The sequence below is a fragment of the Planctomyces sp. SH-PL14 genome, from assembly GCF_001610835.1.
Classification (GTDB): Bacteria; Planctomycetota; Planctomycetia; order Planctomycetales; family Planctomycetaceae; genus Planctomyces_A.
Window position 1 is genome coordinate 5,563,280 of sequence record NZ_CP011270.1, and the last position, 57,671, is coordinate 5,620,950.

The 57,671-nt window shown below is 67.5% G+C and carries 35 protein-coding genes (2 of these 35 running past the window's edge); 17 read left to right on the plus strand and 18 right to left on the minus strand.

The window, feature by feature from the left end:
* A protein-coding gene (locus tag VT03_RS21250) for a beta strand repeat-containing protein (RefSeq protein WP_075094849.1) crosses the window boundary here: on the minus strand, positions 1-4,147 show its beginning. It extends 8,906 nt beyond the left edge of the window; the window shows 4,147 of its 13,053 coding nt (coding positions 1-4,147); it begins with the start codon at positions 4,145-4,147; its stop codon lies beyond the left edge, outside the window.
* A gap of 388 nt (positions 4,148-4,535) precedes the next feature.
* On the opposite strand from VT03_RS21250, the gene VT03_RS21255 reads away from it, so the two are divergent.
* Positions 4,536-5,930, plus strand: coding sequence for a hypothetical protein (locus VT03_RS21255; RefSeq protein ID WP_075094850.1), 1,395 nt, complete (start codon positions 4,536-4,538; stop codon positions 5,928-5,930).
* A gap of 721 nt (positions 5,931-6,651) precedes the next feature.
* On the opposite strand, the gene VT03_RS21260 is transcribed toward VT03_RS21255, so the two are convergent.
* The 4 genes from VT03_RS21260 to VT03_RS21275 all read right to left on the minus strand — a co-directional run bounded on the left by VT03_RS21260 (position 6,652) and on the right by VT03_RS21275 (position 14,788).
* Complete coding sequence (locus tag VT03_RS21260; protein WP_075094851.1) at positions 6,652-8,817, minus strand: HlyD family efflux transporter periplasmic adaptor subunit; 2,166 nt, start codon at positions 8,815-8,817, stop codon at positions 6,652-6,654.
* Between the two features lie 239 nt (positions 8,818-9,056).
* Complete coding sequence (locus VT03_RS21265) at positions 9,057-10,217, minus strand: HlyD family secretion protein (protein ID WP_075094852.1); 1,161 nt, start codon at positions 10,215-10,217, stop codon at positions 9,057-9,059.
* 5 nt (positions 10,218-10,222) lie between these two features.
* Entirely contained in the window at positions 10,223-12,130 is a 1,908-nt protein-coding gene (locus tag VT03_RS21270; protein ID WP_075094853.1) for a hypothetical protein, read from the minus strand.
* Between the two features lie 639 nt (positions 12,131-12,769).
* Positions 12,770-14,788: a TolC family protein gene (locus VT03_RS21275; protein WP_156514672.1), complete on the minus strand. Its 2,019-nt coding sequence runs from the start codon at positions 14,786-14,788 to the stop codon at positions 12,770-12,772.
* A gap of 486 nt (positions 14,789-15,274) precedes the next feature.
* On the opposite strand from VT03_RS21275, the gene VT03_RS21285 reads away from it, so the two are divergent.
* Positions 15,275-16,249: a hypothetical protein gene (locus VT03_RS21285; protein ID WP_075094856.1), complete on the plus strand. Its 975-nt coding sequence runs from the start codon at positions 15,275-15,277 to the stop codon at positions 16,247-16,249.
* A gap of 231 nt (positions 16,250-16,480) precedes the next feature.
* Entirely contained in the window at positions 16,481-18,253 is a 1,773-nt protein-coding gene (locus VT03_RS21290) for a hypothetical protein (protein ID WP_075094857.1), read from the plus strand.
* Between the two features lie 601 nt (positions 18,254-18,854).
* Here VT03_RS21290 and VT03_RS21295 read toward each other — a convergent pair.
* Both VT03_RS21295 and VT03_RS21300 read right to left on the minus strand, forming a co-directional pair.
* Positions 18,855-20,357: a PrsW family glutamic-type intramembrane protease gene (locus tag VT03_RS21295; RefSeq protein WP_075094858.1), complete on the minus strand. Its 1,503-nt coding sequence runs from the start codon at positions 20,355-20,357 to the stop codon at positions 18,855-18,857.
* A gap of 224 nt (positions 20,358-20,581) precedes the next feature.
* Entirely contained in the window at positions 20,582-21,562 is a 981-nt protein-coding gene (locus VT03_RS21300; protein ID WP_075094859.1) for an LD-carboxypeptidase, read from the minus strand.
* A gap of 557 nt (positions 21,563-22,119) precedes the next feature.
* Here VT03_RS21300 and VT03_RS21305 point away from each other — a divergent pair.
* On the plus strand, positions 22,120-23,661 hold the full coding sequence (locus tag VT03_RS21305) for a hypothetical protein (protein WP_075094860.1): 1,542 nt from the start codon (positions 22,120-22,122) through the stop codon (positions 23,659-23,661).
* 276 nt (positions 23,662-23,937) lie between these two features.
* Here the strand turns inward: VT03_RS21305 and VT03_RS21310 are convergent, their stop codons facing one another.
* Positions 23,938-25,350: a DJ-1/PfpI family protein gene (locus VT03_RS21310; RefSeq protein ID WP_075097222.1), complete on the minus strand. Its 1,413-nt coding sequence runs from the start codon at positions 25,348-25,350 to the stop codon at positions 23,938-23,940.
* A 433-nt stretch (positions 25,351-25,783) separates the two neighbouring features.
* Here VT03_RS21310 and VT03_RS21315 point away from each other — a divergent pair, with 433 nt between their 5' ends.
* Positions 25,784-27,397, plus strand: a complete 1,614-nt coding sequence (locus tag VT03_RS21315) for an amidohydrolase family protein (protein ID WP_075094861.1) — start codon at positions 25,784-25,786, stop codon at positions 27,395-27,397.
* 19 nt (positions 27,398-27,416) lie between these two features.
* Here VT03_RS21315 and VT03_RS21320 read toward each other — a convergent pair whose 3' ends face one another.
* Together VT03_RS21320 and VT03_RS21325 are read right to left on the minus strand one after the other, a co-directional pair.
* Positions 27,417-28,199: a DUF1080 domain-containing protein gene (locus VT03_RS21320; protein ID WP_082846408.1), complete on the minus strand. Its 783-nt coding sequence runs from the start codon at positions 28,197-28,199 to the stop codon at positions 27,417-27,419.
* Positions 28,200-28,270: 71 nt separating this feature from the next.
* The gene (locus tag VT03_RS21325) at positions 28,271-29,215 is read right to left on the minus strand and encodes an SMP-30/gluconolactonase/LRE family protein (RefSeq protein ID WP_075094862.1); all 945 of its coding nucleotides are present in this window, start codon (positions 29,213-29,215) and stop codon (positions 28,271-28,273) included.
* 236 nt (positions 29,216-29,451) lie between these two features.
* Here VT03_RS21325 and VT03_RS21330 point away from each other — a divergent pair, with 236 nt between their 5' ends.
* Positions 29,452-30,768: an NTP/NDP exchange transporter gene (locus tag VT03_RS21330; protein WP_075094863.1), complete on the plus strand. Its 1,317-nt coding sequence runs from the start codon at positions 29,452-29,454 to the stop codon at positions 30,766-30,768.
* Here the strand turns inward: VT03_RS21330 and VT03_RS21335 are convergent.
* Both VT03_RS21335 and VT03_RS21340 read right to left on the minus strand, forming a co-directional pair.
* Positions 30,738-31,580 carry an SDR family NAD(P)-dependent oxidoreductase gene (locus tag VT03_RS21335; RefSeq protein ID WP_075094864.1) on the minus strand — a complete coding sequence of 281 codons (843 nt, stop codon included), beginning with the start codon at positions 31,578-31,580 and terminating at the stop codon, positions 30,738-30,740. The genes VT03_RS21330 and VT03_RS21335 overlap by 31 nt on opposite strands.
* Positions 31,577-32,056 (minus strand): hypothetical protein, encoded by a 480-nt coding sequence (locus VT03_RS21340; protein ID WP_075094865.1) that lies wholly within the window; start codon positions 32,054-32,056, stop codon positions 31,577-31,579. The genes VT03_RS21335 and VT03_RS21340 overlap by 4 nt, the downstream gene beginning before the upstream one ends.
* 171 nt (positions 32,057-32,227) lie before the next feature.
* On the opposite strand from VT03_RS21340, the gene VT03_RS21345 reads away from it, so the two are divergent.
* Positions 32,228-32,779: a hypothetical protein gene (locus VT03_RS21345; protein WP_075094866.1), complete on the plus strand. Its 552-nt coding sequence runs from the start codon at positions 32,228-32,230 to the stop codon at positions 32,777-32,779.
* Between the two features lie 237 nt (positions 32,780-33,016).
* Here the strand turns inward: VT03_RS21345 and VT03_RS21350 are convergent, their stop codons facing one another.
* From VT03_RS21350 to VT03_RS21365, 4 genes are all read right to left on the minus strand, one after another.
* Entirely contained in the window at positions 33,017-34,444 is a 1,428-nt protein-coding gene (locus tag VT03_RS21350; RefSeq protein WP_075094867.1) for a DUF1501 domain-containing protein, read from the minus strand.
* 39 nt (positions 34,445-34,483) lie between these two features.
* Positions 34,484-37,489, minus strand: a complete 3,006-nt coding sequence (locus VT03_RS21355; protein WP_197489034.1) for a DUF1553 domain-containing protein — start codon at positions 37,487-37,489, stop codon at positions 34,484-34,486.
* Positions 37,490-37,566: 77 nt separating this feature from the next.
* A complete protein-coding gene (locus VT03_RS21360) occupies positions 37,567-39,072 on the minus strand; it encodes a DUF1501 domain-containing protein (RefSeq protein WP_082846410.1) in 1,506 nt (501 codons plus the stop codon).
* Between the two features lie 8 nt (positions 39,073-39,080).
* A complete protein-coding gene (locus tag VT03_RS21365; protein WP_197489035.1) occupies positions 39,081-42,386 on the minus strand; it encodes a DUF1553 domain-containing protein in 3,306 nt (1,101 codons plus the stop codon).
* A 390-nt stretch (positions 42,387-42,776) separates the two neighbouring features.
* Here VT03_RS21365 and VT03_RS21370 point away from each other — a divergent pair, with 390 nt between their 5' ends.
* The 5 genes from VT03_RS21370 to VT03_RS21390 all read left to right on the plus strand — a co-directional run bounded on the left by VT03_RS21370 (position 42,777) and on the right by VT03_RS21390 (position 51,563).
* Positions 42,777-43,295, plus strand: coding sequence for a sigma-70 family RNA polymerase sigma factor (locus VT03_RS21370; RefSeq protein ID WP_075094870.1), 519 nt, complete (start codon positions 42,777-42,779; stop codon positions 43,293-43,295).
* Positions 43,292-44,251: a hypothetical protein gene (locus VT03_RS21375; RefSeq protein ID WP_075094871.1), complete on the plus strand. Its 960-nt coding sequence runs from the start codon at positions 43,292-43,294 to the stop codon at positions 44,249-44,251. Before VT03_RS21370 ends, VT03_RS21375 begins: the two co-directional genes overlap by 4 nt.
* A 157-nt stretch (positions 44,252-44,408) precedes the next feature.
* The gene (locus VT03_RS21380; protein WP_075094872.1) at positions 44,409-45,827 is read left to right on the plus strand and encodes an efflux RND transporter periplasmic adaptor subunit; all 1,419 of its coding nucleotides are present in this window, start codon (positions 44,409-44,411) and stop codon (positions 45,825-45,827) included.
* Positions 45,828-45,968: 141 nt separating this feature from the next.
* The gene (locus tag VT03_RS21385) at positions 45,969-49,481 is read left to right on the plus strand and encodes an efflux RND transporter permease subunit (RefSeq protein ID WP_075094873.1); all 3,513 of its coding nucleotides are present in this window, start codon (positions 45,969-45,971) and stop codon (positions 49,479-49,481) included.
* 525 nt (positions 49,482-50,006) lie between these two features.
* The gene (locus tag VT03_RS21390; RefSeq protein ID WP_231870490.1) at positions 50,007-51,563 is read left to right on the plus strand and encodes a TolC family protein; all 1,557 of its coding nucleotides are present in this window, start codon (positions 50,007-50,009) and stop codon (positions 51,561-51,563) included.
* Between the two features lie 49 nt (positions 51,564-51,612).
* Here VT03_RS21390 and VT03_RS21395 read toward each other — a convergent pair whose 3' ends face one another.
* On the minus strand, positions 51,613-51,921 hold the full coding sequence (locus VT03_RS21395) for a hypothetical protein (RefSeq protein ID WP_075094875.1): 309 nt from the start codon (positions 51,919-51,921) through the stop codon (positions 51,613-51,615).
* Between the two features lie 163 nt (positions 51,922-52,084).
* Here VT03_RS21395 and VT03_RS33705 point away from each other — a divergent pair, with 163 nt between their 5' ends.
* Positions 52,085-52,351 carry a hypothetical protein gene (locus VT03_RS33705; RefSeq protein ID WP_231870491.1) on the plus strand — a complete coding sequence of 89 codons (267 nt, stop codon included), beginning with the start codon at positions 52,085-52,087 and terminating at the stop codon, positions 52,349-52,351.
* A 101-nt stretch (positions 52,352-52,452) separates the two neighbouring features.
* Here VT03_RS33705 and VT03_RS21400 read toward each other — a convergent pair whose 3' ends face one another.
* Complete coding sequence (locus VT03_RS21400) at positions 52,453-53,268, minus strand: formylmethanofuran dehydrogenase subunit C (RefSeq protein WP_075094876.1); 816 nt, start codon at positions 53,266-53,268, stop codon at positions 52,453-52,455.
* 104 nt (positions 53,269-53,372) lie between these two features.
* Here VT03_RS21400 and VT03_RS21405 point away from each other — a divergent pair, with 104 nt between their 5' ends.
* The 4 genes from VT03_RS21405 to VT03_RS21420 all read left to right on the plus strand — a co-directional run.
* Positions 53,373-53,999, plus strand: a complete 627-nt coding sequence (locus tag VT03_RS21405; protein ID WP_075094877.1) for a molybdenum cofactor guanylyltransferase — start codon at positions 53,373-53,375, stop codon at positions 53,997-53,999.
* Between the two features lie 745 nt (positions 54,000-54,744).
* Positions 54,745-55,743, plus strand: a complete 999-nt coding sequence (locus VT03_RS21410; protein WP_075094878.1) for an AAA family ATPase — start codon at positions 54,745-54,747, stop codon at positions 55,741-55,743.
* A gap of 422 nt (positions 55,744-56,165) precedes the next feature.
* Positions 56,166-57,080: a DUF58 domain-containing protein gene (locus VT03_RS21415; protein ID WP_075094879.1), complete on the plus strand. Its 915-nt coding sequence runs from the start codon at positions 56,166-56,168 to the stop codon at positions 57,078-57,080.
* On the plus strand, positions 57,080-57,671 hold the beginning of the coding sequence (locus VT03_RS21420) for a vWA domain-containing protein (RefSeq protein ID WP_075094880.1). The gene runs 1,559 nt beyond the window's last position; only the first 592 of its 2,151 coding nucleotides appear in the window; it begins with the start codon at positions 57,080-57,082; its stop codon lies off the right edge, out of view. Before VT03_RS21415 ends, VT03_RS21420 begins: the two co-directional genes overlap by 1 nt.

The window sequence follows — 57,671 nt, forward strand, 5'->3', positions numbered from 1 at the left end:
TGACCGTCGTGAACTCGTTCGTCGCGTTGTCGAGGGTGATCGCGGCGCCGCCGTTGTTGAGCGTCTTCGCGAACAGCGTCGTGCCGGTGAGCTGGCCGGAGTCGGTGATCGGTCCGCCGCCGACCAGCGTGACGGTGCTCGTCGTCAGGGCGGTCGCGACGTCGAAGCCGTCCGCGTCGGCGTAAGTGATCGCTCCGGCGGCGTTCAACGTGTCGGCCGCGTTCCGGGCCCGCAGGCTGACGGTGTTGAAGTCGTTGGCGGCGTTGCTGAGCCGGACCAGTCCGCCGGCGTCGTTGAGCGACCGGGCGTCGAGCGTCGCCCCGGAGACCGCGCCGGTGAGGTCGATCGAGCTGGCGACGAGCGTCATCGCGTCATTGGCCGCGACCGTTCCGGCGCCGGTGATCGTCCCCCCCACCGTGACCGAGAGGTCCGACCCGGCGGCGCTGAGGTTCGTCGTCCCGGAGAAGACGACCGTATCGGTCCCGCCCAGTCCGTTGATCGTGAGGGACCGGGTGTAATCGGGGATGTCCACCGTCAGGTCGACGGTCGCGGTCAGCCCCATGTTGACGATGAGGGTCCCGACCGAGTTGTCGAACGTGGTCGTCTCGAAGGCGCTGGTGCCGCTGCGGATCTGCGAGATCCCGTTCGCGGCGGTCCCGTCGTCCTCCAGGAAGACCGTGTCGGCGGCGTCCGGGAGGTTGAAGATCAGGGTCGTGATCGTGCTCCCCGCCATGTCGACCGGCTCGAGGCCGGTGTAGTTGATCGTGGCGGAGGCGGAGGCGGTGTTGTAGACGATGTTCCCCGCGTTCGCCGGGGTGGTCGTCAGGAACGTGTGCGTCACCGTCGTGAAGGTGCCGCCGTTGATGTCGAGCTTGTCGTTGTCCCCCGCGGTCTCGCCGCCGTTCCAGTTGATGTCGACGTCGAAGAAGCCGCCGGTCGCGGCGTAGTTGACCAGCAGCGTCTCGCTCTGGCCGTTGGTGCCGATGACCGTGACCGTCTGATTCAGGACCGAGGCGTAGGAAACGGAGTCGACGATGACCCCGTCGTCCAGGAACTGGATGGTGTTTCCGATCCGCCGCAGCTCCAGGTTCCCCGCTCCGGCACCGTCGGAGGTGAAGATGACCGCTCCGGACTGCGTCAGGCGGAAGTCGTTCGAACCCCCGCCACCGGCTTGATAGTTGGCGATGAACGGGATGCCGTTGATCGTGCGGGTCCCCTCATCCGGGACGCCGGAGAAGGTCCCGCTGATGGCATCGTTGCCGTCGTTGACGATCAGGTTGATCCGCTGGGCGGGACTGGGGGTGATCGTCCCGTTCGTCGTCAGCGTGACCCCCGCCTGGATCGTCACCGTCCCGGTGACGTCGAGCTGGTCGTACCCGCTCCCCGCCGTGTTGGTGTTGACGTCCGCGACGTAGAACGACCCGGTCTGGAACGTCAGGTTGCCGACTTCCAGGACCGCCGTGGTCCCCGGTGCCAGGCCCGGCGCCAGGGTGCCGCCGCTGGCGATCGTGACCGACCCGCTGATGCTTCCGTTTCCGCCCAGGGTCCCGCCGTTGTTGACCAGGACGCTGCTGGTCCCGGTCCCCGAGCCCGCGCCGTTGGTGACGAGGAGCACCCCGTCGGAAACGGTCGTCGTCCCGGTGTAGGTGTTGGCGCGGGCCAGGGTCAGGGTCCCCGGACCCTGCTTGGTCAGCCCGCCGCCGCTGATCGTCGTACCGACCGCCTGCGTGATCGCGTCGTCGCTTCCGACCGTGAGCCCGGCCGAGGCGGCGATGTTCCCCAGGACCATCCCGCCGGCGTCGTCCCGCAGGCTGACCGCGGTGCCGGTGGCCGCCACGGTCCCGACGAAGTCGTTGCCCGGATCCGACAGGTCGATGATCCCGCCGGCCCCGGCCAGCGTCACCGCGCCGGCCCCGGCCTGAGTGATCCCGCCGGTCTGCGTGATCCCGACCGCCGTGATGGTGAGGGTTCCGGTCCCGACCGCCGAGGCTCCCAGGATGATCGCGTTGGCGTCCCTGATGGAGACGTTGTTGGCGCCACTGTTGTTCAGCGAGACCGACCCCGTGAAGTCGTTCGAGGTGTTCGTCAGGGTGATGACCCCGGCGCCGGCGTTGAAGGTCGCCGCTCCGGCCGCCGCTCCCTGGATGATGGCCCCCGATTGCGTGATCCCGACGGCGTTGACCGTCAGCGTCCCGGTCCCGACGGTCGACGCCCCGAGGAGGAGTGCGTTGACGTCCGTGATGGCGACGTTGTTGGCGCCGCTGTTGTTCAGCGAGACCGCGCCGGTGAAGTTGTTCCCGGCGTCGATCAGGCTGATCGCCCCCGCGCCGGCGTTGAACGTGACCGCTCCGGCCGCGGGGGCCTGGGCGATGGCGCCGGTCTGGGAGATCCCGACGGCGTCGACCGTGAACGTCCCGGTGCCGAGCGTCGAGGCTCCGAGCACGAGCGCGTTGACGTCCGTGATGGCGACGTTGCCCGCCCCGGTCGCAAAGAGCGAGACCGCCCCGCCGAAGTCGTTCGCGGGGTCGGTGAGCGTGATGGAGGTCCCGCCGGTGGTGGCGGTGAAGCTGCTGGTCCCCGTGACGGCGAGGGCGGCGGTCTGCGTGATCGCCCCGGTGGAGCTGACCGTCAGCGATCCGGCCGAGCCCGCGATCGCCGTGGCACTGTCTTCCTGGATCGAGACCGTCCCGCCGGAGTTGACGGTCACGCTGCCGAAGTTCGTCGTGCTGGCGCCCCCGATGGCGATCGACGTGCCGCCGAAGGAGGCATTGTTCGTGACGGCGAGGCTCGCGGAGCCGTCGGTGATGGCGCCGGTCGAGGTGAGCGAGAGGCTGTTGGCGACGTTGGCGCCGAGCAGGCTGGTGTCCGAGTCCTCCTGGATCGAGACCGCGCCGGCGGAGCTGAAGGTCACGCTGCCGAAATTCGTGGTGGTCCCCGCGCCGCCGATGGTGATCGACGAGCTGGCGAAGGCGGCGTTAGTCGTGACGGCGAGGCTCGTCGAACTGTCCGAGATTCCTCCGGAGGAGGAGATCGCCAGGTTCTGCGCCGTGTTGTCGCCGGCGAGGACGGTGGCCGAATCCTCCGCGAGCACGACCCCCCCCCCGGAGTTGAACGTGAAGCTGCCGAGGTTGGTGGTGGTCCCGCCGCCGCCGATGGCGATCGACGAGCCGGCGAACGAGGCGTTGTTCGTGACGGTGAGGCTCGTCGAGCCGTCCGTGATCCCGGCGGTGGACGTCAGCGAGAGGCTGCTGGCCGTGTTGGCGCCGGCGAGCGCGGTGGCGGAGTCCTCCTGGATCGAGACCGCCCCGGCGGAGTTGAACGTCAGGCTGCCGAAGTTGGTGGTGATCCCGGCGCCGCCGACGGTGACCGACGTGCCGTTGAAGGAGGCGTTGTTCGTGACCGCCAGGCTCGTCGAGGCGTCCGTGATCGCGCCGGCGGAGGTGAGGCTGAGGGAAGACGCCGTGTTGACGCCGGCGAGGCTGGTGGCCGAGTCCTCCTGGATCGTCACCGCCCCCGTCGCGTTGAACGTCAGGCTGGCGAAGTCCGTGGTCCCCGCGCCGCCGACGCCGATCCCTCCGGCGGTGGCGGTGAAGGTGGCGGCTCCGGTCGCCGTGAGCGTCTCGCCGCCGGTGGCCAGCGTGATGGTCGATCCGGAGAACGAGGCGGCCCCGGCGACGGTGACGTTCGCCCCCGCGCCCGTCACGTTTCCGCCGGTGACGATCGAGATGCTGCTTCCGAAGTCGATCGTCGTCGCGCCGGTGAACGAGACGTCGTTGGTCGCGTTGGCGCCGTTGTTCAGGCTCAGTCCGTTCGCGAGGCCGGCAAATGTGGCCTTATCGACGGTCAGCGTGTTCGTCCCGTTGCCCACCACGCCGCCGCCGTCGGTCCCCACCCACGTTTCCGCGCCGCTGAGCGTGAAATAGAAGTTGGTCGCGTCGGCCGAGATCGCGATGTCCTGGTTGGCTGCCCCCAGGTCGGTCAGCGTGAGGGAGTCCCCCGCGACGACGGCAAAGGTCGCATCGAGCACGATCCGCGGCTCAAGTCCCTGCGGACGGAGCCGGGTTGCGACCCGTTGACGGATCGGCTGGGGACGGCTGCGGCGGTTCCACGAGCGGAAATAGCGCTGTACTCTTGCCCAGAAGCCCATCTGCTCCACTCCGCCTGTCTGTCATCTTCGCTGTGATGCGAAAATGAGCATTTCCTGAACTTGACTTCGCCCGCAGCGTCCCCGGCAAGACGAGCCAAGTTTACCCAGCTTGCACCTCAATATCCACCAGTTACCACCGTCAAGGTCGTTGAATCCGTATTCGGCATTCCCGTTATCGGCACTGTCCGAAAGTAACAGCAGGATCGGTCAAGGGGTCACGGTGAAGTTTGACGACGGAGCCGGTTGTTCCGGGCATTCAGGAACTTCCGGAGTCGGGCTCCCCGCGGGCTCGATAACTCCGATTGAGGCATGATCTCGGACGAAAGCCTCCACCTGGGCAAAGGGCGCGCATCGCGTGATGTCTATGCGTACACCAAGGACGAGAGCTGTGAAAGACTCCCGCAAGGCGCTGGCGCTCGCGCTCCTGGGTTCCGGACTCTTCGGAGGTTCGGCCCGAGGGGACGACGCCGAGGGCTATGTTCGTTTTGTCGCCGGACAGGGGCTGACCCCCGTCTCCGCGACCGCCGCCGCTTCGGAATACGAAGGTGTGGTCCGTCTCCGCCAGATCCCCGGCACGGTGCTCCCGGCCCCGGTCGCGCCTCTGCCGACCGCGCCGCCGCTCCTGTCGCCGGCCGAGCTGGGGCCTGTCGAACTGCAGGCCGTGCCGGTGATCTCGCAGGGAGTGCCGGTCCTTTCGCCGGGCGAGCCGCATCTGATTCTTTCCGCCACGCACGCGGTCGACCCCTCCCGCAAGCCGGGCTGGGGGCAGTTGCCTCTCGCTCTGGCGTCGCCGCGGCTCGATGTGGTGATTCCCTCGCTCCATCCGGCCCATATCCGGACGGGTCTGGCCAGCGGACGGGGGCTGTCCCGGCTCCCGAGCCTCGATCTGGCGCGAGGCGAAGGATTGGCGCACAAGCCGGCCGCGATTGCCGCTCCTGTTGCCGTTGCCGCACCGGTCCGCACGGAAAACTCGATTCAGATTGCCCGAACGGAACCGGCCGCAGTGCCGGCGGCGGTCGAATCCGCTCCGGCTCCGGCCCCCGGAAAGCGGGAGCTGGTGATGGAGTTGCGGCGGGCGGCCGAGGAGGCGGTGGGCGAGAAGCCGCTGGTCGCCGAGACGGTCGACGGGCCCCGGACGCGGCCCCGTTCGCATGTCGACGGGATCGGAAGCGGCGAACTGGCGATCGTGACCGCCCCCCGGTCGGGCAAGGATCTGGGGCTGGATCCGGTGAACGGGTTCCAGTCGGGAAATACGTCGATCGGGTTGCGGATCGCTCAGGCGCCTCCGCCGCCGGTGGCACCTCCGGGCGGGAAGTCGGCCCCGATCGAGGAGGGGGATGGTCCGATGCCGAGCCGCAAGGAACCGGCGCGGGCGCGGACGGAATCGGAGATCGCGGCGATGCTGCGGGCTCCGGTGGCGGACATCAGCGTGGACGATCCGACGCAGGATCCGGCGACGTCGAACGAGCGGCCGGACAGCCTGGCGGCGAAGTATGCGGCTCCCGGGATCTTCGTGTCGAACTGGACGTGGCCTGAGCCGCGGCATCAGCGGTACACGTATCCGTTCTATCACACGCCTCTCTACTTTGAGGACGCGAACCTGGAGCGGTGCGGACTGGGATACGGGGTGTTCCAGCCGTGGGTTTCGAGCGGTCGGTTCATCGGTCAGACGTTCATCTGGCCGGCGGCGATGTTTCACCGGTGTCCGTATGAGCACGTCGTGACGCCGGGGGATTGCCGGACGTGTGAGAAGTTCAGGTTGAACACGACGTCGGCGAAGTGAGGGTGGGTGTCGGTGGCAGAAGAGATTCAGCCACAGATCAACACAGATGGACACGGATCAGAGATGACCCAGGGTTGCCGGTGTGGCGGCCCTGGGTTTTCTTTTTTTTGGGGGTGTGGGGAAGTGCAGAGGGGCCTGTGAGGAAGGCGGAAGGGGTTCAGGCGGAAGGCTGAAGGTAGAGCGGCGCAACTCAGGATCAATTGGATCTGACCGGGGTCCAGGGGGTCACCCCTGGTGGGGAGTGCAGAGGGGCAACGCCCCTTTGCCCGCCGGAGGCCTGGCCGTCGAGAGATGTCTGAAGGAGTGAGTATCCAAGCGCGGACACCGTGCCGTATGCCCCCGCACCAACCCGCGTGAATCGCCAACCGACAGCCGAACCACAACGGGCCCCAGGAAGTCCCGCCAGGGACGGCCGATAATAGCCCACCATTTCAATGGTGGGTCCGCAGCGCGGCTCCGGGCCAGAAGTCCCGTCAGGGACGAAAGAGTCGTTCTTCCCCAAAGCGGACACCCGTTATGTCCCACGGTTTCTCAGGGAAGTGCCTCCGGCGGCAAGGGGGCGAGGCCCCCTTGACCCCAGCTGCCGTCGCACGTCGGGTTCGAGCTATCAGAGCTGTGCCGGCAAGAACGGCATTCGAGCGGGGCAAGGAGCGCCCCCCCGCCTCTCTCCTATCCGTGTCCATCCGTGTTCATCTGTGGCGAACCCCTCTCCGCAACCGCTTCACGTCGTCGGAAACCGCAATGCCTGCCGAACCTGCCGCAGCACCCACCGCCAAAGCGGCGTCCAAGGCGGCTCAATCCGCACCAGCGCCGCCGACCGCAACGCCACCCCCCCCGGCGACTCCATCCGGATCGTCACCTCATACACCGGCTCCGACGGCCGCGGCCCCTCTTTCGAAGACGAACTCGCCTCCACCGGCAACTCGTTCAGCAAAGCCACCTCCCGCGGCAACGTCGCGGACGGCGTCGCCGAAATCCGCTCCACCGTCCCCCGCGGCAACTCCAGCACCTGCCCCGAAAGTCCCACCCACGCCGCCTGCCCGATCCGCACGTGCTCCACATCCCGCTGCGAGACATACGCCCGCACCACAAAGTCCCCCTCCGGCCCGATCGTGCACAGCTGCGTCCCCTCCGGCAGATACGCCGACCGGTTCGCCGGATCCAGCGGCGTCCCCTGCCAGTCCCTCAGCTCCCGCGGATCGACCGCCTTCGCCGCCACATTCCGCGGCGGCCACACCCGCCCCGCCAGGGGACTCCGGATCGCCAGCCGCGACAGCTCGTCATGCGCCAGCTTGATCCGCGCATCGAGCCCTTCAATCGTCTTCCGCAACGTCGGGATCTCATCCGCCAGCGCCGGGTTATCGACCCGCCTCGCCTCAATCGCCTTCATCCGCTGCTCATACCCCGCCCGCTGACTCTCGAGGTCCAGCAGCCGGATCTCCAGCTCCGGATTCCGCAACCGCGCAATCAGCGACCCTTCGTTCACCACGGTCCCCGCCGGCTCACACTCGCTCAAAATCCCGCCCACAGTCAGGAACACATCCTGCGAAGCCGCCAGCTCCACGAGCGCCGGCGCCTTCACCGGGTTCGGCATCGGCACGAGCGCCAGCCCCGCCACCACCACCCCCAGCACAACCAGGCCGATCGAAAGCCGCCCCCACCCCACAAGCCGTTCCCGACCCTGGCGGACAATCTCACGGGCCAGCGGCGCAGCGGTGCGGATCACAAGCCCTCCCAGGATGACGGCGGCCAGCAGGGTCGCCACCGGCTCCCATGGCTGCCGGTGCCCCGCCCGCACAAGACCATAAGCAATCAGCACCGCCATGGCGATCCGGTACCCGCCGCTCGCCAGCCCGTAAACGACCGCCGGCCATTCCGGCCGCGCGTCCAGCTCCGGCCGCCCGCCGGTCTGGGCCCCAAACACAATCCGCAGGAACCCCTTCCGCACCCCCTCCGCGGCGTCGGTCGCCAGGTTCGGCCGGCCGATGGCATCGGACAGGATGTAGTACCCGTCGTACTTGAGGAGCGGATTCCCGTTGACGAGCACGGTATTCAGTGAGCAGACGGTCATCAGCGAGAGCGCCAGAAAGTGCGGCAACCCCGGCGCCGTCCCCCACCAGACAAACGCCGCCAGCGACGCCAGGACCAGCTCCGCCAGCATCCCCGCCGCGGAGACAAGAATCCGGTGCCGGCGGGAGGGCATCAGCCACGAGTCGGAAACGTCGCAGTAGAGCGTCGGCATCAGGAGCAGCAGCATCACGCCGGACTTCCGGCACGCCCCGCCAAACCGCACGCAGCTGTAAGCGTGGGCCAGCTCGTGAATCCCCTTGGAGACGCTGAGCAGGACGATGAACGTCAGCAGGAAGTCCGCCGTCACCCAGTTGCGGGCCTGCGAAAGATCCAGCAGCAGCCGGTCCAGCGAGCTGAGAACACACAGCGCCGCCCCCCCTGCTAGCAACGCCCCGGCGACAAACGCCGGCCGCGTCCCGATCCACGCCACCAGCGGATACGTCGTCCGCAGGAACTCCGTCGGGTCCCAGCCGGGGAGCTGGATCGCCAGCGGATTGGGAAGCCGCTCGATCCACGACTTCTTCTTGGGAGGGGGCGTCGTCCCGCCGGCAATCAGCCCTTCGCGGACAAAGTGGGCCACAAAGCTGATGAAGTCATCCGCCCCCAGGAACCGGTCGGGCCGCTGGTGCTGAAATGTCTCGTACGCCTCCTCGACGCTCCGCCGCCCGTCGAGGTTCTGCAGGATCAGCAGCTCATCGGCGGAGAGGTGAAAGAACTTCTCGCGGAACGGGTCCTTGATGACCCACATCCGCCGCCGGTCAAACCGGATCTCCCGGCAGACAAGATCCGAGCGGAGGGCGAGAGCCGGAGAGGTCATGGGGAGTTAAACACCAAGGCACCAAGGAGGCACCAAGGAGGCACCAAGGGCACAAAGGGGGAAGAGCGAGGTAGGGGCTTTGTGGCTTGGTAAGGCCATTGTGTCCAGATGTCTCGCCCGGCCTCTCTCTTAAACACCAAGGCACCAAGACTTCACCAAGAACACCAAGAGGACAAGGGCCTCAGAAATCCTTGGTGTCCTTGGTGCCTCCTTTGTGTCTTGGTGTTTAACCCACCCCCTCAATTCCCCGGCAGCTCCACCGTCGCGGTCCCCAGCATCCCCGGGAGCAGGACGAGGTCGGCGTTGTCGAACTCAATCCAGATCCGCCGCTGGTTGTTGACCGGGTCGACTTCCGGGTTCACGAAGACCACCTTCCCCCGCCGCTCGATCTGGGCCCCCGTGCTCTGGGGGATCTTGACGAGGGCGCTCGCTCCCAGCAGACCGGGGATCGGGCGATCGGCCAGGACAAAGCCCTCCGCCCGCAGGCGGTTGATCTGCAGGACCCGCAGGATCGCCTCCCCCGGCTGAACCCACTCGCCCACGCGGTGCATGACTTCGACGACGATCCCGTCGACCGGCGAGACCAGCTGCCGGCGGTTCAGGCGGTGCTGGGCGATCTCGAGGTCGCGGCGCTTGAGGTCCGCCTCCAGCTGCGACTCCTCCATCCCGGAGGCGGCGTTCTGCACGTCGAGCTTCGCCTTGTCGATCGCCAGGTCGAGCCGCTTGACCGCTTCCCCCTGGGCCTTGGCCCGCAGGCCGTTGATGTCGTTCTCCTGGCGGGCGTGCTCCGCTTCCAGGAGGGCCTTGTCCGCCATGAGCTGCAGGGCTTCGATCTTGGACTCGGAGACCGACTGGTCGGAGCGTTCCTTGGCGGCCAGGTGCCGCTGGAGCTCGTTGGCCGCCACGCCGTGGGCTTTGACGGCGGCGCGGATCGGCGTGTCGTCGCGGGCGGTCTGGGCCGCCACGTCGTAGAGCGCCTGCCCCTCGGTGACCGCCTGGCTCGCCTGATCGACCGCCTTCTCCGCCAGCGAGACCGGGAGCTTGTTGGCGGCCACGTGCTGGGCCAGCCGCAGGTCGGACTCCGCCCGGGCGACGGCCAGCTTCGCGTCGACATCGTCCACTTTCCCCAGCCGCTGTCCGCGCTGGATCATCGCCCCTTCGCGGACGGTCAGCTCCTGCACGACCCCTTCGTCCTGGAACGGAATCCGGACCTCTTCCATCACCTTCAGGATGACGCGGTCGATCTCCAGCTTCTCGTCGGCGAGCGCGACGCCCCAGGCCGAGCACGCGACGGCGGTCACGGCGGCCGAAAGTCCGACGGAGCGAAGCCGCCGCCACGTCGCGGCCCACGGACGGGGAGCGATGGCGGGGCCGGTGAAGGTCGTCGTAGTCAAAGGCATGGCGGTCACAGGACAAACGTCCGGTACAGGTATTCGAGCAGTCTTCGCGTCCAGACGAACGCGTACGAGCGCTCGCCGCAGTCGATCTTGGCGGTCACGGTCGCCCCGGCCTGCGGCTCGGCCAGGGCCTTCTGGTCATACTCGGCAAAGCCGCGGAGGATCAACTCCCCGCCGGCCCCCAGTTCGGTGGCGTCGTTCCACCGCACCAGCCGCCCAGAGTATTCCTGCAGCGGCTGGCTGCGAAGCAGAAACCGGACGCCCGGCGAACTTCCGTCCTTTCCGGCGGCCCGGATGTACCCGGCCGATTCATCCGGAATCTCCAGCTCCAGGTTCCACGGCCCCGCAACGTCCAGGACATCCATCAGGTGCTGTCCGCGGCGGACCGGCCGGAGCGGGAGGGTCTGTTCGATGTTCCACCCGTCAACGACCCCCGCCTGATCGGCCCGGACCGTCAGCGTCCCCCGTTCGTCGTCGATCACCTGCAGCTGCCGCCGCGCCCCCTTGATCTGAACGAGGAGCTGTTCCTCCTCGACCGACAGCTCCGCCAGTTCGGCCCGGGTCTGGTTCCCGCCCGTCCCGCCGAACTGCCCCTGCGTGCGAAGGGTCTTGATCCCCGAGACCCGCGCTTCCCAGGCGGCCACGTCCGAGAGGAGTTTCTCGCGAGTCCGGTCGAGCTCCGGGTCCTGGACGCGGAGCAGCGGCGTCTCTTTCTCCAGCGACTGTCCGTGCTTCACGAACAGCTCCGCGACAAAGCCGTCCGCCGGGGCATAGACCGAAGCCCGTTCCCGCGGCAGCAGCCGGCCATCCGCCTCGACATAAAACGTCGTCTTCTGTGTCACCGCCAGCCCGATCACCGCCGCCAGCCCCGCCACGACCGCCAGGACCTTCGCCCCGCGGCCCCACAGTCCGCTGCGGGCCATCCGGTCCCACAGGCTCCGGCCGCTCCGGTCCCACCACAGCCGGACCGCCTGCTCGGCGTGCGGAGCAATGAGCGTCTCGAGCCCCGCGACGTCATCGGGCGTCTCGGTCCGGAACGTCTCCGTGACCAGCAGAGCAGGGCAGTCCCGCCCCCCCGGCTTCGACGGGACAAGCTGAATCCGGATCCGGCGGACGAGCGATTCGGCCACGTAGTCCTGCAGGGCCCGCCGCGCCCCGGGACGAAGCTCGATCGTCGCCGCCCCATGTTCGAACTGAAACGACTGCCCCCGCCGCGCCGCCTGCTCGCACAGCGCTTCGAGGAGTTTCACCCCCCGGGTCCGCCGCTCGGTGACGGCCGGGACCGACGAATTGACGACGCGGTACCCGCCCCCGCGGCGGACGAGGAGCGACACCCGGTCCGCTCCCAGAACCGTCTGGAGCGCGGTGCAGATCGCCCCCGCTCCCTCGGCCCCGCGCCCCGCTGCGAACAGTCCCTGCAGGGCCAGGTCGACCTGCGGCCAGCGGATCGCCAGCCCGCCGACGGACCGCGCCCGGTCCTGCTTCCCGAACTCGGCGACAATCTCGCCGACCGCCTCGAACACCTGTCCCATCCGCCGCTCGAGGACCCCCTCCAGCCGTCCCGGATAGCGGACCTCCAGCACCTCCGCCCCCAGATCCGACCGGCTCGTCGCGACGGCGAAGGTCGTTCCCAGGCCCCCGGCCTCGCGGCGGATCTGGACTCCTTCTGTCGCCCGGGCGACGCGGGTCGCTTCCGGCGGCTCGGCGGTCTCCCCCTGGGCGTAGAGGAGGGAAGCGGTCTCCCCGTCCCAGCGGACGGCGCGATACAGATCGATCCCCAGCCCGGCGAGGAGATGCTCCGCCGCCTGGCGGTGGAACTCGGCCAGCGACGGCCGGGCGGCGGCGACCTGTTCCAGCCGGAGCAGGAGAGCGTCGATCTCGTCGGCCGCCTCCAGTGTCTTGCCGGCAGATGTCATAAGTCGCTGCGATGCCCTGTGAGCGTGTTCGGATCTATTGTGGTCCCGGAGCCAGTCCGCATCAACGCTGACGCCGCTGCGGTCCCCGCCCCGTACGGATTCGTAACGGGCGACTCGTCACGGCAACGCGGCTCTCCACCGCACCGCCTCCCGTCGCCGCCGTGCCGCTCTCCATCGTCCCGCCGGCGCTCTTCACCCCAACGGGGTGGCACACCCCAGCCCAGGGCAACGCCCTGGGTTTGGGCATCCCCCAAAACGGTCAGCCCTGAAGGGGCGTCACACCGCGGCGATGTGGCACCCGTTCAGGGCTGGTGTGTTCCTTGGTCGAACAGCGTTCGGATTTTTGAAACACAGAGGCACAGAGAGCACAGAGAAGAGGAGGGTCGGACGGTCACTCAGGACCGCGCCTCCCTGCCTTTATCTGTGTGGATCTGTGTTCATCTGTGGCTCACTTCCTCTGTGCCTCAGTGTTTCAAAACCTTCGGCTTCGCGAAACAGAGAGAGGTTGGTTGAGGGGGGCATGCGACGCCGAGCCGCGCTCGCGGACCCACCGTGTCCCACGATGTCCGAGCGCTTAAACCTCCGGCGGCCAAGGCTGCCCGCCCTGGACCCGGGCAGGGTTCCACCCTGCACCCGGCTCTACCGCGTCCGCGTCCCCGACACCGTCTCGATTCCCGACTCCAGCTTCACCACCGGCTCACCACCTTCGGCCGGCGCCTCGTCCCCACCGGTCGCTCCCGGCGGCAACGCCGGCTCCGGCTGCGGGACCACTTCCCCGTTCGCCCCCGGGACCGCCGGAATCGTCGCCCGCATCCCCGACTGACCATCCATAATCGTCAGGTCGCAATACTCGAGGATCGACCCCTTCTCGAAGTGCATGTTCTTGAGAGCGATCTCGTACTCCGCCCGCGACAGGTGGTACTGCGTCTCCGCATCCGCCACGCGCCGCTGAGCGTCGAGGAACAGGTTGAAATCCTCGATCTCGATCCCGTTCTCCAGGTTCGCCTCCATCGCCTCCACGATGTGCTGCGCGGCGACGAACCGGTTGAAGTTGACCTGGCACAGTTCGTAGGCCCGGTCCACTTCCGCCATCATGGCGCTCATGTCATGAATGACCTGCCGCTCCTGCTCCTTCAGCACGGCGACTTCCCGGGAGACCAGGAACTCGGCGTTCTGCACGGCCGCATGGGCCTGCCGGAAACCGAGCGGCATGCTGTACTCGACCCCGACCGAGTACTCGTTCCGCGAAAGCTCGCTGTAAGCCGAGTTCCGTCCGGCCAGGTCGTCGCCCAGACCGCGGAGACGATACAGGGCGACGGCGTCGAGCCGCGGCTGCATGAAGTTCCGCGAGGCGATCAGTTCCAGTTCGCGGCGGCGAACGACCAGCCGCTGCTGCTTCAGCTCCGGCCGCCGACGCAGACCCTCCGCCGAGACCGCTTCCCAGTCGAAGACGATCGGCACCACTTCCGGCTGATCGCTCGGACGCAGCAGCTGGCCGTCGCTGATCGGCAGCCCGATCAGGAACCGCAGCCGCCGCTCGGAAGCCAGCACCCCGTTGAGCCCGCGGAACGAACCGCCCGAGGTCCCGTTGAAGTTCTGGGTCCGCTGACCTGTGCGGCCGGTGATCGCGTTCTTCAGCTCCGCCTGGAACTGGTAGAACTGCTCGCGGGCGACCGCTTCCTTGAGTCCCTGCTCCGCCCCTTCGTCGGCGCGGGCCTTGTACTTCTGCCAGACCCACTCGCTCCGCTTCAGGGCCCGCTTGCGGGTCGCCAGGTCGCGGTAGGAGAAGTAGAGGTCCCAGTACGCGTTGACGACGTCGCTGAGGTAGTCGCGGACGCGACCCTCGAACTGCGCGCCGTTGATGTCGTTGTTGACCTTGGCGATCAGCACGCCGTTGTAGACGCCCGGGGTCGCCCCGGGGCCCGCAATGCGGTTGAACGTCATGCCGCCCCCCTGGAGCAGGGGCTGGCGGATCTCGGCCTCGTACTGCTGCTGCCAGGCGCTGGTGAACAGGTTGCCGGGCGCGTTGTTCGAGTCGAAGTCGGTCAGGCTGCGGAGGGCCATCGTCCCCCCGGTCGCCGTGAACTTGCTGAGCTCGACGATGTAGTCGTCCTTCTTCTGGACGAAGCTGTTCGTCCCCCCGCCGAAGAAGGTGTTGTTGAACTGCCGGTCGTTCCCCTGGAAGAACGCCGTGGCGTTGAGCTGCGCGTCGAACTGCGAGAGGGCCGCCTCGATGCCGAACCGCGGATCGGACTCCTGCAGCCGGAGCTGGTATTCGGTGGAGACCAGGGCCGGCGTGCGGATCAGCGTGGCGTTGAGGTCTCGCAGCACCTGCGAGTTCGCCATCGCGATCGGGATCACTTCGGCGGCCGAGATCTCGCGATAGAGGTCCCCCTTGGGGAGGCCGGAGAGGACGATCGGCTGCCCGATCGGGTCTTCGGTCCGGACCGGCTCGTCGTACTCGTCGACGTGCCGCATCACCTCATCGGCTTCGTCCGTGTTGTTGAAGATCGTCTCGCCCGGCTTGAGGTGGCCCCGGCAACCGGCCAGCGCGCCGCTGATCGTTCCGAGAGCCAGGACCCCGGCCGCGAATTTCCGCCAGCGGGCGCTCAGTCCCCCGCTTCGACGATTCGTATGTCCGTATCCTGTCGTAGTCATCAGCCCGTTCCGTCCGTGGGAAGCCACCTACGAAAGAATTTCACCGCCCCTGTGGGTGTTCACCCTGCGCGGAGTTCGCCCCTGGGATCGTTGGTCCCGTGAAGTTCGCCCCGTGGGTGTTCGCCGCTCCCATCGCCGAGAGAGACACCGCATCGAAATCATCGGCTTCCCGATTCGGCGAACGAGAGAGATTCTTCGTCCCGACCGGCCCCGACTCCGTGAATCGCCGTTCGCCCCACGGAATGGTCTCAACCCCGCCGCCGATCATCTGCAGCAATTGCCGGTCGCCGCCGCCGACCTGTCCGGTCCGGCAAACGGGAGAGTCCCGGCGAAGAGGTCCGTCCGAATCGAGTGTGCCGCGCCCGCCTGCCGGGAGCGGCCGATCCCTATAAGGAGGCCGCCTCCCGCAGGCGGCCCGCGCTGACGGGCTGCTGAACGGGACAGGACAGGGACGGGGGCGGGGCACGGACCAGGGAGGGCGGAGTCATGAGGACTCGACGAGGACGCAAGGATCATGTCCGCACGCTGCTGACGACGGCGGCTCTGATCGGACTGACGTCGCTGGGGGGAACGGGGAGCGACGCCTCCCGGGCCAACGCCGCGGGACCGGTCTTCCGGCCCGGGTCGTGGTTCTCGAAAACACTTCACAAGCTCAGGGGTGACCAGTCCACCCTGCCGACCGCGCCTCCGGTCGAGCCCCCGGCCACTCCTTCGACGAACCCCTCGGCCACCCCCGCGGCCTCACCCGCAGCGGAAGAGTCCGGAGCCTCGCCGGCCGCGACGGTCCCGATGCCTCCGCCGCCGGTGCCGGGGATGGACCCCTTCGAGTCGATCCCCGAAACGAGCGCGACTCCCGGCGTCTTCCGCCCGATCTCGAACATGCGCGAGATCAGCGACCCGGGAGCGACTCCCGCGGCGGTTTCCGATAGCGCGCTTCCCGCTTTCGACACGACTGCCGCACCCGAGAGCGAGGCTCCCGAAGCGGCCGACCCGGACGCCGACGTCCCATTCCTCGACTTCAACGCCCCGCTCCCGAAACGCACCGCCGAGCCCGTCTCCTCCGCGGCGGCCTCGGGGTCAACCGCCCAGTCGGCAACACCGTCGACCACACAGCCGACCGCCCAGTCCACCACGCCGCCGCCAGGCGCGCTCCCGGCCACGCTCCCCCGCGTCCCCGCTTCCACGGCGGCAGCCGCCGCCGCGACGCAGGTCCATCAGGGGGGCAAGATTGCCTCGTTCGATCTCATGGGGGGAACGCTCGTCCTCGACCTCGCGCCGGACATGACGCTCGCGCCGGGGACCAAGCTCCTCGTCTATCACCGCTTCAACCTCGGCCGGGTTTCGACGGTCTGCGAGATCATCGTCCGCTCCTCCGAACCCGGCACCGCCCTCGCCCAACCCCTCGCCCCCTCGGCCTTCTCCCGCATGGCGATCGGCGACACCGCCATCGTGATCCCTTGAGCCCGTCGCGACAGGCCATCCCTGCCTTGATCTGTGTCTATCTGCGTTCATCTGTGGCCAGTTCTCGTGTCTGGTTTTCAGCCACAGATAAACACAGATGAACACAGAGAGGAGAGAGGGTCGCTCGCATCTTCTCGTCGCGTCCACGGGAGGGCGAGGCTCCCGCCGAGCCGCAACGGTGGTTCCCGCCGGCGATTCCCTCTCCGCCCACCAGCCTCTAGCCTCCTCCCCATGCCCGAAAAAACCACCCCCCTGCCGCGGTCGCTGCTCCGCGAACGGACGCGGGAGGTGGACGCCGCGTTCCGGAAGGCGCTCGGGATTCAGCTCTATCGGGTCCAGCTCCAGGCCGGGGCCCGTCTCACGCGGCCGGTCGTCGTCGAACTCGCGACCGGCGAAGGGAAGACCTTCACGAGCGCCCTCCCGCTCGCCGCGCTGGCCGACTTCCACGCCCGCGCCTGGCTGGCGACCGCCAACGACTACCTCGCCCGCCGCGACGCCGATGCTCTCCGGCCGGTCTTCGCCGAGCTCGGGATGTCGGTCGGCGCCGTCTGGTCCCAGATGCCCCCCGCCGAACGCCGCCAGGCGTACGCCTGCGACATCACCTACGGCACGCTGCGAGAGTTCGCCTTCGACCATCTCAAGGAGCGTCTCGCCCAGCGCGAGGCAGCCGCCCGAGGGGGCTCCTCCGCTCCGACCGGCGGCTGCCGCGAGCTCCTCGGCCTCCCCGATCCCGAGGACGTCGCGCTGCTCCTCGACGAGTGCGACAGCCTCCTCATCGATGAAGCCCGGACCCCGTTCCTGATCTCCGCCGCCGGAGCCCCGCCGACCCCCGCCCAGGAGAGCTGCTTCCGCTGGGCCTGTACGCTCGCCGCGACGCTCGAGCGGAACGCCGACTACATCCGCGAGGTCCCCGGCGGCCCGGTCGCTCTCACGCCGCAGGGGACCGACCGCGTCATCGCGGCCACGGTCCCGCGTCAGATGGCCCCGCTGAACCTCGTCGAGATCCTGCACGCCGTCGAGCGGGCGGTCCGGGTCAACGAAGACTTCCACTGCGACCATCAGTACCTCGTCCGCGACGGCGAGGTCCGGATCGTCGACGACTACACGGGCCGGATCAGCGAAGGCCGGCGGTGGAGCGCCGGCGTCCAGCAGGCGATCGAAGCCCGCGAGAGCCTCGTCCTCTCCCCCGACGGCCGGACGGAAGCCCGGATCACGGTGCAGGACTTCGTCGGCCGCTTCGGCCACGTCAGCGGCATGACCGGCACGGCCCGCGAAGGGGCCGGCGAGTTCTCCTCGGTCTACGGCCTCAAGGTCGAACCGCTTCGTCCACGGCTCCCCGTCCGGCGGCGGGTCCTGCCCCCCGTGGCCTCCCGGACGCAGGAAGAGAAGTGGAACGCCGTCGCCGCGGACGTGCAGCGGACCCTCAAGGGGGGCCAGTCGGTGCTCGTCGGAACGCGGACGGTGCAGGCCTCCGAGGAGCTCGCCGCCCACTTCCGCGCGGAGGGGATCGCGTTCGAGCTGCTCAACGCCCGGCATCCCGACCGCGAGGCGGAGATCGTGGCCCGGGCCGGCGATCCGGGGGCGGTGACGATCGCGACCAACATGGCGGGGCGGGGGACCGACATCCCGCTCTCGCCGCAGGTCCTGGCGGCAGGGGGGCTGCACGTCATCGCGACGGAGTTCCACACCGCGCGGCGGATCGACCGGCAGCTCATCGGCCGCTGTGCCCGGCAGGGGGACCCCGGTTCCGCCCGGTTCCTCGTGAGCCTGGAGGACGAGATCCTCGACATCAGCCGCGGCGAGGAAGCGGCCGACGTCCGGCGGGATCTGGCCGGGGCAGGCTCAGCCAGCTGGGTCAAAGTGCTGGAACAATCCCAGCGGGAGATCGAAAGCAAGCACGCGGAAGCCCGGATCCGCCTGAACGCCTCGGACCGAAAGCTCAACGAGTCCTACCAGCTCCTGGGCCTCGACCCCTCGCTCGACCGGATTGAGGATCCGTCGTAGGAGGGAGTTGGCCACAGATCAACACAGATGGACACAGATAAGATGGAGGCAAGCGCGCGGACGCCGTCTCGCAAAAATAGTCCCGTCAGGGACGACAGAAAATAGCCCCCGTTTCAACGGGGGGACACCAGACGACATCTCGATCGAGTCCCGTCAGGGACGGAAGAACAAACGACGCTCGGCAACCACCTTCTCTTTCGTCCCTGACGGGACTGCGCCGCCGCCTCGTGCCCCACCCACCACTGAAGTGGTGGGCTATTCTCGGCCGTCCCTGACGGGACTTTCGGTCAAGGTGAAGTCGCAGATCGAGCCGAACTCGCAAACGAACAACGCCCCCGCGAGGGCTGCCGCCCCTTATCTGTGTTTATCTGTGTTTATCTGTGGCTCGATTTCTCTGCTTCCTCTGTGTTTCAAGGCACCGAACGCCGTGGCCTTTCGGCAGCCGGGCCGTGAGCGACGCGGGTTGGTGAGGGGGCATCCAGCACGCTGTCCGCGCTTGGACACTCACTCCTTCAGACATCTCTCGACGGCCAGGCCTCCGGCGGGCAAGGGGGTGTGACCCCCTTGCATCCCCTCACCAGGGTCCCCCTGGACCCGGCTCTTATGCCGCTTCCGCCGATCTCGCTCGCGCCACCATAAACGCAAACCACCCGAAACTCACCCCCGCCGTCAACAACGCCCACAACTCCATCTCCTTCTTCAGGAACGTGTCATACACCCCATGCAGCACCATCGCGATCAACAGATAATGCGCGATAAAACCAAACACACTGTCGAACGAAAACTCCGACACATAATCCTGGTTGTGATACATCAGGATCCCGATCGCCCCCGCCCACAACGCGTGCAACCCCACGCACGACACGAACCGGACCACATAAATCCACCCGCCCGAAATCCCGTTGTAATAGTCCACCGAATAACTGATCCCCTCCGAGATCCCAAACCCGATCCCGCTCGCCAGGCCGACGAGGCACGCCCCCCGCCACGACGTCTTCTCCGAGTTCAGATAGAACGCAATCGGCAGCGCCTTACACACCTCCTCGCACAACCCGACCCCGCAGACGAACCCCATGAAGCTCATCCCGAACCCCATCTCCGGATCGACGGCGCAGCGGTACGAGAACCCGATGAACTTCACGATGTAGAACAGCAGGACCAGGATCCCCCGCCCCCGGACCATCACTCCGTTCGTCGACATCGCGATCCACTGAAAGCTCAGCAGCATCATGATCCCGATCGTTCCGGTCACGATCCCCGCGATCAGGAGCTGCCCCGGCGAGGCCCGCGCCCCCGGCCACATCGCGATCAGCAGCCCGAAGAACGCCGCCGCACTCAACCCGGCAAACACCCAGTGCAGCTTGGTATCGGCCGGCAGAAACGCGTCGGCGACCTTGTGGTCGGGAAGCTGCATCGCCAGGGAATGCAGAAAGTCCGGCACCGACCGGGACTGGGCCGCGAGGGCCTCGAGGTTGACCTCCTGCCCCTCAAGACTCTCTTCCAGCCGCTCCTCGAAAGGACGGACATCCATGGCGGAGTGCAGGCAGAGCGGAATGAGCGTCAGCAGCAGAAGCCAGTAAAGGTTCTGCCGCCACCCCGAGCCGACTGCTCCGTCGCCGCTCTCGTCTCCCTCGTCTCCCAGCCGGGCCCGCTTCTTCGTTTTCTTCTTGCGGGGTTTGACCCGCGTCGATCCCGAGGTGTCGTCCTCCGAATCGCCGGTGGACTCCCCGTCCTCGCCTTCGTCCCTCCCCAGCCGCCGCTCCCGGGGGAGCGACTCGCCGCGGAGGTCTTCGTCCTGCAGATCGAGCCAGCCGCCGTCCTCCTTGCGGTCCTTGGGCGCGTCCCCGCGCTTCCGGCTCGCCGGCTCGGGGACTTCAAAGTCCGTATCGACGTGCGACGACACGGCGGACTTCGTCGCGGCACTCGACGCCGCGTTCTCGGTCGCGCCGAAGAAGTCTTCGCTCCCGTCGTCGTCGCTGCCTGGGACGGCGGCGGGAACGAGGATCGGCTCGCGGCACTTGGGGCAGCGGACCCGTTTTCCGGCGTGACGGTCCTCGGCCCGGAGGGTCGTGCGACAGGAGTCGCATGTAACGCGAATAGACATCGGCAAAGCCCTGGCCACCACGATTCGCTATGCCGGAATCCTGCAGCCGCGACTCGGGCTCTGTCAACGCACCCGGCGTTTCTTCATCGTTCCTCCCAAACGGCACCGCGCATTCTTCACGCATCATTGCTGATCGAGAGTGATGCGGAGTGCCAGGAGGCGGGAACAGTGAAAAGTGGGAAGTGAGAAAGACCAACGGAAGGACGCAATCCGCCCCCGCGGCCCTACGGCCGAACCGGGTTTTCCAGAATGGTCAGCGTCCCCCGCGTGGCATCGAGTTCCGCCATCGCCCCATGCGGCAGAGTGGCATTGAGAGGCACATGCCCGACAGGAAAGTCGACAAGCACCGGGACCTTGAGCTTTGTCATGTACTCGCGAATGACACGGCGGATCGGCTCGTTCTCTTCCGGCTTGGCCCCATGGAAGTCGCCAATGATGACCCCCGCCACTTTGTCAAAGACGCCGGCAAGCCGGAGCTGAGCCAGGTATCGATCAACACGGTAGGGAGGCTCATCGAGGTCTTCGAGAACAAGGATCGCCCCATCGGGCTCAAGGGCGTAAGGCGTTCCCAGCGTGCCGCAGACGAGGGTCAGGTTGCCTCCCCAGATGCGGCCCTTCGCACGTCCGGGGACGAGGGCTGTGGGGCGTGGGGCGGAGGGAGGAGGGGCGTCGATTTCGAAGCCGATGGCGCCGGGGAGGTAGCGGTCGGCGAGGAGGACGCGGCGGAAGCTGCGGGTCTGGTATTCGAAGTCGGGCTCGGTGCGGTAGAGCTCGTACATCGGCATGGGGGAGTGGAAGGTGATGAGTCGGCAGTGGCGGGCGATGGCGATGTGGAGGCCGGTGATGTCGGAGAAGCCGGTGAGGATTTTGGGGTGCTTGCGAAGGGCGGCGTAGTCGACGCGGTCGAGGGTCCGCATGACGCCGTAGCCGCCGCGGCAGGGGAAGATGGCCTGGACGTCGGGGTCGCGGATGGCGGCGTTGAGTTCATCAATCCGCTCATCGTCGGAGCCGGCGAGGTAGTCGTCGCGGCGGTTGATGTTGGGGGGGAGTTTGACTTGGAAGCCTTCGCGCTGGAGTTGAGCGGCGTAGGTTTCGACCTTCTTAAGGTCGATGGGCCCGGCGGGAGCGACGAAGGCGATGGTGTCGCCGCGGCGGAGGGCGGGGGGAGCGATCCAATCCAGAGTGGTGGTGTCTTGAGCGGTCAAGGGGGCTGCAATGAGGAAGAGAAGGGCGGGAAGAAGTAATCGCGAGAATGAGGGCATGAGGGCATCGCTGTGGAGGATGAAGCGCGACCGGAGTCATTGTGACATACGGCCCCATCCCCGCCACCGGCTTACTCAAGAACCGGGGTCCAGGGGGTACCCCTGGTGGGGAGTGCAGAGGGGCAACGCCCCTTTGCCCGCCGGAGGCCTGGCCTGAATCGATCTGTCTGAAGGAGCGCGTGTCCAAGCGCGGATGCCGTGCCGGATGCCCCCCTCGCTAACCCGCGGGGATTGCGTCGCCATCGTTGTAGTGTGGAGGAGTCCTCAACTCTGGCGACCAAAAGGGGACATCCGTCGTGTCCCACGGTTCCTCATGGAAGTGCCTCCGGCGGCAAGGGGTCGAAACCCCTTGACCCCAGGCTGCCGTGGGACAATGGGTTTGAGCTATGGGCACCGTGCCGGCAAGGACGCGGTTCGGGTGACGCAGTGCGGGTGCAGTTGCGCCGCCCGCCCACTACGCTGACCGCCGCGCTTCGGGACACTCTCTTGAGGGACATCGGATGAAACAGAACGCGGATCAGCGGCGCAGCGTGGCGGCTCACTTCACACTCCTGGTCGTCGCTCTCCTCAGCGCCGCGCCCGCCCACGCCCAAGACCCGCTCCTCGCTGGCGCCGCCAAAGTCGACATCACCGACCGCGAAGCCGGTCCCGCCAACGACCCCATGTTCGCCCGCGCCCTCGTCCTCAAGCACGGCGAAACCACCCTCGTCCTCGTCGCGGTCGACGCCGTCGCCATCGGCGAAATCGGACCCATCAAGAACGACTACCTCCCCACGGTCCGCAGCCGCCTCGAAAAAGAACTCCACATCCCGCCGAACAACCTGCTCGTCAACGCCAGCCACTGCCACGGCCTCGTCTGCCGCGACGTCGCCGACCGCACGATCCAGGCCATCACCCAGGCCTCAAAGAACCTCGTCCCCGTCACGGTCGGCGTCGGCTCCGGCCACGAAGACCGCATCTCCGAAAACCGCCGCCTCAAACTCAAAAGCGGCCGCGAAGCCGACGTCCGCCACGCCTACGCCCTCCCCCCGGACGAAGAGGTCGCCGAAGTCGGCCCCATCGATCCCCAGATCGGCCTCATCCGCCTCAACGGCGAAGACGGCCGCACCGTTGCCGTCCTCTACAACTTCGCCTGCCACCCCATCATGGGCGTCCCCGGCGCCGCCAACACCGCGGACATCACGGGCTTCTCCTCGCGGGTGATTGAGGACAACCTCAATGAAGGCAAAGACGGCCCCGGCCCCATCGCCCTCTTCCTCCAGGGCTGCGGCGGCGACATCAACCCCGTCGACTACAAAGCGGTCGACCACCCCCGCCACGCCGAACCGCTCGGCAACATGCTCGGCCTCAGCACCCTCAAAGGCCTGCGGACCATCGAAGCAAAGCCGGATCCCCGCCTGACGGTCCTCAGCGAAACCCTCACCCTCCCGCGGGCCGATCAGGAGGAACGGATCGCCGCCCAGGAAGCGGAACTGCGGCAACTCCTCCAGTCGCTCAAGGGGACCAGCCTCAACCTCAAGACCTTCCTCCCGCTGGCGGTCAAATACAACCTCGCCGAAGAGTTTCCGTCGTACGCATCCCACCGCTATCTCCACGACGCGACCCTTGGCCGCGGCGACTTCGCGAAGCTCGACGAAGAGAACCGCCGCAACCTCCAGGCGTACCTCCAGAACATCCTCACCATGGAGAAGCTGACCCGCGTCCAGACGAACCTCGCCCTCCTGAGAAAGCACCAGGCCAGCCTGATCGCCTCCGGCAAGCGGACGATCGATGTCGAGGTGATGGCCGTCCGGATCGGCGAAGCGGTCCTGGTCACCTTCCCCGGCGAACTGACGGTCCGCATCGGTCTCGGCATCAAGAAGACCTCGCCGCACCCCCGGACCTTCGTGGCGGGCTACACGAACGGCTACATCTACTACGCCCCCACGGCGGAGCAGCTGAAGAACGTGGGCGGAGCCCAGGAAGACAGCGACTGCATCCTCGCCCCCGAATGGCAGGCCCTCTTCGAGGCCAAGGTCGCCGACATGCTCAAGCGTCTCTGATCGCGTCCGGTCGCCTGTTGTCCGGGCTCGCCGTGCGAACTCGGCCACCGCCAACGGCGTGCGGATTTCAAGAATTTCGTCACGTCGTGAGATCTGCCTGTGGTTGGGACCCGGGCAGGGGCGCGTTGTCCGGTTCTGGATGGACCACGGCCCGACCCCCCAGAACCGACGAAAGCGGCGAGCGACTGCGAACTCATCACTGGATCAGGGACCTGCCGCGGAGACGAAGTCCGGATGACCGAGGCTTGGGCGGTCCGCACGGGGACGAACTGAAGCTCACCTGGCCCGAAGAAGCGTGGCCAGAGTCCGGCCGAGTTCGCGGGCCGATTGGTCGTCCTGGCCGGTGACGACCTTTCCGTCGACCGCGATGTCGTCCGTTGACGTGTTCGGATTGCCGACGGAGTTCCCTGGATGCAGCCGGGCACCGTTGGTCTCGGCATGCCAGCGGGAGGCCGGAACCCCGGACGCGCCGGGGTGCTGTCCGTCGGGGGATGGGAGAGTTGCCGCGCAGACCGCCCGGCCGTCGAGGAGGCTCTTGCCGTTGACGCGGGACCAGGCCAGAACGGAGACGCCGTGGCACAGGCCGGCCACGTACTTATCCTCTTTTACGAAGGCGTTGATGAGCTCGTTGGCCCGGTTGCGGAGTTCCGGCGAGCCGTTGTATCCGCCGTTGCGATAGCGCCCGCGGAATGCGTACTGGTACTGAGACGCGCCCCACCCTCCGGCAAAGAGGATGGCGGCGTAGCGCTCCGGCTTCACGTCCGCCAGCGCGTGGTCCGCCTGAACGGTGCCTCCGTCGTTTCCCTGCCCGGAATTGGGATGGGGGCGGCAGGCCCCTTGGCGGGCCGCGGCGACCTCGACCTGGAAACCGGCCTGTTCCAGCTCCCGCCGCGGGTCCGCATACTCCCGGTAGAAAAAGTCCTGGTTGGCGATCACGATCAGGACACGCGGTTTGTCCCCGCCCGCCTGTGCAGGAGCGGGGCGCGCTGGCGATGCCGGAGAGGGACGGTCGCGACCCGCCGGGGTGGAGGACGGGGTACCGGACGGAGGCGTCGTCGCCGGACGAACCGGAGTCGCGGCCACGGCCGGCTCTCCGACCGGACGATACTCGACGGCGTGGAACGTGGCGGCCGAATCCCAGGAACCGATGCCGAGCGTTTCGGTCGGAAGCCGCCATTCGTCGACGATCGACAGCGCCGTTCCGTCTCCCCGGACGGTGTCGATCGCCTTGCCGTCGAGCAGGACCCGGACCTCGTCGCGGCGGACCTCGATCAGGACCGTCGACTTCTCTCCGTTCTTGAGCGTGACCCGCTGGGGAGGCGTCGCGCGCTCGCGCAGCGTCCGGCCGCTGACACGCTGGATTCCGGCCAGATGCTGTCCCCAGGCGTCGATGTCGCACACCGTCGGGTGGCCGTTGACGACGAACATCAGGGCGATGGAATGCACGCCGCTGGTCCGGGTGAAGGTGACGCGGTAGTCGTACTCCCGCGCCGGCTGCACCTGGAGCGGAACCCGGGCCCCTGGAGAAGCCGCGGTCTGCAGCATCCCCTCTTTGCGAGACCACGTCCCGACCGCCCGGTCCAGGTCCGCCTGCTCCAGGAGGTTCTGCCAGGCGGTCTCGGCAGCGGGGAGGGACGCCGATGCGGCCAGGCAGGCGATCAGGGCGACCAGTGGAAAGCGGAACGACATCGGACGACCCTCGATGCGGACGAAACGACCCTCAGCGCTCCCCATTGCAGGCGGACGCGGGCGGCACTGCAAGAGAATTCCGCCGCCATTCCTCCTTCGACCGGATCCGCACGAAGCCGATGCCACTGCAGGTAATCAACAGGAAGTTGCGGAATCCCCCTTGATGCACCTGCGCCGAGCACCAGGGACTCCGCCCCGATCCTTCCCGGCGCCGACCAATCCATCGACACTGGTTGATGATCGAGGTTCGATTCACTAGACATTCAAACTGCAGTTTGATGATCGTGCCCCCGGACGAGGTCCACGTGCCACGGCGTTCCGCCTGGAAGCGGGGCGATCTGGCAACGTATGGAAAGGCGTCGACGGCCCGACATTCCTCCCCGACAGGTCCCAAACGATGATGTCGTCCGTTGCGTGTTCTCCTGGCTGTCGGATGCGATGGGTCGGCGCTCTGCTGCTGGTCCTGGCGCCGCTGACGTCGATGGCTCAGGAGGTCGTCGTGCTCCGCGATGTCCGGCTCTTCGACGGGACGGGGGCTCCTTCGCGCGATCATGTCGACATTGTGATCCGCGGCACAGTCATCGACCGGGTCGAGCCGACCGGAACGTCGCCGCTTCCGGAGGCGAAGTCCGTCGACGGCCGCGGGACGTTTGTCGTTCCGGGGCTGATCTCGGCCCATTCCCATGTCGGGCAGGTCGATGGCGTCTCCCGCGTTCCGGAGAACTACAACCGCGAGAACGTTCTGCGGCAGCTTCGGCAGTACGAGGTCTACGGCGTCACCACGATCGTCGCCCTGGGGACCAACCAGGAGCCGTTCTACGGGATCCGGCGCGAGGCGCATGCCGGGACAATCCCCGGCGCGGACCTGTTCGGCGCGGACCGCGGGATTGGAGTCCGGAACGGGGCGCCGTCCGCACAGGTTCTTCCGTCCGCGGCCGATTCCGTCGACCGCCCGCAGTCGGTGGACGAGGCCCGGGCTGTTGTCCGGCAGGCGAAGGACCGCGGGACGGACCTGATCAAGATGTGGGTCGACGATTCGCGGGGCACCATGCCCAAGATGACCTGCGAGGTCTACTCGGCGGTCATCGACGAAGCGCACCGGCTCGGCCTGCGGGTCTCCGCTCACCTGTTCAATCTTCAGGACGCCAGGGGGCTGGTTGAGGCGGGGGTCGACATCATTGCCCACGGCGTGCGGGACCAGCCGGTCGACCGGGCGCTGATCGACCTGATGAAGGCGAAGTCCGTGTGGTACGTGGCGACGCTCGCGCTGGACGACGCCTCCTTTGTCTATGCCGACCGACCGGCCTGGATGGACGAGCCGTTCTTCCGCCACTCCGTTCAGCCCGCGCTCCAGAAGCAGTTCGACGATCCGGCGTGGCGTGAGAAGACCCTCGCCGCTCCCGGCCTCAAGAACTCCCGCGAGGCGCTCAAGATGAACCAGCGGAACCTGGCGATCCTGTTCGAGTCCGGTGTCCAGATCGGTTTCGGGACGGACTCGGGGGCGATGCCGCTCCGGATCCCGGGGTTCGCCGAGCATCGCGAGCTCGAGCTGATGGTCGAGGCGGGGCTGACGCCCGCGCAGGCCCTCGCCATCGCGACCGGACGCACCGCCGACCTGTTGAAGCTGCCGGACCGTGGAACGATTGCCGCGGGCGTTTACACGTCCCCTGAGATCGCCCAGATCGGCCTGACCGAAGGGGAGGCCGCCGCGCTTGGTCGGCGATGCCGCGTGGTCACGCAGCCGCTGGCCGTCGTGGATCGCGCGGTCATCGACGGCGCGGCGGACGGAGTCCTCAAGCTGGTGCTTGACGCCCGCTCGGAGCGGCTGCTCGGGGCGATGCTGATCTGCGACCAGGCGACCGCCCTCCTTCCGGCGCTCGGCCTCCTGCTCCGGACGAAGGCCAAGGTCTCAACGCTCGGCGCGGCGGGCCTGGCCTACCCGACGCTGGCTGGCGTCTTCGGCAAGATCACCGACGGTCTGCTGCGGGAGCGGCTCACGCGTCCCGTGCGCTGGCTGCTCCGACAACGATTCCGTTGGCTCCGCTGAATCGCCGCCGGGCCTCCGATCACTTCGGCCGGTCCTTTCCCTGCGGGACGACCTTGACCGCCGAGGCCGGAATCGCGGCCTGATCCGGACTGACGAGCGGCAGGTCGTCCGGCAGCGCCTTCAGGAAGAAGTCGCGGTACTGGATCTCCATCGCCGGCCCCACGTGGACCTGCACTCCCAGAATCCCTTCCAGGGCCCGGTGCTTCGCATCCAGGTCCGTGACGTCGACCGTCGGGTGGTCGTCGATCCAGTGCTGGTGATGATTCCCCTGGACGAGGACGCGGTAGTCATGCCACTCGTTCGCCGGGAACTCCTTGAGGGGCAGTTCGCCCACCACCCAGGGCTGGCCTTCGCCATCGATGATCACCTTCTCGCCGGTGTGGGCCAGGATCCGGCGTCCGCGTTCCTCGTAGAGCATCCCGTTGTAGTCCTTGCGGCCGGGAACGACATCGCACTGATACCCCGTGACGACTTCCTCCCCCAGGTCCGGCCGGGCCTGGCTCCGGTAGTTGAGCCCGCTGTTCCCTCCGGTGGTGACCTTGACCTTCACCCGCAGTTCGAAGTTCTTGAGCGTGCCGCCTCGCCAGATGATGAACCGGTTGTGCTTCAGCGAGCCGTCGGTGATGCCGGTCAGGCAGCCGTCTTTGACGCTCCAGTAAGCCGGGTTCCCTTCCCAGCCCGTCAGGTCCTTGCCGTTGAAGATTGCCGCAAATCCCTCCGGTACCGCGGCCGGCTCGGCACCGAAGGCGTGGACGCACAGAGACAGGGTCAGGACCGCCACAATGGAAGCCGGGAATCTCATGCTTGACCTCACAATCTGCTTTCAGAGACGGGACACTTCCGGCACGACCGGTTCCGCGGTTTCCAGACGCGTCAATCGGCGAGCGGCAGGAAGGCCACGGCATTGTTGTTGTTCATCGGGATGATGAGCTGCTTCTGCTTCGGGTCATAGCCCATCGAGGCGGCACTCGGAATCCCGGCCGCGATGATCGTGGCCGGCTGGCCGGGACGGATCCGCGACACGCTGCCGAATCGCACGCTGCTGACGTACTTCGTCCCGTCCGGCAGGATGACGAGACCGTCGTTGCCGCTCTCGACGGCATGCTCGGTCCGAAGCAGCTTGCCGCTCTCGGGGTCGAACGTCAGGACCGAATTGTCCCCCACGTTGACGACCACAACGTTCCCGTCCGGATCGATCGCCACGCCGTTCGGACTCATGAGCGGCTTCCCTTCGACGAACGTCGAGACCTCCCCCTCGCTGGTGATCTTGTAGACGCGGCTCTCCGGTCGGGTGTTGGAGACAAAGATTATTCCGTCCTTCGTCACGCCGATCCCGTTGAGGAACGTCGCTCCCGCCACCGGATAGGCCCGTCCCGGTTTGCCGGTCGCCAGGTCGAACGTGCGGACGGTCTCGACATCCGCCGAATACAGGACGCCCCCCTGAATCGCGCTCCCCAGCGGATGATTCAGCGTCAGTCCGTCGCGCGTGGCGCCGATCCACTTCGCCGTGTGGACCGTGCCGTCGGGGTTCAGCAGCGAGACATACCCGTCGTTCTCTTCCTGCATCTGCGGAATGCCGGCGTTCATGACGACGATCAGGTTCCGCTCGGAATCGTAGGTGCAGCTCTCGGCGAACCGGAAACTCCCGTAGACCTTGATGTTGCCCGTCAGCGGAACGAACTTCCCCGCCTCGTTGACGGCGCCGAGCGCCGGCCCGGCCTGAAACTCCTTCTTCGCGGCGGGCGCGGGAGTCTGGGCGGTCGCGATCCCTCCCAGCAGCGGCAGTGTCCAGGCGAACGTCAGGGCGAGAGTCTTCATGTGTGCGCTTTCGTAAGACGTCGATGACTCGGCGGCGGCCCCGAACTCGAACTCGGACCCGGATCCAGACCCGGCAGGTGGCGGAGTCGGTATCCTTGCCCCGCCCAGACCCGCGATACTCGGTGCGACCGCCTCGAAGGAAAACCGGTGTTTCCCGGTCTGTCAAATATTCGCTTGAATGTCGCGGATCGGGAAGTCAGTCGGCCATCGAAACGGCTGCCACGAAAGGAGGGGAGATGTTGCCGGATTCCGCGGAAGCGGCGATGGAGACATCGGTCTCCCGGACGGGAGAGCAGCACTGTACCGCGTTGGCCGCGGCCACCTTCTTCCTTCTGCTCTGCAGCTACTATGTCCTCCGGCCGGTGCGGGAGACCATGGCGGTCCTGGCCGGCCCCGATCGCGTACCGTGGCTCTTCACCGGAACGTTCGTGGCGACGCTGGCGGTCGTCCCGCTCTTTGGATGGCTCGTCCGGCGCGTCCCCCGCGACTGGCTGATCCCGGCGGTCTACGGTCCGATGATCGCCTGCCTCGCGGGCTTTTACGTCGTCTTCCGGGCCGGTCCGACGACCGTCTCCGCCGCCGCGTTCTTCATCTGGCTGAGCCTCTTCAACCTGCTGGTGACCTCGCTCTTCTGGAGCCGCGTCGGCGATGCCTTCACGACGGAGCAGGCCCGGCGCTGCTACGGCTACATCACCGCCGGAGGGACCGCCGGCGCCGTGACGGGACCGGCCCTCACCACCCTGCTCGCGGAGCGGATCAGCACCGCCAGCCTGCTGCTCGTCTCCATGGGACTGCTCCTCTTCGCCGGCGGGAGCCTGCTGTTTCTGCGCCCCCCTTCCGATGTTTCGGCCGCCCCCTCCCAGCGCCCGATCGGAGGCTCGGTCCTGGCCGGGATCGCCCAGACGTTTCGCGATCCGCTCCTGGCCGCCCTGGCCGGGCTGGTGATCTGTTACTCCTCGATCTCGACCGTCCTGTACCAGGAGATGACCGGCATCGTGGGCAAGGCCTACGCGGACGCCGGCGCGCGGACCGCTTACTTCGCCCGGATCGACCTGAGCGTCAATCTGCTGTCGCTCGCGTTGCAGTTGCTCGCCACTCGCTTTCTGCTGCGGTCCTGGCGACTGGGGTGGTGCCTCGGCCTCGTCCCCGCGGTGATGCTGCTCGGTCTGGTCGGCGTCGGAGTTGCCCCCACCGCCGGCCTCTTTGCCGTCGTCCAGGTGCTGCACCGCGCCGGGGAGTTCGCCCTCTCCAAACCGAGCCGCGAGGTCCTGTTCACCACGGTCGACGCCGAGAACCGCTACAAGGCCAAGAACTTCATCGATACCGCGGTCTACCGGACCAACGACGCGGCGAGCATCTGGCTCACCACCGCCGTCCGCTCGCTGGGGGGAAACGCAATCTGGATCGTCGCCCTGCCGGTGACGATGGCTTGGCTTCTCTTGAGCTGGTCGACGGGACGCCGCTACGACCGCCGCGCGTCAAACGCCGTCGCTGACCCCTCGGCGAATTCCGACACTGGCGGTCAGCCGGGTGCCCCTCCGTCACGAGCCTGACGCGCCGACTCCGCCGCCGCGGGACTCCGTTTCGGGCGGACCGCCTGTCCGGCGCAGCGTGCGGCGAACCACCGCGGGATCAGCCGCGGGCCGTGCGACAGGAGCCGGTTCTTCAGGCCGTCGACGACGAGGCTGCTCTTGCGGTCGAGACCATTCAGGGCGGTTGCGACGACCTGGGAAACCGTCCGCGGGGAACCGACCGCCGCTTCTTTTGCCTCGCCGCGGTCGAACAGCTCGGTCGTCGTCGTCCCCGGGCAAAGGCCGAGGACGCAGACGTTGCGGTCCCGGCACTCCTCCCACAGGGCGACCGAAAACGAGATGACGAACGCCTTCGTCGCGGCATAGACCGCGAGGTACGGAATCGGCTGGAAGCCCGCGATCGAGGCGACGTTGATCACGCCCCCGAACCGCCGCTCCAGCATTCCCGGCAGGAAGGCGTGGGTCAGGCCGACGAGGGCCGTGATGTTGATCATCACCTCCGCGTGATCCCGCGCCGGATCGATCGTCTCGAAGGCGCCGTACGTCATGACGCCGGCGTTGTTGACCAGCAGGTCGACCGCGAGCCCCCGTTCCGCTACGGCGGCCGTGACCTCGGCCGCGGCCGCCTCACGGCTCAGGTCCGCCGGGATGACGTGGACCGGGACGCCGCACGTCGACTTCAATTCCGCGGCGAGCGCGTCGAGCGCCGCCTCGTTGCGGGCCACCAGGATCAGCGTCATGCCGCGGGCCGCGAGCTCGCGCGCGAACCCGGCCCCGATCCCGGCCGAGGCCCCCGTAATCAGCGCCACCTTGCCGCGATACGAAAACGTCACTCCGACCTCTCAATGGTTCCGGCGATGGTGCCGCCGTGCTCTTTGTTGGACGTCTCCCACCACCGCCCGGTGTAGACGTCGTCATGGAACAGGATCCGGGCCGACCAGTTCGCCTTGCCCGGCCCCGCCTTCACATCGTCCAGGATCAGGACCGCCGTGTCTCCGGCGAACTTGACCGAGGCGGAGATCGGAAACTCGAGCTGGCGATCACGGACGCTGAAGACGGAGACGATCGTCCACCGGCCCCCTTCGCCCTTCTCGACCCGGGCAATGCGGTAGCCGCGGTCATTCCGCTCGTCCCCCAGACGTCCCTGTTGAACCGGCGCCCAGGTCCCCTTGAGGGTGGCGTTCTTCAGCATGGCGACGAACTTTGCCTCCACGTCGCCGTCCCCCTGGGGGAGAGCCGGCCCCGCGGGGAGGAACAGACAGATCCCGATGGCAGCGGTGGTCAGCAGCAGTGACCTGGCGTTCGTCATGGTCGAATTCCGGAAGGAGGAGCGTTCCGACACCAGAGTAGGAGGACGCGGGGAAACGACAACGATGCGTCACTCGCGAGGCGGAAACAGTCAAACTGCAATTTGAATGTGTGGCCCAGATGCCGTCGAGCCTGGGCGTTTCCACCGGGTCCGAATTCGGGAGAGCATCGAATGAAGAAGCTGATTGCATTGGCCGTGGCGGCCGTGGTGTCCACCTCGTTCTTCGCTCAGGCGGCCGACAAGGAAGAGTGCCTCGCCGTCGGTTCGAAAGTGAATGCGTTCTACGTGACCGACGTCACGGGACCGGAAGCAGGCAAGAAGCTCTGCTACCGCTGCAAGTACGGCAACCGTCCGGTCGTCACGATCTTCTCCCGCAACGTCGACGACCAGGTGACCTCCCTGGTGAAGGAAGTGGACGGCGTCGTCGGCAAGAATCAGGACAAGAGCATGGCGGCCTTCGTCGTCCTCCTCTCGGACAATCCGGAGAAGTCGGCCGAGACCCTGAAGGCCGCCGCGGACAAGGCCGGCATCAAGCACACGCCGCTGACCACCTTTGATGGCCAGACCGGTCCGGACGACTACAAGATCGCCAAGGACGCCGACATCACGGTCATGATGTGGGTCAAGGGCGAGCTGAAGGTCAACGAGACCTACAAGCAGGGGAAGCTGGACCAGGCGACCGTCGCCAAGCTTGTCAAAGAGACGAGCAGCATCCTGAACTGAGAAGGCGACCGCTTCCATCTTCGCGCCGCAGGTTCGATCGGACCTGCGGCGTATTCGTTTCGTGGAAGCGACCCCGGCTTCGGTCGCTCCCGTCGAGAGAACCGTCCACCAACGTGTTCTTCAGAACCGCGAGGGCTGACCGTATGGACTCAGGGCACGACACCGCTGACGCCCGGTGAACCTTGGCTCGATCCGGGCGACCGGTCTCCCGCGGCGGGATTCGGCAGCGCTCGCCAGTCAGAGAATCTCACGGATGACGGAGCCGTGGACGTCCGTCAGACGGCGATTGATGCCGTTGTTGTAGAAGGTGAGCTGCTCGTGGTTCAGTCCCAGCAGGTGAAGTGCTGTCGCGTGCAGGTCGTAACAGTAGGTGGGCGAGACGACCGCTTTGAAGCCGAGTTCGTCGGTCTCTCCGTAGGCGGTCCCTCCGCGGACTCCGCCTCCCGCCATCCAGGCCGTGAACGCTCCGGGATTGTGGTCGCGTCCCTGGCCCTGCGCGGCGGGCTGGCGGCCGAACTCCGTGGTACAGATCACGAGCGTGCTGTCGAGCAGTCCGCGGGACTTGAGATCGGTGAGCAGCGCCGAAGCGCCGCCATCCAAGATCGGCCCCCAGTAACCGTGGTCGCGGACCAGGTCCTCATGGCTGTCCCAGTTCGGCCGGATCTTCCTGGCGGTCGTGTTCTCCGCGCCACAGTAGATCTGGACAAACCGCACGCCCCGCTCGACCAGCCGTCGGGCCAGCAGGCACTGGCGGCCGAACGGGCCGATCTCCTCATGGTCGAGGCTGTAGAGCCGCCGTGTGACTTCGGTTTCGCCGCGGAGGTCGGTGGCCTCGGGAGCGCTGAGCTGAAGACGGGCGGCGAGCTCGTAGGCGGCGATGCGGGCTTCGAGCTCGCTGTTGCCCGCTCGCTCGACGGAGTGAGCTCGGTTCAGCTTGTCGAGAAAGGTGAGGCTCTTCTGCTCGCCGGCTCCGCGGAGATGGCCGAAGTCGCTCGCCGGAAAGAGATCGTTGATCGGCGGCTTCTCCGGGTCGGTCTGGAGCGTCGTCCCCTGATGCATGGCGGGCAGGAAGCCTGCCCCCCAGTTGATCACGCCCCCCGGGGGGAGGCCCCGCGGGTCGGGCAGAACCACGTAGGCCGGCAGATCCTCGCTTTCACAGCCGAGACCGTAGGTGACCCAGGCCCCCATGCTGGGGAAGCCGGGAAGGATGAAGCCGCTGTTCGCCATGAACATCGCCGGACCGTGCAGCGCGCTTTTGCTCTGCATGGAGTGAATGAACGCCATGTCGTCCACGCATTGGGCGAGCCTGGGAAACAGGTCGCTCATCCAGCGGCCGCACTCGCCGTGCTGCCGGAAGGGCCAGTAGCTCCCCTGGCAGTTCCCCGGCTTGGACGCGAAGAACTGGACCTTGCCATCGGGGTCGAACGGTCGGCCTTGCCGAGCCGCCAGTTCGGGCCGGTAGTCCCAGGTGTCGACGTGCGAAAGCCCGCCGGGGCAGAAGATCTGGATCACCGCCCGGGCCCGGGCGGGATGATGCGTCGGCCTGGCCCCCGCCCCCGGCGGGTGGCCGGCGGCCTGCGTCTCATGCAGCAGCGACGCCAGGGCCAGGCTGCCAAAGCCGCCGCCGAGCCACTGCAGGCATTCGCGCCGAGTCGTTCCGGTCATGGGGGTTCCTGTTCGTTCCAGACGATGCGGCCGCGGGATTCAGTCGATGTACAAGAACTCGTTGGCATTCAGCAGGGCCCGGCAGAGCGCGAACAGATCCAGCTCCCGCGCCCCGGCGATCTCGCCGGCGAGCGGCGGCCGCTGAAAGGCCTGTTGAAAGGCCAGTCGAATGCGATCCTCTTCGGTCGCCGCGTCGCGGTGAACGCGATCGGCAAAGGCCTGCGTCTGCCGCAGCATGAAGTCATTGTTGAGGAGCGCGAGGGCCTGTAGCGCAGTCGTCGTCTGCACGCGGGCCGGGGTGAGGTTGGCGGGATCCGGACAATCGAGCGTGGTCAGGAACCGGTGCGGTGTCGTGCGAACGACGAAGCGGTAGAGGCTCCGCCGCCACAGCTCGGGCCCATCCGGCGTGATGTACTCGTAGATCGGGGCGTAGGCTTCGACGTACCGGAAGTCGCGGAAGCCCGGGCCGCCGCGGTGGAGATTGAGCCGGCCGCTGACCGCCAGCACCGCGTCGTGGAGTGATTCCGCGTCCAGTCGGCGAGGCGATTGCCGCCAGAGCAGACGGTTCTGGGCATCGACGGCCGCGGCCGCCGCGTTCGGCGTCATCGAGCTTTGCCGATAGGTCCGGCTGGTGACGATCAGCCGGTGGATGTGCTTGAGACTCCACCCGCTTCGCAGGAGTTCACCGGCCAGCCAGTCGAGCAGAGCGGGATGCGACGGACGATCCCCGCCGAAGCCGAAGTCGCTGGGGGTGTTGACGATCCCGGTCCCGAAGTGGTGATGCCACAGCCGGTTCACGATCACGCGGCGGGTCAGCGGGTTGGCCGGATGCGTGATCCAGTCGGCGAGCGCACGGCGCCTCTGCCCCTCGGGCACCGCGTTGTCGCCCAGGGGCGACGGCGCATGTTTCGCCCAGGCGATCGCGCCGGGAGCCACCTCATCGGCTTCGTCCTCGGGATTGCCGCGGCGGTGGACGCGGACGACCGGCGGCTGCGAGTCGCTCACGACCGCGTAGACCTTCTGCGACTCGGGGAGCGCTCCCAGCGCAGCTTCCCGTTTCGCGATCTCCTGGGGCAGCTGCTCCGTTCTGGCCCGCTCGGCATCGGAAAGAGGAACGTCGCTCCGATCGGGCGACAGCCGCGGGTCCCCCAGGAAGAGCAGATCATGGCCGATGCCGTCACCGCCATCCGTTGCCACCAACGTCAGGGACTTCGCGGCGGCGGGGATCGGCAAGTCGATCGTGGCCGTCTCATCCTTTCGCAGCCCGAGCTTCTGCCACTTCCGCTCCGCATCGACGTAGACGGTGAAGTCCGCCCGGGAGGCGGCGACGGACTCTTCCGCGCCGAATCCGATCACCGCCGTGAATCGCAGCCCGGTCATGGCATGCGCCCGGCGGATCCGTTCGAGGTCGAACGTGACGCCGCCGTTGGCGTGCAGGCCGAGAAGGCTGTGACCTTTCGCCGCGTAGTCCACACCGTTGAGCGTCGTCCCGCGCTGCGCATTGAGCGGCCCGTTGCGGACGGCGTCCCAGGCGTGGCCGTTCGTTGCCGGCAAGTCGGCGGCACTCTCGAGATCGGTGACCGGCACCGGCCCTCGCCCGTCCGGGACGAACACCGCTTGAACGAACCGGGAGGCCTCCGGGACCGCGGCGGGCCAGGCCACTCTCTGCCGTCGATTCGGCGGAATCTCGCTCTGGTAGCCGAGCTTGCCGGTCACGAGCGTTCCGTCTCGCAGTTCGATGCCGCGGCCGGCCACTCCGGAACCGCGTCCGTCACCGCCGCCGATCATGTCGGCGAGGTCGAGGCCCTCGCCGTTGAGCTTCGCCAGTTCGGCCCGCGCCGCGGCCAGTTCCTGGTTTAAGCGGGTCCGGTCTTCAGCGATGCGGCGGGTCTCCGCCTCACTCACGTCCCGCTCACCACGTTTCACGCCGGCGAAGACCGCCCACAGGCCGTAGTATTCCCGCTGCGTGATCGGATCGAGCTTATGGTCGTGGCAGCGGGCACAGTTGATCGTGAGCCCCATCGAGGCGGTGATCACCTGGGTGACGATGTCATCGAGGTCGCCGGCCCGGGCGGCGCGGCGGAGGGCATCGCTCTGGGTCTCGACCTGGCCGACGAAATCCCACGGCCCGGCCGCCAGAAATCCGGTGGCAACGACCGCCTGCGGGTCGTGCGGCGCGAGCACGTCGCCGGCGATCTGTTCGCGCAGAAATCGATCGTAGGGCTTGTCCGCATTGAGGGAGTCGACGACGTAGTCGCGATAGCGCCAGGCATTGGGCCGCAGCTGGTCGCGTTCGAACCCATGCGTATCCGCGTAGTGGGCGATATCGAGCCAATGCCTCGCCCAACGCTCGCCGTAGTGCGGAGAACCGAGCAGCTCTTCGATCAGACGCTCGTAGGCCCGCGGATCAGGGTCCTTCACGAACTGTTCGACCCGCTCGTGGGTCGGGGGGAGCCCCAGAAGGTCGAAACTCAGTCGGCGGATCAGCGTCCGCCGGTCGGCCTCGGGAGATTGCGCGAGCCCGTGCCCGGCCAGGGTCTCCTGGATCAGGGAGTCGATCGACGTGTCAGCGGCGAACTCGCTTCGCACCGGCTGGACAGACCAGAACGAGTCATCCGCGCGGGGCTTCTCCTGCAGGACCACCTGCTTCGGCCAGGGGGCGCCGGCCGCAATCCAGTCTCGCAGCACCGCCGCCTCAGCTTTCGTCAGCGGTTCCCCTTTCTCCGGCATCTCCGGTCGCTCGCCCTCCTCAGCCACCGAGCGGAGATAGATGGCGCTCTCGTCCGGCTTTCCGGGCACAAGAGCCGGCCCCGACTCTCCCCCCCGCTGCAAAGCCTCCTCGGTCGTCAGATCCAGTCCGCCTTTGCGGTTCTCGCCTCGATGACACGACACGCACTTGGCCGACAGGACGGACCGAACCTGCGATTCAAAGAGCTGGGCCCCATCGATCGAGGCAACGGGCCTTTCCTCCGCCGGCGCCGGACCGGCGACCGACAACGCCCAGAGGAGCGTAAGGCACATCCAAACGAGACGTCGCCGCCGCATCAGGTCTCTTCTCCCCATTTCTGCTCCCCCAGGGAGCCCCGCAGAGGCCGCCACGGCGACACGGGATTGCGCAGATCTCATGCCAGGATTTCGTTGACCACATGGCCATGAACGTCGGTCAGGCGCCTCGCGATGCCGTTGTGCGTGAACGTCAGACGGCGGTGGTCGAGGCCCAGGAGGTGCAGGATTGTTGCGTTGAGGTCGTGGACCGACAACACGTTCTCCACTGCTTTGAAGCCGAGCTCGTCGGTCGCGCCGTAGCTGACGCCCCGTTTGACACCCGCCCCGGTCAGGACCGCCGTGAATCCCTGCGGGTTGTGGTCCCGCCCCTGGGCCCCCTTCTGGAACATCGGCATCCGGCCGAACTCCGTACACCACACGACGAGCGTCTCCTCCAAGAGCCCGCGTTGCCGCAGGTCCTGGATCAACGCCGCCGAAGGCTGGTCCATGATCCGGGCGTGGATGTCGTACTGCTCCCGCAGCGCCTGGTGGCCGTCCCAGTTCAGCTTCCCCCCGCTGGCATACGCCCCGTTGAAGACCTGTACGAAGCGGACTCCCTTCTCGATCATCCGCCGCGCGAGGATGCAGTTGCGGGCGTACCCCGCCTTCAGGGGGTCGAGCGGATCGTCCGCTCCGTACATCCGGAGAGTCGCCGGGGTTTCGGTCGAGAGGTCGCTGATCTCGGGGACGGACAGCTGCATCCGCGCCGCGAGTTCATAACTGGCGATCCGGGCGGAGAGATCCGAGTCCCCGGGGTTCGCCGCCAGATGCTCGCGGTTGAGCAGTTGCAGCAGCTGCCGCGCGGTGCGGTCGCTGTCCCGGGAGATCGACGCCGGCGCGGCCAGGTTCTGAATCGGCTGGCTGGCGCTGACCGGCGTCCCCTGATAGGCGGCGGGAAGAAAGCCCGGTCCCCAGTTGTTCCCCCGGGCCTGCGGAATGCCGCGAGGGTCGGGGATCGCCACGAAGGCGGGGAGGTTGGCGTTCTCGGTCCCGAGGGCGTAGGTGACCCACGCGCCGATGCTGGGGAACCCGTCCTGCACGAAGCCGGTCGAAAGGAAGTTCTCGGCGGGGCCGTGGGTGTTGGTCTTGCTCGTGAGCGAGTGAAGGAACGCGAAGTCGTCCGTCAGTTCCGCCAGATGCGGAATCATGTCGGAGACCATCTTGCCGGTCTCGCCCCGCGGCCGGAACTCGTACTGCGGGCGGGCGAGATTGCCGGCCGGCCCCTGAAACGTGACCGCCGGGCCGCCGGGAAGCGGCTTGCCGTCCTGCCGGATCAGCTCCGGTTTGTAGTCCCACGTCTCGAGCTGGCTGCACGCGCCGGCACAGAAGATGACGACGACATTCTTGGCGCGGGCCGGGTAATGCGGCTCACGGCCGGCGTGCGGCTGGCTGGGATCGATCCGCGGTGCGGACGACTCGTCATGCGCAAGCAGCCGTTCGCCGGAGAGCAGGCTCGTCAGCGCGATGGCGCTGAGTGCCGACGCAGTGCTGCCGAAGAAGTCGCGACGATCCAGCCCCCGCGGATCTTGGCCGGGGACCGACTGGCCGGGAGGACCGGAGCGGTGAGAGGGGCGCGGGGGCATGTCGGCTCTCAGGGGAGAAACAGGAACTCGTTGCTGTTGAGGAGGACGCGGCATAGCGTCGGCAGGCCGGCGGTCTCGACCGTCTGGAGGGCCGCGTCCCGTTCGACGGGCGACGGCGGCCGGCCGAGCGCGAGGGCGAAGGTTCGCTCGACCTTTGCGGCGGCCCCGAGGGGCGCTTCGCGATCGACGCGGGCCGCGAACACTTCCGCCCGGCGGATGACGAACGGACTGTTGAACAGGTTCAGGGCCTGGATGGCGGTCGTCGAGCGGTCGCGGCGGGGAGTCGACTGACCGGCGTCGGGGCAATCGAAAGGGCCGAAGACCGGCGTCGATTCCATCCGGATCTTGTGGGCGTAAATCATCCGCCGCAGTCCGGCGGGCGAGAAATTCTCGATCGGAACGAAGCCGCTGAGGCCTCCCCGCTGCTGGAAGAAGTTGAAGCCGGGGCCCCCCATTTCCAGGTTCAGCTCGCCGCTGACCGCCAGCATCCCATCGCGGATCGACTCGGCCTCGATCCGCCGCGACGGGAACCGCCACAGCAGACGGTTGTCGCGATCGAGGGCCTGTGCGGCGGGGTCGATGGCATGCCCCTGGCGGTAGGTGGCCGATGTGAGAATGAGCCGATGGAGCTGCTTCACCGACCAGCCGCCGGCCATGAACTCGCTCGCCAGCCAGTCGAGCAACTCGGGATGCGCGGGGGCCGTGCCGTTGAGACCGAAGTCGTTCGCGGTCTCGACGATCCCGCGGCCGAAGTGGGACTGCCAGATCCGGTTCACGAGCACGCGGGCGGTCAGCGGGTTCCCGGGGGAAGCGATCCAGCGGGCGAGCTGCAGACGCCGCTCCTGCTCGGCAGGAAGCGGCAGGGCGGCCTCCGCGGCGGAGCGGAACAGTTCCGGCACCGCGGGTCCGATCTCGTCTTCCCGTTGCTCCGGGTCACCGCGGCGGAGGACGTAAGTCGTGTCCGGCGCCCGGAACGTTCCGGCGAACGCCAGCCGCGGTGTCTCGAGCCGCTGCTTCTCCGCGCGGAGCCGGTTTCGGTCGGCGATCAGCGCTGGAAGGTCCCCCTCGGAGCCGGGGGCCTGCGCCGAGAGGAGCAGGTTCACGGAGTCGAACGGCGTTCCCCGCGGGAGGCGGTCGGCGTGTCCGGCGACTTCGGTCCAGGTCGCCCCGTCGAGCGAGACTTCGATGTGATATCGGATCGGCAGGCGATCGGCGTACTGGCCGTTGCGGTCCCGCCCCCAGACCACGCGGTCGATGTCGGTCGCCTGCGGCAGCTCGATCTGAACCCAGCCCCGGCCGAGTTCGTCCGAGATCCAGCTCCGACCGTTGCCGTACTGGCCGTCGGTGATGTGCTGCAACTGGTGCGGGCCGCTGTCCGAGTAGTTGCCGGAGGACGTAGCCTTTGTCCCCAGGCTGGCGAGCGCCACGTTCTTCGACGGCTCGCCCGGGCCGTAGATTTCGAGCTCATCGAGGCAGGGCTCGTGGCGGTTCGAATCGATCGTCTCCTCGGCCCGGAACCGCAGGAACCGGGCGGAGACCGGCGCGAAGCTTTCGATGTTCTGCCGGGGATCGACCGGGGCCCGGAAGCGGGGGAGCACACGTCCCGCGACGGCGGGCTCCGATTCCTCCTGGAGGACGATCACGTCCGCCGTGATGCCGGTCCCGGTCTCTCCGCCGCGGAGCACGAGGCGAGTGGTGGGAGTCCAGTCCCAGACCCCGACATCTTTGAGTCCACTCCAGAGGGGCGTCTGCTCCGTCGTCCCCGCGGTGACTCCGGCGGGGTAATACTGGTCGACCCGGGCGATCTCCTGCTGGTCGCCCCGCGTCGCGAGATCGCCATCGCGGTCGAGGACATAGCGGGCATCGCGGGTGTGGACGCCGCTCCCGTGAGCTCCCCATGAGAGCCACAGGCGATAGCGGCCCGAGAGCAGCGGAGCGTACGTCAGGACATCTTCGCCCGGGACGTTGTTCCACCACGTGTAGTGCCCGCCGCTGAGGTTCCCCAGACGATCCGGGGCGCCCGCGTCGTCGCGATAGCCGGGTTTCGTCCCGGCTGGATTGTTTCCGGGGCCGTTCTTGGGCTTCAGCGCCGTGACGAAGCGCGACTCCTCTTCATCGATGAGCAGCGTCCGGCCCGTAAAGGCGTCCGGCTCGAAGGCCCGCAGCCGGTTCTCGATCTGTTCGATCTGCGGGGCAAGGGCCGCGGCGGCGGTCGCCCGGGTTCGGGACTCGGCGTCCTGGATGGGGCGATCGCCGTACTCGACCCCCGCGAAGAATCCCTGGAGGGCGTAGTAGTCTCGCTGGGTGAGCGGATCGAACTTGTGGTCGTGGCAGCGGGCGCAGGCAAGCGTCAGCCCGAGCATCGCGGAGGACGTGCCGCCGATCATCTCGTCGAGCGCGTCCTGCCGGGCGAGCCGCTTCGAGGCGTCGTCCTGCCCGATCTGGCCCGGGAGCAGGACGGCGGCGGCGACGAGGAAACCGGTCGCTTCGTCGGCCCCGAGGACGTCCCCCGCCAGTTGCTCGGTGAGGAACCGGTCGTACGGCTTGTCTTCGTTGAAGGAGCGGATCACGTAATCGCGATAGGGCCACGCGTGATCGCGCTGCGTGTTGACCTCAAACCCGTGCGTGTCGGCATACCGCACGACATCGAGCCAGAGTTGCGCGGACCGCTCACCGTAGTGCGGGCTGGCGAGGACCGAATCGACGAGCTCGGCGTACGCTTCGGGCCGCTCATCGGCGATGAATGCGTCGACGGCTTCCGGTGCGGGCGGGAGGCCGGTCACATCGAGAAAGAGCCGCCTGACGAGCGTGCGGCGATCTGCCGGAGGCTGACGGGTGAGCCCGCTTCCGCCGAGCTTTGCGGTGACAAAGGCATCGACCGGGTGGTCATCCGCCGTGCTCCCCGGGGACCGCGGAAGGGGGGGCCGGACGACGGGTTGAAAGGCCCAGTGGCGGCGCGGATCGCGCTCTTCCTGCTCGTCCGTCGGGCTGGGGGCCCCATCGGCGATCCAGCGGGTGAGCCGTTCGATCTGCTCCGGCTTCAGCGGGTCCCCCTCCGGCGGCATCCGCTCAGAGACGTCCTTGGCGAGAACACGCTGGAGCAGGTGGCTTTCGTCCGGCTTTCCGGGAACCGCGGCGGCGCCCGAGTCCCCGCCGCGGCGAATTCCGGCGCCGGTGTCGAGCCGCAGGTGGCCTTCCTGTTTGAGGGCGGCGTGGCAGGAGAAGCAGCGTTCTTTCAGAAGCGGGCGCACATCCCGGAGATAGTCGACCGGCTCGGCCGATCGCGCTTCGTGAAGCGATGCGGCGAACAGCATCGAAAGACAAACCAGTATCCCGAGGTGCCCTTTCATGGAAAGCACTATGCGCGAGCCGTGGTCGTCCGGCAATCGCGCCTGGCGAAACGGGCCGCGCCGCGTGCGTTCTCCAGTCGGTGGCTGGGAGGGACGCGCCCTCCGGCCCGACGTTCTGTCTTCCGATGAGACCGAGCGGACACAGCCTGCTCGGACGGCTGTGGTGCTCGAGCCTTCACGGGAGATCGCCGTTCAACAACACCCGGAATGCGCGCCGGGCTTAGTCGGGCGTTCCAGACGGAAGTTATCATGCCGTGTCGATGGCTGAGGTCTTTTCGGGAAGAGACGGACTTCCGCCAGGAATTTGCGTGAGATCCCGCGGTCGCCGGACATTTCCCTGAGTGAGGTCTTTCCGTGGATCCCCATTCTGATGAATTCGTCACGCTTCTCACCTCGTCGCAATCCGCGATCTATGGTGGGATTCTGGCCCTGCTCCCCGACCGGACCGCGGCGCAGGACATCCTTCAGGAAACCAACCTGACACTCTGGCACAAGGCCGAAGACTTCGAAGCGGGAACGAGCTTCCTGGCCTGGGCCGGACGCATCGCCCGCTACCACGTCCTGAACTACCGGAGAAAGCGGGGACGGGAACGGCTCGTGTTCGATGAACAGCTCTTCGACGAACTCAGCGCACGACAGGCCGACCGGGCCGAAGACGCCGGTCCGGCTGCCGAGTCGCTGCGGGCCTGCCTCAAACGGCTCCCGGAAGAGCAGCGGGAACTCGTCACGCAGCGATACGCCCCCGGCGGCTCCGTGCAGCAGATCGCCGAACTCCGCGGCCAGACCGTCGGAGCCGTATCGCAGGCGCTCTATCGAATTCGGGAGACGCTGCTGAACTGCCTTTCCCAGCGGCTGCAGGAGGGGGCGCTATGAACACGCCTGACAGCGGACGGTTCCGCGAACTGGTGGGCCGGCTCAGCGACGGCATGCTGACCCTCCAGGAAGGTGCGGAGCTGAACCAGCTCCTGAAGGACGATCCGATCGCCCAGGAGATGTACCTCGATCACCTGTTCGTCGACGGCCTGCTCGAACGCGAGCTCGTCGGGACCGCGGCGGGACCGTATCCCGCAGGCCTGCCTCCACGGCCCGCGCGAAGGGAAGCGCGCCGGTCGGACACATCCCGCCGTTTGCCCCGATGGCTGCGGTCGCTCGCCGTCGGCGGAGTCTCGCTGGCGATCGGGGCGGCCGTCATCGGCTGGATGCGGCCGAGCGAAGGGGCGGTCGGCCGTCCTCTGCCGCTGACCGATTCCAGCTTCGAGTCCGGCTCGCTCGTCGCCTCGCCGACGTCGCTCCTCGCCTCCTGGTACGGAGACGACGCCGATGTCGTTCCCGATCACCTGGGCGTGAAGCCGCTCGAAGGGAACCGGATGCTCCGCTTCGTCCGGTCGACGACGAAGCCGGAGAACTCCTGCGACCTGTACCAGATCATCGACCTGCAGAGCATTGAGAAGGAGCTGGCGGAAGGCCCCGCGCACATCGAGGCCTCGGCGGCGTTCAATGCCGCTCCCGAGACACTGCAGGAGGGAGACTGCATCTTCGGCGTGACGGTCTTTGCCTACAGCGAAGACCCGTCCGGGAAGCCGCACGTCTGGCCCCTGCATTCCGAAACTCCGCTCACGTTCAGCGGCAATCAGACCCGCGCCGACGACGACGCCGAAAGCTGGCAGCGGGTCCACACGCGACTGTCCCTTCCGGCCGGTTCGAAGTTCCTCATCGTCCAGCTCTCCGTGATGCGGAGCGGCGACGACGAGGACCACGACCAGCCGACCGAGTTCCCCGGGCAGTTTGCCGACGGCGTCAGCGTGCGACTGCTGGCGTCGGACTCCTGATCCCTCCGTCAGCGGCCGGAGCGGACACGGTGAACCTCGGCGCCAGTCGCCGCGGAATCGCCGTCGGTCCCTCTGCGCCCCCGCCCGATTTCAGCGGCTCTGCCACCCACGGCGGCGCTCCATCCTGTTCCATCCGCATCGATCGTTTGAGGACGTCATGTCAGCCAAGAAGGTTGTCACCATCCTGCTCGGCGGAGCAGCGCTCGCAGCCGGAGGCGCGGCGTATCAGCGGCACCATCAGTCCGCCGGAACTCCCGCCTCCACGGCGGCTGTCGCGACAGCCGCACCCGAGGCGTCATTGCCGCCGGTCGAGCGCTCGGGACGCGACTCGCTGACGGTCCCGCCGCAGATCGCGGAGAAGATGAAGCTCGGGACGGCGATCGCGCAGAGTCCGTGTCAGCCTGTCGCCCTTCCACCGTTCCAGGGAGTCCTGGCCCTCGACAATGACCACCTCTCGCGGGTCCATGCGCGGTTTGCCGGGGAAGTCGTCGAGATCGGACACTCCACCGACGGCTCTGATCCGACACTTCGCGTCGGAGACCAGGTGAAGCAGGGCGATCTGCTGGCGGTCGTCTGGAGCACCGACCTCGGACAGAAAAAGAGCGAGCTGGTCGATGCCGTGGGAAAACTCCACGCGGAAGAAGCTCTCCGGGACCGGCTCAAGACCCTCTTCGAAGGGGGAGCAGGATCGGGGCGCAGCTACCGTGATGCCGACAAGGAGGTCCAGGCCCGGCTCGTCGAGATCGCCAGCGTCGAGCGGACCCTGCGGACGTGGCGGCTCACCGACGAGGACATCGCCGCCATCCGGGCCGAGGTCGAACACGTCGCCGATCCGAAGTACCAGTCCGACGATCGGAACGGCTGGGCTCGGGTCGAGATCCGGGCGCCGATGAGCGGCGTGATCCTGGAGAAGAACATCGTCGTCGGCGATATCGTCGACACCTCGACCGACCTGTTCAAGATCGGCCAGCTCTCACAGCTCGCCGTCTGGGCCCACATCTACGAAGAAGACCTGCCGCTGCTGAAGAGCTGCCCGCGTCCAACGGAGTGGACGATCTCGCCGCCGTCGAATCCCGGCGCGACGTTCACCGGGACGCTCGATAAGGTCAGCGCTGTCATCGATCCGGTGCAGCACACCGCCCTCGTGACCGGCCGCGTCGACAACTCCGCCGGCGACCTCAAGATCGGCCAGTTCGTGACCGTCACGATCAAGGTCCCCCCTTCGGAGCAGGAGCTTCAACTGCCGGCGACGGCGGTCGTCGAGAATGGCTGGCAGAGTGTCGTCTTCGTGCAGCCTAGGGCGAGCGAAGGGACCTACATCCGCCGGCCGGTCCAGGTCGTCCGCCGGTTCCGGGATGAGGTCTTCGTCCACACCGGCCAGAACGGCCTCCTGCCGGGGGACGTCATCGTCACCTCGGGAGCCCTGATGCTCCAGAACGCGATGGACCAACTCGCCCCCCCCGCGACGACCGCCTCGAGCGAAGAGGAGACGGACGGGGACCTCTCGGCCCGAACGCCGGCCGCGACTTCCCCCGCCGCTCCCGCCTCCGTTGTGCATTCCAAACATCAGGGCTGACGGCGTCGGCCCATCGTCCCGCCCCCTTGCGATTCGTCGACTCCCTCCCGCCTCCGTTTCGTTCGTCCCCCTTCTCTCCACGTGGAGCGCCCCGCGGCCCAGGATGGGTCCGCCGCGCTCACACCTTTCGATCGATCACCGATGATCCGCAAACTCCTCGACTGGGCGGTCTCCAATCCGCTGATCGTGATGATCCTGACGACCGGGCTCATCATCGGAGGCGGCTATGCGTTCACGCACGTCAACATCGAGGCGTACCCCGACCCGACTCCGCCGATCATCGACGTCGTGGCCCAGTTCCCGGGGGCGAGCGCGGGACAGGTGGAACGGCAGGTCACGATCCCGCTCGAAGTCGCTCTGGCCGGGATGCCCGGACTCGACACGACCCGCAGCCAGTCCCTCTTCGGCCTGGCGCAGCTCCGCAACCAGTTCACGTACGCCACCGACTACTGGCAGGCCCGGCAGGAAGTCCTGAACCGGCTGGGGAGCGTGACGCTTCCGGCCGGGGTCGAGGCCGGGATCTCGCCCGCTTCGCCGATCGGGGAAGTCCTCCGCTTCACGCTGGAGAACCCCAAGGATCCGGAGACCGGAAAGCCGGTCTACACGCTGAACGACCTGCAGTCGGTGGAAGACTTCATCGTCGAGCGCGAGCTTCGCCGCGTCCCCGGCGTGGCGGGGGTCAGCGGCGTCGGCGGGACCGTGAAGCGGTACGAGATCCAGCCGGACCCGAACCGGCTGCGGCACTACGGCATCAAGCTCGAACAGCTCGAACAGGCCCTCGACCGGGCCAACGCCAACGGAAGCGGCGACAACCTGGTCCAGGGGGAACAGACCAGCGTCGTCCGCTCGCTGGGCCAGTTCGGCCTGGGACATGACCCGCAGCAGCTCGTCCTGGGACTGCAGGATCCGGTCGAGGCCGCCAAGGTGCTCCGGGCCGAGGAAGCCCGCCGGTGCCTCGAGATCCGGCAGGTCGTCCTGGCGACCGTCAACAACGTTCCGGTCCGCGTGGACCAGGTGGTCGACGGCGGACCGGTGCTGAACGCCGACGGGACCTCCCGCGTCGACGACGCGACGCTCGCCAGCCGCGGCGTCATCGTCGGCCAGAAGACCCGCCTCGGCCTCGCGGCGATCAGCTACCCCAGGACCGGAGCCGACGGGAAGCCTCTGACGACCGCCGACGGCGCCACGGTGTGGCAGGATGAGGAAGACGTCGTCCAGGGGATCGTGCTGCTCTACAAGGGAGAGAAGTCGCTCCCCGCCCTGAAGGGTGTCCTGGCCAAGATCGACGAGCTGCATGCCAGCGGCAAGCTCCTGCCGGGGATCAAGATTGTCCCCTACTACGACCGGACGACCCTCATCGACCGGACGACGGTGACGGTCCATGAGAACCTCGTCGTCGGGATGGCGCTCGTCACCGCGATCCTGATCATGTTCCTCGGGAACGTCCGGGCGGCGGTCATCGCCGCGATCAACATTCCGCTCGCCCTCCTGTTCGCCTTCGGGGTCCTGTTCCTCCGCGGCAAGTCGGCGAACCTCCTCTCCATCGGGGCGGTCGACTTCGGGATCATCGTCGACTCGACGGTCATCATCGTCGAGAGCGTGTACCGCGGCCTGACGCACGACGACGCGCACGGCCTGACGCTCGCACAGCGGATTACCAAGTCCGCCGGAGCGGTCCAGCGAAGCCTCGTGTACGCGACCGCGGTCATGGTCTGCGCCCTCCTGCCGCTGTTCACCATGACCGGCCCCGAAGGACAGATCTTCGGCCCGATGGCGGACACCTATGCCTTCGCGATCGGCGGGGCTCTCGTCCTCTCGCTGACGGTCTCGCCGGTCCTGTGCTTCCTGATCCTCCGGAACGTCAAACCGAAGCCGGACAACTTCGTCGTCCGGTCGATCGACTGGCTGTATCGCGTCCAGCTCCAGGGGCTGCTGGCGACGCGGTGGCTCGTCGCCGCCGGGTTCCTGGCGGCGGTCGTCGCCACCGGGGCGACGGCGGCCACGATGGGACGGGAGTTCATGCCGGAACTGGAAGAGGGGGGCCTGCTCGTCCGCGGAACCTTCCCGGTCAACATCTCCTTCGATGAAGTCGTGCGGCACGGCACGGAGTTCCGCCGCTTCATCCAGTCGTTCTCCGAGATCCGGGTCATCCCCACGACCGTCGGCCGTCCGAACGACGGGATGGACACCGGCGGCTACTACCTGCTCCAGGCGAACCTGCCGCTGCGGGCCCAGGAGGAATGGCCGGTCGACAAGACCCGCGGCCGCCGCCGCACGAAGAAGGAACTCATCGCCGACATCACGGTTGGCCTCGAGGAACGGTTCCCCGGCGTCCCTTGGGACTTCTCGCAGATCATCCGTGACAACGTCCTCGAGGCTCTCTCGGGCGTGAAGGGGGAAAACTCGATCAAGATTTACGGGCCGGACCTCGATGTCCTCGAGAATACCGGCATGGAGGTTCGCGACACGCTGAACATGGTCGCCGGCGTGCAGAACGCGAGCGTCTACCGCAACCAGGGGCAGTCGAACCTGGAGTTCTACGTCGACCGCCAGAAGTGCGCCCGCTGGAATGTCTCGGCCGCCGACGTGCAGTCCGTGATCCAGTCCGCCGTCGGCGGGAAGGCGGTCACCGACATGGTCGAGGGGGAAAAGACCTTCGACGTCACGATCCGCTGGCCCGAGCGGCTCCGGGCCGACGAGCAGGCGATCCTGAACATCCCGATCCCGGTCGGCAACACGCTCCGCGCAGACAACCAGTTCGCGATGGGGAACACGCCGATCAGCGGGGCTTCGATCGGCCTGACGTCGACCGGCAACGTCATGAAGCTTCCGTCGGCGACCGGCAGCTCGTTCAACGCGCCGTCGCTCGACTTCGACGTCCCGAGCCGCCGCGTCGGCGACCTCGTCACACCGCTCGGCGAGAACGGTCTTCCCGATCCCAAGGCCTCGTTCGTCCGACCGGGAGCGTCGACGATCTACCGCGAGCAGGGGGACCGGCTGATCGCCATCAAGTTCGAAGTCCGCGGCCGCGACCTCGCCAGCGGCGTGGCCGAGGCCCGCTCGAAGATCGAGCCGATGATCCATCCCCCGTACCGCGCTGAGTGGAGCGGGGAGTTCCAGCAGATGGAAGCGGCCGAACGGCGGCTGGCGGGGATGTTCGCCCTGTCGATGATCCTCATCGCCCTCGTGATCTACCTCGCCTTCCGGTCGTTCCTCGACGCCGCGGTCGTCCTGGCCAACATCCTGGCGATGGTCATTGGCGGCGTGTGGGCCCTGAAGTTCGCGGGACTCTACTTCAACATCTCGGCGGCGGTCGGGTTCATCTCGATCCTGGGGGTGGCGGTCATGAACGGACTCCTGCTCGTCTCGACCTTCAACGGGATGCGGGCCAAGGGGATCGACCTGCGGGAGACGCTCCTGGAGGGGACCGGCAAGCTGGTCCGCCCGATCCTGATGACCGCGCTGGCGGCGATGCTGGGGCTCCTCCCGGCGGCGCTATCGACCGCAATGGGGTCGGAGTGCCAGAAGCCGCTGGCGGTCGTCGTCGTGGGGGGAATGATCTCCACGATCCTGTGCCTCAATCTCGTCCCGGTGCTTTACAGCTTCTACGGAAAGCGGACACCGCCCGAAGGGGCCGGGGACTTCGCTCACTGAGTCCAGTGTATCACGGGAGGGCGAGGCTCCCGCCGAGCCGCGGCGATGGAGGCCGTGCCCGATCCCCCTTCGGTTCTGACCCGCAGGGAACCGTGGTCGCGAAGACAGGTCCTCCGAGAACGGCGACGGGAAGCCGAGGCAGCCTAGGGGACGCGTTTGTGAACCTTCGCGGCTCGGCGGGAGCCTCGCCCTCCCGCAGGACACCAGCCCTTCCGGTTTCCCCGCGATCCGCCATCACCAGCCCGGAGAGACACAACCGACTTTCAAACACACACAGCACAACGGACCCACCTTCCTCAGGGGGGCAATCTCGCCGTGACGTTCTTCGCCCACTGGACCGGGCGGGGAGCTCACGGCGACTTGCTGCGCGGACCGCAAAATCGACGCAAGAGATTCACCGAAAAGGCTTTCAGAAAAGAGATCGGCCGTCCCGATGAATGATCGACAGGCACGCCGGGGACCGCATTCTGACGCGGTACGGACTCGACACCGCGTGCCGGCGATCGTTCGTCAAGGGAGGCAAGCATGGGCAGGGACGCCCGACGCCACACGATGGTCTGCGGTCTGTTGATGGCCGCATCGCTCACCGGATGCAGCACGCCCGGGATGCGGACCGCGCTCAAGACGCCCCGCGTCGGCAGCAGCCGGCCCCCCGTCGCCCGGACCGCGGCAGACCGGGTCACGAAAGAGGTCGCCGTGCGCGATCGGGAGGTGGCGCACTTCCGGCTCCGCGACGCCGAGCCGTGGGGGGAAGACGACACCGCTTCGATCGCGATCATCCAGACCGCCGGGACCGACGAGGCCGAGATGATCACGCTCCCGGAACACCTGGGGCGGCGGGGAGCGCCGAACCTCTTTGGAGAGTCCGCCATCACTCTCCCGGAGCTGCAGCAGCTCGCACTCACGCACAACCCGACGCTGCGGCAGGCGGCCGGCCTCGTCCAGCAGGCCCAGGGGAACTGGCTGCAGGTGGGGCTCTATCCGAACCCGGTCTTCGGCTACGACGGGGGAGCCAACAACGCCCCCTTCGATGGCCAGAGCCTGTTCCTCTCGCAGAACATCGTGACCGGCGGCAAGCTCGACTGGAGCCGCGACGTCGCCACGCGGGACACCGAGCGGGCGCAGTGGGACGCAAAGGCGCAGACACTGCGGGTCGTCAACGACATCCGCATCCGCTTCATCGCCGTCCTCGGGGCCCAGCGGCGGTTGACCGTGACGAACGAACTGCTGCGGTTCGCCGACGACGGTGTGCGGCTCGTCGACACGCTGTTCCAGGAAGAGCAGATCACGAAGGCCGACGTCCTGCAGGCCCGCGTCCAGCAGAGCCAGACCCGGATCCTCGTGCGGAACGCGGAGTACCAGCTCACCGCCGCCTGGAAGCAGCTCGCCGTCGCGCTCGGCTGCCCCGACCTGCCGATGCAGGCCCTCGAAGGGGAGATCGAGGACGCGGTTCCCACGATCGATCGGGAAGGAGCCTGGAGCCAGATCTGTCACGCCAGCCCGGCCCTGCAGGCGGCCCGCGCCCGGGCCGCGGCATCGGCCTCGCAGGTTCGCCGCGAGCAGGTCGAGCGGATTCCCGACCTCCAGGTGACGGGGAGCGTCGGCCGGGACTTCGCCTCGCCGCAGTTCATGATGTATGGGCTCCAGATCGGGGTCGAGCTCCCGGTCTTCGACCGCAACCAGGGGAACGTGACCGCTGCCACAGGCGAACTCCGGGCGGCCCAGGCCGAAGTCCGCCGGCTGGAACTGGCCCTGCAGGACCGGCTGACAGTCGCGTTCCAGAAGTATGAAAGTGCCCGGACGGAAGTCGAAACGTACCGGGAGACGATCCTGCCAACGGCGAAGGACAACCTCGACCTGACGCAACGGGGGTACGAGGAAGGAGAGCTCGATTTCCTGCGGGTCCTGACCGCACGCCGCGACCTGAGCGAATCGACGATGAACTACGTCGCCTCGCTCATCGAGCTGCGGACCTCGGCAGTCGAGATCGACGGTATGCTCCTCACCGGCGGCCTCGACGCCGTCGATTCGAACCCGGTCTCATCGAACTCGGCCGGCCAGACGAGCGGCGCCGGGCGGTAGGTGCGGCCGGTGATCGGTCGGAAGGTTCGCCTTCGCGGCAACACTCGCGTCAGTCGCGCTCGATCACCCCCGAGTCGTCGCAGCGAATGTCCAGCAACTGTTTGTTCGAAGTCCGCTCAAGACGGAAGCAGGCCCGGAGTTGCTCCAGTTGCGTCAGGATCGGGGGCTCCGGCGGATCAGCACTTTCGATGGGGGACTCAAACGTGATGCGCAGCCGCTTGGCGAGATCGTCCCACTCGACGGACGGGTTCAGAAACCAGGGGCGGGTCGCCCACTCCTGACGAAGTAGGACGGCATAATGCTCACCTATGCGGCGGTCGAGATGCAGGATGGAGAACTCGGATTGTAGATAGTGCATTGTGCGTCAGGAGAGGATACGGACGGAACGATCTCACCTCGCGCGCTTGCGTTCGTTGAGCGCACGGGCAGCCCGCGCTGCAGGCTCCTGACAACCAATGTCGCCCCGACTGGAATCTCACACACAAAAGCCACAAAGAAGGGGAGATCCTTCACCGGCGGGAGTGATCTCCCCTTGGCGTCGCCCCAAGCCCGGTTGTTCAAGGCCATCGGCGTTCAGTACGGTCCGGATCGGCCTCGGCATCAAGAAGACCTCGCCGCACTCCAGGACATTCGTGGCGGGCTACACGAACGGCTACATCTACTACGCCCCGGCGGCAGAGCAGCTCAAGAACGTCGGCGGAGCCCAGGAAGACAGCGACTGCATCCTCGCCCCCGAATGGCAGGCCCTCTTCGAGGCGAAGGTCGCCGACATGCTCAAGCGGCTCTGATCGTATCTTCTCTGATCTGTGTGCATCTGTGTTTATCTGTGGCTCACTCTTCTCTTCGTCCAAGACGATTGAGCCACGGATGAACACAGATAGGAACGAGATCACGCCCGCAGAAGAATCTCCCCCTTGCCGACGGCGAGGCGGTCGCCGTGGTAGAGGGCGCATTCGGCTTGTGTGAGGGCGGGGGGAACGTGGAAACCGTGCCGGGTGAGTTCCCGGAAATAGAGGCCGAGAAACTGCGGCTGGAACGTCGAGCCGTAGCGGAACGAAGCGAGGAGCTCCGGAGGCTGATCGCCGAAGAGGCCGATCGTCCCGCGCCGCATCCCCGCCCCCGGGCGAACGCCGCAGCCGCCGAAGACGAGGATCGTTCCGGCGATCATGTGCGTCCCGACGAGCGAGCCCGCCGCGCCGCCGATCGCAATGAGGCCGCGGCGCATCGTGTGGCCGACTTCGTGCCCCGCGCTCCCGTGGACCAGCAGCGTTCCCCCCCGCATCCCTTTCGCCGAACCGCGATAGGCCCCGCCCGCAAGGTCGCCCGCGTCGCCGCGGATGTCGAGGAGTCCGCCCGCCATCTCGGCCCCGGCCCAGTCGCCGACGTTCCCCGCGACATGGATCGCGCCGCCGGTCATCTCGCTCCCGACGTGCCGGCCCGCGGAACCGGCGATCCGGATCTCGCCCGCCGACATCCGCGCCCCGATCCGGTGAACCGACGCCAGGTCCCCTTCGAACTCGATCCGCTCATCGGCGAGGTCGCCGCGGACCCGGAACAGGTCGGCCAGGGGACGCCGGTCTTTCCCGTGAAAGATCTCGAAACGCTCGATCTCGCCGGTGGTCTTGCCGCGGAGGGCGTCCGGCGTGAGACCTTCGACCTCAACGGGGAGCCGGTCGGTTCCGAGGAATGTCAGGTGAAGCGGCATCGGTCGGGGGAGAGCGGTCGTTCCGGGGTCGGGCGCGACGCGCCGGAATCGCCCCGGAAGGAGACCGAACGGTACAATCCCGTCGGCTTGGGAGGAATGGCGGGATGCGGATTGGTGGAATCATCCTGTGCGGGGGGCAGTCCCGCCGCATGGGGCGCGACAAGGCACACCTCCCCTTCGGGCGGGAGACGATGCTCGAACGCGTCGTGAGCGAAGTCGGGGTCGTGGTCGGCCCTCGGCGGATCGTCGTCGCGGCGGCTGAAGGGCAGGTCCTTCCGCCGTTGCCCCCGGAGATTCGCGTCGTCCGCGACCTGCAGGAGGACTGCGGGCCGATGTCGGGGCTGGCGGCAGGTCTCGCGGCCGTGCGGGAGGAGGCGGACGCGGTCTTCGTGGGGACGTGCGACGCGCCGCTCCTGCGGGCGGAGTTCATCTCGGGGCTGTTCGACCGGCTGGGTGGCGCGGAAGCGGTCGTCCCGGTCGAGGGGGACCGCTTCTATCCGGCGACGGCGGTCTATCGCACGTCGGTCCTGCCGATCGTGCTGGCCGACCTGGAGGCGGGGCAGTTCCGGATGCAGTGGTTCGCGCGGGACCTGCGGGCGGTGTTCATTCCGATCGAGGAACTGCGTTCGATCGATCCGGACCTGGCGAGTCTGCGGAACGTGAACTCACCGGAGGAGTACCTGGCGGCGCTCGACTGGGCCGGGCTGAAGCCGGTCGAGGGAGGCGTGTGATTGGCTCGTGGTATGGAACGAATTGAGCCACAGATAAACACAGATGGACACAGATAAGAGGTGGCGGTGGGTGCCGGGAGTGCGGCGAACGTTTGCGGCCGTCGCCAGTCGAGTCACGGCCGCAGCCGCGGACCCGCATCAGTAGTCCCGTCAGGGACGGCCGAAAATAGCCCACCACTTCAGTGGTGGGTGGGGGCACGAGTTGGGCGCGCAGTCCCGTCAGGGACGAAAGAGATTGCGGTTGCCGAGCGTCGGTTGTTCTTTCGTCCCTGATGGGACTCGATCACAAGGTCGCCCGCGTACCCCCCCCGTTGAAACGGGGGGCTATTTTCTGTCGTCCCTGACGGGACTACTTCTGCGGGCCCGCCTTTATCCGTGTTCATCTGTGGCTCCCTCCCTCCTCCCCTCTCTCTGCAACGGCAGGGGGCATGTCGAAGGGGGATCGGGCGCTGTTGCCACCGCCGCGGCTCGGCCGGAGCCTCGCCCTCCCGGTCCTGCTTCGGCCTCTCTTCTCCTCTGTGTTCTCTGTGACTCTGTGTTTCCCTCCTCTCTTTCCCGTCCCGGAATCCAGCAGCGGTTTGTCGAAATTCCGGCGAAGTTGCCGTAAAGTCGGTAAACCGGTGGAGGGCTCCCGCCGTATTGCCAACACGAATTGCCCTGAATTCATTCTCGATCGTCCCCGGCCCGGCGTAGTCAGCTCTGACTGACATTTCTGCGACCCTTTCCCCTGGCGGAATCGGAACTCATGACCACCACCCTGGAGTTGGCGCGGGACCGGGTCGACATGTTCGCCGCGCGGGTCAAGGCCCTGCGGGAGTGCTTGCACAAGGTCATCGTCGGCCAGGACCAGACGCTCGACCTGCTGCTGACCTGTGCCCTCACGGGCTCGCATGCTCTTCTGATGGGGGTGCCGGGGCTGGCCAAGACGCTGATGGTGAAGGCCCTCTCGTCCGCCTTCGACTGGAAGTTCTCCCGGATCCAGTTCACGCCCGACCTGATGCCTTCCGACATCACCGGCTACGAACTGCTGGCCCGCGAAGGCGAGAACGGTTCGACCGGCATGAAGTTCCGCCGCGGTCCGCTGTTTGCGAACCTTGTCCTGGCCGACGAGATCAACCGGGCCGCTCCGAAGACGCAGTCCGCGCTTCTCGAGGCGATGGCCGAGCGGCATGTCACGGTGGGGGGCGTGACCTATGAGTTGGAGGAGCCGTTCCTCGTCGTGGCGACGCAGAACCCGATCGAGCAGGAGGGGACGTACCCGCTCCCCGAGGCGCAGCTTGACCGGTTCATGATGGAGATCCGGATCTCGTACCCGACGCCGGCGCATGAAGAGGAGATCGTGATGAAGACGACTGGCGGCGCGCTCCCGATGCCGGAGCCGGTCTTTGATCGCGGGACGTTCATGCAGTTGCGGGACCTGGTGTGGTCGGTTCCGGTGCCGCGGAATGTCGCGGCGTATGCGGTGAAGCTGTGCGGGGCGACGCGGCCGGACGATCCGCGGGGCCATAGTTTTGCGAAGTCGTATGTGTCGTGGGGGGCGGGGCCGCGGGGGTCGCAGAACCTTGTGATGGCGGTGAAGGCGCATGCGCTGCTCAATGGCCGGACGGCGCCGACGGTCGAGGATGTGCGGCGGGTGACGTTGCCGGTGTTACGGCATCGGGTGCTGGTGAACCACCGGGCGATTGGGGATGGCGTGACGAGCGAAGGGGTGTTGATGCAGTTGCTGAAGGACATTGAGAGTTAGGGATGTAACGGTGCCAAGCGCAATCCAGCATCACAGACAACCGGGTCCAGGGGCACCCTGGTCAGGGGGTGCAGGGGGCCCAGAAAAACAACACAGGCCTCTTGCCCGCCGGAGGCTTGTCTCGTCGGGAGATGTCAGAAGGTGTGTGTGTCCAAACGCTGACAACGTGCCGGATGCCCCCTCACCTAAGACGCGGGGAGTGCAAAGCCAGCGGTGTGATGTGAGGGAGTCCTCAACGCCGGTACCACAAAGGGGACGTCCGTTGTGTGCCAAGGTTCCTCACAGGAGTGCCTCCGGCGGCAAGGGGTTGCCCCCTTGACCCCGGCTGCCGTGGCACATTGGGTTTGAGGTGGCATAGCCGTGCCGGCAAGGACGCGGATTGAGACCGTCAAGTTAGCGTGAGTTTCCTACCGAGAGACCCCATGCGGACCCGCACTCCCACCCGTTTCCTGAACCTCCAGGCACTGGCCTCGCTCCAGCACCTGCGGTTCACGACCCGGCGACGGATCGACGGCTCCTACAGCGGACGGCATCGCTCCCGGCAACTCGGCGGAGCAGGGGAGTTCGTCGACTTCCGCGAATACGCCCCCGGCGACGACCTGCGGCGGCTCGACTGGAAAGTCCTCGCCCGCACCGGCCGGATGCACCTGCGGCTCTACCAGGACGAGACGAACCTCACCTGCACCATGCTCCTCGACGCCAGCAGCTCCATGCGGTTCAGCGGCGCGACGCGTGGCGTGGACGGCGTCGGGTCGAAGCTCCAGTACATGCAGTTCTTCGCCACCGCGCTGAGCCAGCTCATCGTCGGCGGACAAGACCAGGTCGGCCTGGCGATCGCGGCCGAGCGGCTGCGGATGTGGATCCCACCCGGAGGACATCCCGAGCACCTCGCCCGCGTGCATGAGCACATCGAGTCCCTCCGGACCTATCCGCGGACGGACCTCGGGCACGCGCTGCGGCAGGTGTTCGAGCGACTGTCGCGGCGGGGCGTGCTGCTGATCGTCAGCGACTTCCTGTGCGACTCGCTGGAAGACACCTTCGCGGCGGTGCGGCTGTTCCGGAGCCGGTACTGGGAAGTGGTCTGCCTGCATCTTGTCCATCCGCAGGAGGAGTCGCTGCCGACCGGGATGGCGTGCCGGTTCGAGGGGCTGGAGAACGACGGCCACATCGACTGCTCTCCCGGCGAGATCGCGCGGCAGTATGAGGAGAAGTTTGAAAACCACTGCCGCGCCGTCCGGGCGATGGCTCTGGCGAGCGGATGCGACTACCGGCGGGTCTCGACGGCCACGCCGTACCTGGAAACCCTGGGCGGATTTCTCGCGGAGCGGCTGGGCTGATGTTCCTTCACCCGTGGGCCATTTCGATCGGCGCGGCGGCCCTGGCGGCCCCGTTCCTGATTCATTGGCTGACCAGGCCCCGGCCGACCCGCATCCCGCTCTCGACCGTGCGGTTCGTGCTGGAGATCGTCCAGCAGCGGCGGTCGCGGAGCCGGCTGCGGGACTGGATTGTGCTTCTCTGCCGCGCGGCCGCCGTGATCCTGCTGGCCCTGTGCCTCGCCCGTCCCCTGACCGGCCAGCGGGCCGCGGCGGCGAAGGCGGCCCAGGAGAATGCCTCGACGGTCCGGGTCGTGCTCCTCGACGTCAGCCAGAGCATGGGGGCGACGGCGGGTGGGATCCAGGCGATCGAGCGGGCCCGGCCGATCGCCGCCCGCAGCCTGACGTTTGAAGCGAACACCCACGCGAACCTGATCCTCGCCGCCGCCGCGGCCCAGCCGGTCCTCGACCGCCCCTCGACGAATTTTTCCGCGCTGACCGACGAGATCGCCCGCGCCCGGCCGCTGCCGCAGCGGATCCAGGTCCAGGAGGCGCTGAACGCCGCGGCCGAGATGCTGACCCGGGCGGGGTCGGAGCTGTCGCGGCGGGAACTCG

What these genes read in the sequence shown, in the direction of transcription:
- VT03_RS21260 (WP_075094851.1), bottom strand. Translation starts at nt 8,817, where the DNA reads ATGACCTCTCCGGCTCTCGCCCTCCGCTCGGATCTTGTCTGCCGGGAG.
- VT03_RS21265 (WP_075094852.1), bottom strand. Translation starts at nt 10,217, where the DNA reads ATGCCTTTGACTACGACGACCTTCACCGGCCCCGCCATCGCTCCCCGT.
- VT03_RS21270 (WP_075094853.1), bottom strand. Translation starts at nt 12,130, where the DNA reads ATGACATCTGCCGGCAAGACACTGGAGGCGGCCGACGAGATCGACGCT.
- VT03_RS21275 (WP_156514672.1), bottom strand. Translation starts at nt 14,788, where the DNA reads ATGACTACGACAGGATACGGACATACGAATCGTCGAAGCGGGGGACTG.
- VT03_RS21285 (WP_075094856.1), top strand. Translation starts at nt 15,275, where the DNA reads ATGAGGACTCGACGAGGACGCAAGGATCATGTCCGCACGCTGCTGACG.
- VT03_RS21290 (WP_075094857.1), top strand. Translation starts at nt 16,481, where the DNA reads ATGCCCGAAAAAACCACCCCCCTGCCGCGGTCGCTGCTCCGCGAACGG.
- VT03_RS21295 (WP_075094858.1), bottom strand. Translation starts at nt 20,357, where the DNA reads ATGTCTATTCGCGTTACATGCGACTCCTGTCGCACGACCCTCCGGGCC.
- VT03_RS21305 (WP_075094860.1), top strand. Translation starts at nt 22,120, where the DNA reads ATGAAACAGAACGCGGATCAGCGGCGCAGCGTGGCGGCTCACTTCACA.
- VT03_RS21310 (WP_075097222.1), bottom strand. Translation starts at nt 25,350, where the DNA reads ATGTCGTTCCGCTTTCCACTGGTCGCCCTGATCGCCTGCCTGGCCGCA.
- VT03_RS21315 (WP_075094861.1), top strand. Translation starts at nt 25,784, where the DNA reads ATGCGATGGGTCGGCGCTCTGCTGCTGGTCCTGGCGCCGCTGACGTCG.
- VT03_RS21320 (WP_082846408.1), bottom strand. Translation starts at nt 28,199, where the DNA reads ATGAGATTCCCGGCTTCCATTGTGGCGGTCCTGACCCTGTCTCTGTGC.
- VT03_RS21325 (WP_075094862.1), bottom strand. Translation starts at nt 29,215, where the DNA reads ATGAAGACTCTCGCCCTGACGTTCGCCTGGACACTGCCGCTGCTGGGA.
- VT03_RS21330 (WP_075094863.1), top strand. Translation starts at nt 29,452, where the DNA reads ATGTTGCCGGATTCCGCGGAAGCGGCGATGGAGACATCGGTCTCCCGG.
- VT03_RS21340 (WP_075094865.1), bottom strand. Translation starts at nt 32,056, where the DNA reads ATGACGAACGCCAGGTCACTGCTGCTGACCACCGCTGCCATCGGGATC.
- VT03_RS21345 (WP_075094866.1), top strand. Translation starts at nt 32,228, where the DNA reads ATGAAGAAGCTGATTGCATTGGCCGTGGCGGCCGTGGTGTCCACCTCG.
- VT03_RS21350 (WP_075094867.1), bottom strand. Translation starts at nt 34,444, where the DNA reads ATGACCGGAACGACTCGGCGCGAATGCCTGCAGTGGCTCGGCGGCGGC.
- VT03_RS21355 (WP_197489034.1), bottom strand. Translation starts at nt 37,489, where the DNA reads ATGCGGCGGCGACGTCTCGTTTGGATGTGCCTTACGCTCCTCTGGGCG.
- VT03_RS21360 (WP_082846410.1), bottom strand. Translation starts at nt 39,072, where the DNA reads ATGCCCCCGCGCCCCTCTCACCGCTCCGGTCCTCCCGGCCAGTCGGTC.
- VT03_RS21365 (WP_197489035.1), bottom strand. Translation starts at nt 42,386, where the DNA reads ATGCTGTTCGCCGCATCGCTTCACGAAGCGCGATCGGCCGAGCCGGTC.
- VT03_RS21375 (WP_075094871.1), top strand. Translation starts at nt 43,292, where the DNA reads ATGAACACGCCTGACAGCGGACGGTTCCGCGAACTGGTGGGCCGGCTC.
- VT03_RS21380 (WP_075094872.1), top strand. Translation starts at nt 44,409, where the DNA reads ATGTCAGCCAAGAAGGTTGTCACCATCCTGCTCGGCGGAGCAGCGCTC.
- VT03_RS21385 (WP_075094873.1), top strand. Translation starts at nt 45,969, where the DNA reads ATGATCCGCAAACTCCTCGACTGGGCGGTCTCCAATCCGCTGATCGTG.
- VT03_RS21390 (WP_231870490.1), top strand. Translation starts at nt 50,007, where the DNA reads ATGGGCAGGGACGCCCGACGCCACACGATGGTCTGCGGTCTGTTGATG.
- VT03_RS21395 (WP_075094875.1), bottom strand. Translation starts at nt 51,921, where the DNA reads ATGCACTATCTACAATCCGAGTTCTCCATCCTGCATCTCGACCGCCGC.
- VT03_RS21400 (WP_075094876.1), bottom strand. Translation starts at nt 53,268, where the DNA reads ATGCCGCTTCACCTGACATTCCTCGGAACCGACCGGCTCCCCGTTGAG.
- VT03_RS21405 (WP_075094877.1), top strand. Translation starts at nt 53,373, where the DNA reads ATGCGGATTGGTGGAATCATCCTGTGCGGGGGGCAGTCCCGCCGCATG.
- VT03_RS21410 (WP_075094878.1), top strand. Translation starts at nt 54,745, where the DNA reads ATGACCACCACCCTGGAGTTGGCGCGGGACCGGGTCGACATGTTCGCC.
- VT03_RS21415 (WP_075094879.1), top strand. Translation starts at nt 56,166, where the DNA reads ATGCGGACCCGCACTCCCACCCGTTTCCTGAACCTCCAGGCACTGGCC.